The following is a 57,671-nucleotide window of genomic DNA, read 5'->3' as shown; positions in this document are numbered from 1 at the left end:
CAACTCCCGTTCGTGCGCCCTCGCCATCGGCGCCACCTCGTCGTGGATGGCCCAGCCAGCCTCGGACAGTTTCAACACCGAGCGGCGCTTGTCGCCGTCATGCGTGCCGCGGTCCACCCGGCCGGCCTCTACCAGCCGCGCCACCGCCCGGCTCACCGCCACCTTGTCCATCGCCGTGCGCTCGGCGACCTCGCGAGCCGACAGTTCCGCGAAGCGCCCCAGGACCGCCATCACGCGCCATTCCGTCATGCTGAGTTCGAATCGGTCCTGGTATTCCGCAGCGATCGACTGGCTCACCGTGTTCGAAAGGATCGAAAGCCGATAAGGCAGGAAATGCTCTAGCTCCAAAGGGGCATGTGCGGGGACGGTCTCGAATGTCATGCTGCGCTGGTCCTTGCAAATGGTTACAAGTGAAACTATAAAGTGCCGGTATACGGCCAAAGCCGTGCCCGTCGCAGGAGTATCGCCCAATGAGCGCCCAGCCCAACATCGGTATGGAAGTCACCACCTTCGAAAACCCGCAGGGTGTCGATGGCTTCGAGTTCGTGGAATTCGCAGCGCCGGATCCGGCGCTGCTGCATACGCTGTTTCCGAGGCTCGGCTTCACGCCGGTCGCCAAGCACAAGACGAAGAAGGTCACCCTCTACCGCCAGGGCGACTGCAACTTCCTCGTGAATGAGGAGCCGAATTCCTTCGCGGCGGAATTCGTCGCCAAGCACGGCCCGTCCGCGTGCGGTTTCGCCATTCGCTTCAACCGTCCGGCCACGGACGTCCAGGCCACGGCGCTGTCCAACGGTGCGAAGAAGATCGAGTCCAAGGTGGAAACGCTGGCTCTCCAGGTGCCGACGATCGAAGGTATCGGTGGCGCCGCGCTTTACCTCGTCGACACCTATGGCGCCAGGGGCGAGGTGTACGACGCCGAATTCGAGTGGCTGCCGGGTGTCGACCGGCGTCCGAAGGGTTTCGGTCTCACCTTCATCGATCACCTGACCCACAACCTCCATTTCGGCAACATGGAGAAGTGGTCGGAGTACTACGAGCGCCTGTTCAACTTCCGCGAGATCCGCTACTTCGACATCAAGGGTGCGAAGACGGGCTTGGTGTCGAAGGCGATGACCGCGCCGGATGGCCTCGTGCGCATTCCGCTCAACGAGTCGTCGGACGAGAAGTCGCAGATCAACGAGTACCTGCGCGAGTACAACGGCGAGGGCATCCAGCACATCGCGCTGTTCACAGATGACATCTACGAGTCGGTCGAGGCGATGCGTGCACAGGACGTGGCCTTCCTCGATACACCGGAGACGTACTACGAAGTGATCGACGTGCGAGTTCCGGATCACGGCGAAGACGTGGCTCGCCTGCAGAAGAACAAGCTGCTGATCGACGCCGACGACGAGACCAAGAAGAAGTTGCTGCTGCAGATCTTCACCCAGAACACCATCGGGCCGATCTTCTTCGAGATCATCCAGCGCAAGGGCAACGAAGGTTTCGGCAACGGCAACTTCAAGGCGTTGTTCGAATCGATCGAGCGCGACCAGATGCGTCGCGGCGTGCTCTGACACCGGGTCACCACCATGAGCCACACGGACGATACCCGCGGATACCAGACCGGCTTCGGTAACGAATTCGCTACCGAGGCCGTGGCCGGCGTGTTGCCCACGGGGCAGAACTCGCCGCAACGCGTGGCCATGGGGCTTTACGCCGAGCAGCTCTCGGGTAGCGCCTTCACCGCGCCCCGGCACCGTAACCGGCGCAGTTGGCTGTATCGCATTCGCCCGGCGGCACAGCATTCACCGTTCACGGAACGGCCGCATGCGACGTTCCACAACCGCTTCGACGAAGCACCGGCCACGCCGAACCAGCTGCGCTGGGACCCGTTGCCCATGCCGGACCAGCCCACCGATTTCCTCGATGGCCTGTTCACGATGGGCGGCAACGGTGGCGCGGCGGAACAGGCCGGTATCGGTATCCACCTCTATCGCGCCAACCGGTCGATGGAAGGACGCTACTTCTACGATGCGGACGGCGAGTTGCTGATCGTGCCGCAGCAGGGCAGGTTGCACATCCGCACGGAACTCGGCGTGCTCGAGGTGGAGCCGCTGGAGATCGCCGTCGTGCCGCGAGGCATCCGCTTTCTCGTCGAATTGCCCGATGGCGAGGCACGAGGTTATGTCGCGGAAAATTTCGGAGCGTCCTTGCACTTGCCGGACCTTGGCCCGATCGGCGCCAATGGCCTGGCGCATCCGCGCGATTTCCTCACGCCCGTGGCGGCTTACGAGGACGTCGATGGCGGCTTCGAACTCGTCGCCAAGTTTCAGGGCGGCTTGTGGGTGGCCTCCATCGGCCATTCGCCACTGGACGTGGTGGCGTGGCACGGCAACTACGCGCCGTACAAGTACGACCTGCGCCGTTTCAACACGATCGGCTCGATCGCGGTGGATCACCCCGATCCGTCGATCTTCACCGTGCTCACCTCGTCCAGCGACACGCCGGGCGTCGCGAACATGGATTTCGTGATCTTCCCACCGCGCTGGCTGGTGGCCGAACACACGTTCCGGCCGCCATACTTCCACCGTAACGTCGCCAGCGAATTCATGGGCCTGATCGACGGCGCCTACGATGCCAAGGCGGGCGGTTTCGTGCCGGGTGGCGCGAGCCTGCACAACTGCATGAGCGGACACGGCCCCGATGCGGCGAGCTTCGAGAAGGCTTCGGCCGCCGACACGTCCCGTCCGGATCATATCGTCGGCACCATGGCCTTCATGTTCGAGACACGCAAGGTCATCCGCCCCAGCCGGCAAGCCCTCGAATCGACGGCGCTGCAGGGCGACTACTACGAATGCTGGCGCGGATTGAAGAAGCACTTCGATCCATCGGCCACCTGATCTGTAAGGAAAAGCATGAAACTCGCTTCGCTGAAGGAGGGCGGCCGCGACGGGACGCTCGTCGTCGTCGACCGGACCCTCACCCGCGCCGTGAAGGCCACCGGCATCGCGCCGACGCTGCAAGCGGCGCTGGATGAGTGGCACGCGCTGGCGCCGCGCCTGAACACCCTTTCGGAAGCGCTGAACGCCGGCAAGGCGGACGGTGCGTTCGACCTGGACATGGCGAAACTCGCCGCGCCCCTTCCGCGCGCTTATGAGTTCGTCGATGGCAGTGCGTACCTGCCGCACGTGGAGCGCGTGCGCAAGGCGCGTGGGGCCGAGGTGCCGGCGTCGTTCTACACCGACCCGCTGATGTACCAGGCGACCAGCGCGGGCTTCCTCGGGCCACGCGATCCGGTGGCCGTATCCAGCGAAGAGTTCGGTATCGATCTCGAAGCCGAAGTGCTGGTGGTGACCGACGACGTGCCCATGGGTGTCACGCCGGCGCAAGCGGCGGAACACATCCAGCTCGTGGGCCTGGTCAACGATGTATCGCTGCGCGGGCTGATCCCGGCCGAACTGGCCAAGGGCTTCGGTTTCCTTCAGTCGAAACCGCGCTCGGCGTTGTCGCCGGTATTCGTGACGCCCGACGAACTGGGCGGAGCGTGGCGAGAGGAAAAACTGCACCTGCCGATGCGCACGTGGATCAACGGCAAGTGGTTCGGCGAAGCCGAATGCGGCGTGGACATGCAGTTCGATTTCGCGCAACTGGTGGCCCATGTGGCGAAGACCCGTCCGCTGACCGCCGGCACCCTGGTGGGCTCGGGCACCATCGCCAACCAGGACACATCGAAGGGCGCCTCGTGCCTCGCCGAGCAACGGACCGTGGAAACCCTGCGCGACGGCGAGGCGAGCACGCCATTCCTCTCGTTCGGCGACACGGTGCGAATCGATGTCACCGATGAGCACGGCGCGTCCATCTTCGGTTCCATCGAACAGGCGATCCTCAAGGCATAGGCGCCACCATCGCGTCGCGTATCGCCGCGACCTTCAGGAGCACGTCGGCCTCCAGCCGCGCATCCGGCGACACCCGTCTCTCGATCGTTCGATTCAGGTGGGCCAGTGGGGGCAATGAGGTGCCATGCATCACGTACTCGACGCGATTCCACAGGGCCGCTTCGTAGGGATGCCCGTCGGATAGCTCCAGTTCCGCGAGACGATGCATCGCATGCCGGCGTCCCTTGTTGGCTGCCGCGGTGAGCATGCGGCGTGCGCGGGAGACATCGCGCGGCAATACGTTTCCCTGGCGCGACCGTCCCTGATAGTAGAGCGTGCCCGCCAGTTCCTGGCTTGCCGCGTTCCCCGCGAGGGCCGAGCAGAGCAGGCGGTCCGCAAGGCGATGGCGGCGTTCGACGGTGATCGACGGGGTGAGCAGACCGTGGTCCACGATGTCCGCCGTCGACGGCTGGGTGGCGGTGCAATGCGCCGCGACGGCGGTTAGCGGAAGCCAGAGCAGGCAACCCGCCAGGATGACACCTTGGGACATCGATCATTCTCCGTGCAAAAAAAAGGAGGGCCCGCATCGCTGCGGGCCCCCCGTGGCCGTACTTATTCGATTGTCGTGACGCTTATTTCGCGGCCATCAACGCCCTGGCCATGTCGAGCATGCGGTTCGAGAAGCCCCACTCGTTGTCGTACCACGAGAGGACCTTGACCAGGGTGCCTTCCATGACGCGCGTCTGCGTCGAATCGTAGATCGACGAATGCGGGTTGTGGTTGAAGTCGATCGAGACCAGCGGCTGCGTGTTCACCGAAAGGATGCCCTTCAGCGAGCCATTGGCGGCTTCGTTGATGGCGGCATCGATCTCTTCCTTGGTCGTCGCGCGTGCGGCGGTGAAGGTGAGGTCGACCACCGACACGTTGATCGTCGGCACGCGCATGGCGAAGCCGTCGAGCTTGCCATTGAGTTCCGGCAGCACCAGGCCGACCGCGGCGGCGGCGCCGGTCTTGGTCGGAATCTGGCTGTGCGTGGCGCTACGGGCGCGGCGAAGATCCGAGTGGTAGACGTCGGTCAGGACCTGGTCGTTCGTGTAGGCATGGATGGTGGTCATCAGGCCGTGCACGATGCCGATCTTCTCGTGCAGGACCTTGGCCAGCGGGGCAAGGCAGTTGGTGGTGCACGAGGCGTTGGAGATGACCTGGTGCTGCGAGGTCAGCTTGTCGTGGTTCACGCCGAAGACGAAGGTGCCGTCCACGTCCTTGTCGCCCGGGGCGGAGATGATCACCTTCTTCGCGCCGCCGGCGATGTGCGCGCCGGCCTTGGCCTTGGAGGTGAAGAAGCCGGTGGATTCCATCACCACGTCGACCTCGTGCTCGCCCCAGGGCAGCTTCGACGGATCGCGCTCGGCGAACACCTTGATCCGGTCGCCGTTGACGATCAGGTCGCCGCCGTCGACCGACACCTCGCCCGGGAATCGGCCGTGGGCCGTGTCGTACTGGGTGAGGTGGGCATTGGTCTCGGCGTTGCCGAGGTCGTTGACCGCGACGATCTGGATGTCCTGGCCGTTCTTCTTCGCTTCGTAGAGCGAGCGCAGGATGTTGCGGCCGATGCGACCGTAACCGTTGATGGCGACCTTGATGGTCATGTGCAGCCTCCGGGATGGGATGTGCTAACGAAGTAGGGGCGGGTGGTGTAAACCTCCATGGTAACGGAAGGCCGCCGGGGCCTGCTTGCTGCATCGCCGCGATTTGTCATCCGGACCTCAGCCCGGCTGTGGCACACTTGCCCGTTCGCCCGCCCGGAAACGTTTACTGGTCCATGAAAGCCCTCTCTAAGCGCCGCACCATCGCCGCCCTGCTGGCTCTCGCCATTCCCGCCTTCGCCGCCACCGTGCAGGCCTGGGGCGACATCGGCCACCGGATCGTCGCCGAGCTGGCCTGGCGCCAGTTGGACCCCGCGGCCCGTGCCGAGGTGACCCGGCTGTTGAAGGCCGACGGTTCGGACTCCCTGCCGGATGTCGCCAGCTGGCCCGACCACCTGCGCGACATGCCCGGGAAGGAAGACCTCGGCAAGGCCACCGGACCCCTGCACTACGTGAATTTCCGCGACGGGAAGTGCCGTTACATGCCGCCGCGCGACTGCGCCGACGGCCGCTGCGTCGTCGGCGGGCTGGAGAAGTACGTGGCCATCCTCGGCGACCGGCACAAGTCCAACGTAGAACGTGCCGAGGCGCTGAAATTCGTGGTCCATTTCGTCGGCGACGTGCACCAGCCGCTGCACGCGGGCAACCGTAACGACAAGGGCGGCAACGAGTACCAGGTGCAGTTCGACGGCAAGGGCACGAACCTGCACCGCGTGTGGGACTCGCAGATGCTCTACACGCGTGACCTCAAGTGGCAGGCCTACGCCGACCGCCTGGCTGCCGAAGGCCCGGTGAAGCTGCCGCGCCCGATCGCGCCGTTCGACAACCCGTACGCGCAGTGGGCGGAGGAATCCTGCTCGATCGTCGCCACACCGGGGTTCTATCCCGACGGCCACCGCGTCGACGACGCCTACGTGGCGAAGAACCTGCCGATCGCCGAGACGCGCCTGCGCGAAGCGGCCCGGCGCCTCGCCGACCTGCTCAACAAGACGCTGGACTGATCCGCCCCGCATTCAAGACAAGGTAAGCCTCCATGACCGAAATCCAGGTACGCCGCACCAAGATCGTCGCCACCCTCGGCCCCGCCACCGATGCGCCGGGCATGCTCGAAAAAATCCTCGAGGAAGGCGTGGACATCGTCCGCCTGAATCTCTCGCACGGCCAGCCGGACGACCATCGCGCCCGCGCCGCCGCGGTACGCGCGGCAGCCGACAAGGTCGGCCGCGAAGTCGGTATCCTGGCCGACCTGCAAGGTCCGAAGATCCGCATCGAGAAGTTCGCGGGTGGCCCGGTCGACCTGATGACAGGTGACAGCTTCGTGCTCGACTGCCGTCCTGACGCGCCTCCCGGCAACCAGACCCGCGTCGGCGTGAGCTATTACGACCTGCCCAAGGACGTGGCGGCCGGCGACATCCTGCTGCTGGACGATGGCCTGGTCGCGCTCGCGGTCGTCGAGGTCGTGGGCAGCGAGATCCGCTGCCGTGTTGCGATCGGTGGCCGCCTGTCCGACCGCAAGGGCCTGAACCGCCAGGGCGGTGGCCTTTCGGTCGCGGCGCTGTCGGACAAGGATCGTAACGACATCAAGCTCGCCGCCGAGATGGGCGCCGACTTCCTCGCCGTGTCCTTCGTCCGTTCCGCCGCGGACCTGCACGAAGCGCGCCGTCTCCTGCGCGAGGCCGGCGGCGACGCGGCCATCGTCTCGAAGATCGAGCGCGCCGACGCCATCCCCGTGCTGGGCGAGATCATCGACGCCTCCGACGTCGTCATGGTCGCCCGCGGCGATCTCGGCGTGGAAATCGGCGATGCCGAGCTTCCGGGGCTTCAGAAAAAGATCATCCGCGAGTCCGTGCAGCGCAATCGCTCGGTCATCACCGCGACCCAGATGCTGCAGTCGATGGTCACCGCGCCGATCCCGACCCGCGCCGAGGTGCTCGACGTCGCGAACGCCGTGATCGACGGCACCGACGCCGTCATGCTTTCGCAGGAGACCGCGGCGGGCGCCCATCCGGACAAGGCCGTGGCCGCGATGCGCCGCATCTGCCTCGGTGCCGAGCGCCAGTTCGAGCCGCGCGATGACCTGCGCCCGGACACGCACTCGATCGACCGTTCCGACCAGGCCATCGCCCTCGCGGCGATGCTGCTGGCGGCCCAGGTCGGCGTCCGTGCGATCGTCGCGCTGACCGAGTCCGGGGCGACCGCGCAGTGGCTGTCGCGCTATCGCTTCGCCGTGCCCATCTACGCGATGTCGCCGTCCGACATGGCCCGCCGCCGCATGCTGGTGTTGCGCGACGTGCAGCCGGTGGACTTCGAGCAGAGCAACCTCGACCCCGCGCATACCGCCCGCGCCGCGCTCCAGCACTTGTTCGCACTGGGCAAGCTGACCAAGGGCGACCGCGTGATCCTTACCCATGGCGACCATATCGGCCGGGGCGGCGGTACCAACACGCTGAAGTTGCTGGTTGTCGGCGAAGACGGCATCGCGGATAGCCTGCGCGACTTGTAACGGGCTGCCTTCGGCGCCCATCGCGGACACGGTCCGCTCCCACTAAGTATCGGTTTCCCGGAGCCATTGGCGCTACCGAAGCCGGCTTGGTGGGAGCGGACCCTGTCCGCGATTCCCGATCGCGGCATCCTCTCACCGATGCAGCTTCGGGCGAGCACCCCATCGCCGCTGAAGCGGCTCCCACAAAGGGCCCCCCACAAAGGACTCCTTGAGACCCGGATGCCCTCGTGGAGCCGGCACGGGATGCCCACCGCACGATTTCACACGCACCGCATCCCCCGGCGGGAGTAAACTCGATGCCCTGGCAAATCCATGAGGGCGTCATGATCCGCATCAGCTTCCGCACCGGCGCCATTGCCGCCGTCCTCCTTCTCGCCGCAGGTACCGTCGCGGCGCAGACCGTACGCCGTGTCGCTCCCGAGCGCCTGACCGGCTATTGGTTCCTCACCAACAAGTCCATCAATGCCGACGTGCCCAACACGGGCAAGAACCTCAACCAGCCCGGTTGTGTCGCCGTCACCTACATGATCGGTTCGGATGGCAAGACGCGGAACGCCACCATCGCCAAGGTCGTTCCCGACGGCGATCTCGGCCAGGTGGGCGTGAGCATCGTCAACCAGCTGGTTTACGTGAAGGGTTCGCAGAACGGCACCGCCGAGCCCGTGCAGACCTACTACGTCGCCGGCTTCAACCTGCCGGACGATGCGGCCCGCAAGGCGGCCATCCTCAGCCAGTGCAAGCTGCCCGGCTACGACCAGACCAGTTGATCGCGCCGCACAACGGCGTCCACGGGGTATTCCCATATACTCCGCCGGTTTTTGCATCCGCCCCCCAGGCTTCGCGGGGCATACCACTACTTCCACGGAGTTGTCATGAGCATCGAAAACCTCGAACAGATCGCGCAGGCGATGGTTGCCACGGGCAAGGGCATCATCGCCGTCGACGAGTCGACAGGCACGATCAAGAAGCGCTTCGACGCCGCCGGTGTCGAGAACACCGAGGAAAACAGGCGCGCTTACCGCGAACTCCTGCTGACCACGCCGAAGCTCGGTGAGCACATCTCCGGGGCGATCCTGTTCGACGAGACGATCCGGCAGAAGACGAAGGACGGCGTGCCCCTGGTCGAGGCCATGAAGAAGGCCGGCATCATCCCCGGCATCAAGGTGGACAAGGGCCCGGTGCCGCTCGCTGGCTTTCCCGGCGACATGATCACCGAGGGTCTCGACGGCCTGCGTGACCGCTTGAAGGAATATGCCCAGCTCGGTGCCCAGTTCGCCAAGTGGCGCGCGGTGATCAACATCACCGAGGACAATCCCAGCTCCACCGCGATCGAAGCGAACATGCACGCGCTGGCCCGCTACGCGGCGCTGTGCCAGGAAGCCGGGCTGGTGCCGATGGTCGAGCCGGAAATCGTCATGGACGGCCCGGAGAGCACGCACGACCTCGACGTCAGCTACGAAGTGCACGAAGCCGTCCTGCGCAGCCTGTTCAACGCGCTGTACGAGCAGAACGTGATGCTCGAGGGCACCATTCTGAAGGTCAGCATGGTGATTCCGGGCAAGCACGCGCCCAAGGAAGCCCAGGCCACGCCGGAAGAAGTCGCCGACGCCACCATCCGCGTCCTGAAGACCACCGTGCCGGCGACCCTGCCGGGCATCGTGTTCCTCTCGGGCGGGCAGACCGACGCCCAGGCCACCGAGCACCTGAACCTCATCAACCAGATGGGCCCGCATCCGTGGCCGGTCAGCTTCTCCTACGGCCGCGCCCTCGTCGCCGAGGCGCTGAACGTCTGGTCGAAGGACCAGCAGAACAACGTGCAGAAGGCGCAGGACGTCGTCTACGCACGTGCCAAGGAAAACGGCGACGCGGCGCTCGGCCGCTGGAAGAAGGGCGGCTGATAGCTCGCCGACCCGCTGCGCAAAAGAAAACCCGGTGCCGCGAGGCACCGGGTTTTTCGTTTCGGCCGAGACCGAAGCGGACTTAGAAGCGGTATTCCGCCGAGACCGAGGTCATGTTGGTCGACAGGTCCAGGCCGTCCTTCTTCGCGTCGTAGTGGTCGTAGTTGATGCCCAGGCTCCAGTTCGGGGTGAAGTCGTAGCCCACGCCCACGCCGGCGTACCAGCTGGTCTTGTCGAGGTTGTGGCGGTCGACGTCGTCATTGCTCACGCCGTGGCCCTTCCAGCCATAAAGACCCGCGCGGCCGCTGATGTACCACTTCGGGTCGATGTTGAAGTGGCCGTTCACGCCGGCGGTCCAACCGTGCAGCTCCGACTTGCGGCGGTCGACGACGCGGTCGCCGTTGAAGAAGTTCTTCGCATTGATGTTGCCGAGGTCGTTGTAGCCCGCCTCGACACCCAGCGCGGCCCACGGGCTCACGGTCCAGCGGTAACCGCCGTTGAGCGCATAACCGGTGTCGTGGCCGTCGTAACGGTCCTTGTCGACCGACGTGCGACCGACGTTGCCATTGATGAACCAACCGCCGGCGCCATTGGCGTCCTGCGCGAAGGCGGGGGCCGCGGCCATGCCGGCGGCGACCAGGGCTAGGGCGATAAGGGTCTTCTTCATGGTGGATCTCTCCTGCTTTTTGTTCTTGTTCGCGGCGCGGCCATCGGGGGAATGCCGTCTGCGCTGCGACGCACGAGCGGGGGTGCCGTGCGTAGAACGTTAGATGTGGGGCCGTCCGATAGATTCAATACCGCTTAGTGCAGTATTAAGAAACGATTAAGCCGCGACGGGAGTGGCGTCGCGGCTCAGTCGTTGAAGGACAGTTTTTTCGTGAAGCTTAGAAGCGGTATTCGCCGGCGAGCGACACGATGCCGGTGGAGCGCTTCAGGCCGCGGGAGACTTCGCCCGTGGCGTTGTTGCGAACCTTGCCGGCATCGGCATGGAAGTAGTCATAGCTGACACCCACGCCGAAGTGCTCGTTGACGTCCCAGCCGGTGCCGAGGCCGGCGTACCAGCTGCCACGATCCGGGCGGCCGCCGCTGGAGAAGCCGAGGTCCTGACCCACGCTGTTGTTGTAGTTCTGGTTGTTGTCATTGGCGCGGAAGTAACCACCGTGCGCGCTGATGTACCACTGCGGCACCAGGTTGATCTTGCCGTTGACGCCGACCATCCAGCCACGCAGCGCGTTGCGCGTGCCCTTCTGGTCCACATCCTGGCCCGATTCGAAGACGTTCTTCACACGGTAGTTACCGAGGTCCGCATAGCCCGCCTCGACGCCGAGGCCGAGGTCCGGGCCGACCTTCCAGCGATAGCCACCGAGCAGGCCGTAGCCCGTGCGACGGTCTTTCTCGCCGTGAAGGAAGTTGAATCCGCCGGTGTCGCTGCCGAAGCCACCGGTGTCGCTACCGTTGGTACGGCCGACGTTGGCGCCGATGAACCAGTTGCCGCTACCCACGGCCTGGCTGGGCTGGTAATTGCCGGACACAGCAGGGTTGCTGTCCTGGGCGAAGGCCGGAATGGCCGCGAACGAGACGCAAGAAACCGCAAGGGCAAGAGCTGCCTTTTTCATGGAGATATTCCTCTTCTTTTCGGGGCGGCCACCGTCCGTTGGGGGATGGGGGAGGTCGATGGCCGTGAATGATTAGAACCCCCCGTACCTGAAGAGATTCAAAAATCGATGTTAAAAGATTAAGCCGAGGTTAACTTGTGCGTTGCGGCACGAACGTCCACGACAAGCAGGAACCAATGCGCGACAATCGTAGTTTTTCCGCCGCCTGCTAACTGGAGAACGCCGATGACGACACGCCGCGAACGCGCAAACGCGATCCGCGCCCTGGCCATGGATGGTGTCGAAGCCGCCAAGTCCGGTCACCCGGGCATGCCGATGGGCATGGCCGACATCGCTGAAGTGGTGTGGGGCGATTTCCTCCACCATAACCCGACCAATCCGCACTGGCCCAATCGCGATCGTTTCGTGTTGTCCAACGGCCACGGCTCGATGCTGCAATATGCGCTGCTCCACCTGACCGGATACGACCTTGGCATCGAGGATCTGAAGCATTTCCGCCAGCTGGGCTTCCGCACCGCCGGTCACCCCGAGTACCACCACACGCCGGGCATCGAGACCACCACCGGTCCGCTCGGCCAGGGTCTCGCCAATGCCGTCGGCTTCGCCATCGCCGAGGAAGTGCTCGCCGCGCGTTTCAACCGCCCGGGCCATGACATCGTCGACCACCACACCTTCGTGTTCGTCGGCGATGGTTGCCTCATGGAAGGCATCTCGCATGAAGTCTGCTCGCTCGCCGGTACGCTGAAGCTCGGCAAGCTCGTGGCGGTCTACGACGACAACGGCATCTCGATCGACGGCGAAGTCCACGACTGGTTCACCGACAACACCGCCGAGCGCTTCCGTGCCTACGGCTGGAACGTCGTCGTCGGGGACGATGACAAGCCGGTGGACGGCCACGACGCCGAGGCGATCAAGAAGGCCATCGCTGCCGCCACCTCGCAGAGCGAGAAGCCGTCGCTGGTGATCTGCAAGACGGTGATCGGCTTCGGCGCGCCGAACAAGGAAGGCAAGGAATCCTCGCACGGCGCCCCGCTCGGTCCGGACGAAGTGAAGGCCGCCCGTGAAAGGCTGGGCTGGAAGTACGGTCCTTTCGAGATCCCGGAAGAGATCTACGTCTCGTGGAATGCCAGGGACGCCGGTGCCAAGGCCGAGAAGGCCTGGAACGACAAGTTCGACGCGTACGCGAAGGAGTTCCCGGAACTCGCCGCCGAATTCAAGCGTCGTATTACCGGTGAACTGCCGTCCAACTGGAAGGAAAGTGCCGCCGCCTACATCAAGAAGCTGCAGGCGGAAGGCCCGGTGGTCGCTTCGCGCAAGGCGTCGCAGATGGCGCTCGACGCCTTTGGTCCGCTCCTGCCGGAACTGATCGGTGGTTCGGCCGACCTCGCTCCCTCGAACCTCACCATCTGGAAGGGTTCGAAGAACATCGCCACCGGTGGTGCCGAAGGCAACTACATCCACTATGGCGTTCGCGAGTTCGGCATGACGGCGATCTCAAACGGCATCGCCCTGCACGGCGGCTTCGTTCCCTACGATGCCACCTTCCTGGTGTTCTCCGACTACGCCCGCAACGGCGTGCGCATGTCGGCGCTGATCCCGGCGCATGCGATCCATGTCTACACCCATGACTCGATCGGCCTGGGCGAAGACGGCCCCACGCATCAGCCCGTGGAACACTTGGGTTCGCTCCGCCTCATCCCGAACAATCGGGTGTGGCGTCCTGCCGATGCCGTGGAGTCGGCGGTGTCGTGGAAGAAGGCCATCGAACGCGCAGGCAACCCGTCGTGCCTGATCTTTTCGCGCCAGAACCTCAAGCACAATCCGCGCACCGAGCAGCAGGTCGCGGACATCGAAAAGGGCGGCTACGTTCTTTGGGAGTCGCAGGAGAAGTTCAAGGCGATCATCATCGCCACCGGCTCGGAAGTCGGCATCGCCGTCGAAGCCGCGCAGGCGCTGGGTGACCAGGGCGTGCCGGTTCGTGTCGTCTCGATGCCTTGCACGGAAGAGTTCGACGCGCAGCCGGTCGAATATCGTGAAGGTGTCCTGCCGTCATGGTGCCGCGCTCGCGTGGCGGTGGAAGCGGCCAGCGTCGACTTCTGGTCGAAGTACATCGGCCTGGACGGCAAGGCGGTCGGCATGACGACCTTCGGCGCATCCGCCCCGATCGACAAGCTGTATGAACACTTCGGCATCACCACCACGGCGGTGGTGGATGCGGTGAAGAGTGTGATCAAGTAAGACGAGCGAGGCCCCCGAAAGGGGGGCCTCGTTTTTTTGCTGACATAGATATTCGCTAGATTCCAGTCAATTGGTCTCGTACCAGTCGCGCGGCGAACTCCAGACTTGCGTGGCGCGATAAGCCACGAGATTCCCATCAGGAAACACGGCGACCGACCCGAGTTTGGCGTAGAGAATGGTACCCGGCGCGGCCTCCTTATAACGTCCCTTCATCCGAAATCGCTCGCCACTCGCGTCGCCGATGATCAGTCCGGGTCCGACATAGGCGTATGTCGCGCCGTATGTGTGTGACGCCCAGATCGGAGTTCCGTGTCGCTTCAACACCATATTTCCATCGTGTTGCAAGCTAAAGCCGTACATGCCCTGTTCGTATTGCCGTCCCTTTTCAAAATGAAATCCAAAGGGAAAAATCAGTGCATTCTGTTGTTTGAAACGATGGTCCCCTGTCTTGCTTGTCCACCAGTCCGTCACCGTCAGAACCATGGCTTGGCCGTGCTCAGTGATTGCGAACTTTCGATAAGGACCCCTTGTGTTGGTCCGCCACACGGGAGCATTGCCTGCATTGAGTAGCGTGAAATCGCCATCGGCCTGGAGCATCGCGCGGACCGCTCCCTTTCCCACCGTGCGTGTAGACCAGACTGCGCGACGGGTTCCGTAGTTTTGATACACGACGAAATTTCCGTCTGACTGCAGCGTCCCGTAATAGCGGTTGTCCTCCGACAGGAGCGGTTCGTTGACGGTAATGCTCTGCCCTGGTTCCAGCACCCTCGACCATGCCGCGTTGGAGAAAAGTGCGCCGAGGGCAAACGCGGTCATTCCGGCTAATCGTATCGTAGTCATGTTTCCATCCTGGATGTTTTGCCTTTCGCCATCTGGTGATGGCGAGGTAAACGATAGGCGGTACCGGAATTGACGAGTATCGGCGAGATCCTTTTGTAGTGCCGTCCGTTGGCTCGTTGATGATGAGCCGATTGTCCTCTTCCTACGGATTTCGACGGAAAAAAACGCAGAATGTGGCCGCAATGTTGCGTGGGGACTAGTCGTATCCAGCAGAGATGGCGTCGCTTGTCACCCAGGAACGAGCACCCCGGCTACCGTCACGATCTCAGCTGGTTTTTCGATCACTTTCCACGCGCCCGCGACTTCCAGTTCCTCGCGGTCTCCGAAACCCCAGAGTACTCCGACACCTCGCACGCGATTGGCGACGGCGCCTTCGATATCGAAGCGACGGTCGCCGATCATGAGCGTGTCGTCGGCGGGGTGGTCGAAGTCGGCGAGCGCCGCGGCGATCATCTCCGCCTTCTCGCTGTGCGCCGTTTCCGGGCCGGGCGCGTAAAGGCGTTCGAAGAGATGGCCGAAGGGGAGGTGCGCCAAGATGGGTTCGGCGTGCGCGCGCACCTTGCTCGTCACCACCGCCAGGCGGTGTCCGGCACTGGCCAGGGAAGCGATCGCATCCGCGATGCCGTCGTACACCGTGTGTTCGGACCAGCCGATATCGCGGAAGCGCTGCGAATACGCGGCGACCGCCGCTTCCACGCGAACGCTGTCACCATCGAGGACTTCTCCGAAGCTCACCCGCAACGGCGGGCCGATCCAGGAACGCAGGGCGGTATCGTCGGGGGCCTCGGCGCCAACGCTCGCCAGCGAATGGCGAACGCCCGCGAAGATGCCGACCTCCGAGTCGATCAGGGTGCCGTCGAGGTCGAAGAGGATCAGCATTACTTGCTATCCGCACGTGCCTGGAGCGCGGCGACGGCCGGCAACTCCTTGCCTTCGAGGAATTCGAGGAACGCGCCGCCGCCCGTGGAGATATAGGAGACGCCGTCTTCGATACCGTACTTGTCGACCGCCGCGAGGGTGTCGCCACCGCCGGCGATCGAGAAGGCTTTCGACGTGGCGATGGCGCGCGCCAGTGTTTCGGTACCCTTGCCGAAGGCGTCGAATTCGAACACGCCGACCGGGCCGTTCCACACGACCGTGCCAGCCTTGGCGATCAGTTCGGCATAGCGCTTGGCGGTGTCGGGGCCGATGTCGAGGATCATCTCGTCGTCACCCACCTGATCGACGGCCTTCACCGTGGCCGTGGCGCTGGCGGAGAACTCCGTGGCGACGACGACGTCGGTCGGAACCGGTACCTCGGCGCCGCGCGACTTGGCATCGGCCATGATCTTCTTCGCGGTATCGAGCAGGTCGGCCTCCACCAGCGATTTGCCGACCTTGTGACCTGCGGCGAGGATGAAGGTATTCGCGATGCCGCCACCGACGATCAACTGATCGACGCGACCGACGAGGTTCTGCAGCAGTTCGAGCTTGGTCGATACCTTCGAGCCGGCGACGATCGCCAGCAGCGGGTGGTCGGGGTTCTCGAGCGCCTTGCCCAGTGCATCGAGCTCCTTCGCCAGCAGCGGACCGGCGGCGGCGACCGGCGCGAAGCGAATCACGCCGTGCGTGGAAGCCTGCGCGCGGTGCGCGGTGCCGAAGGCGTCCATGACGAAGATGTCGCAGAGGGCGGCATATTTCTTCGACAGGGTTTCGTCATCCTTACCCTCACCGACGTTCATGCGGCAGTTCTCGAGCACGACCACCTCGCCATCGGACACGTCGACGCCGTCGAGATAATCGCGGATCAGGCGCACGTCCTTGCCCAGTTTCTTGCCCAGCCAATCGGCGACCGGCTTCAACGACGAGGCCTCGTCGAATTCACCTTCCTTCGGGCGGCCGAGGTGGGAGATGACCATGACCTTCGCGCCGGCGTCGCGGGCGGCGACGATCGTGGGCAGCGCGGCGTCCAGACGCTGCGTGGAGGTGATCTTGCCGTTTTCCACGGGGACATTGAGGTCTTCGCGGATCAGCACGCGCTTGCCGCGCAGGTCGAGGTCTTGCATGCGGGTGACGGACACGGTGGACTCCAGCTCTGGGTCGAGGGGAAACGGATATTGTCCGCGCCCTTGGAGGGTGGGGCAAATCCGATCGCCGACAGGGTCGGCTCCCACCAGGCGTCCCGGCTCGGACAGGGTCGGCTCCCACCAGGCTTTCCGGCTCGTGGTGGGAGCCGACCCTGTCGGCGATCCGCGCGGCGGCGCGGCAAGGCTTCCCCGCCGCCACCCATTAGAATCCGCCACGCCATAGAAGGAAGCCGCATGTCCCTAGTCCTCTACACCTACTGGCGCTCCAGCGCCGTCTATCGCGTACGTATCGCCCTGAACCTCAAGGGCCTCGATTACGAGGCCCGCCCCATCCATCTGGTCAACGATGGCGGGGAGCACCTGAAACCTGCTTACCGCGAGGTGTCGCCGCAGGCGCAGCTACCCACGCTGCTCGATGGCGACCGCGTCATCCGCCAGTCGATGGCGATCATGGAGTACCTCGACGAGACACGGCCCACGCCGCCGCTGATGCCTGCCGATGCGCAGGGAAGGGCGCGTGTCCGCGAATTGATGCAGGCGGTCGCGGCGGATATCCACCCGCTGGGCAACTTGCGAGTACTCAAGGCGATCGAGTCGGAGTTCGGCGCCGATGCCGCGGCGAAAGAGGCGTGGTCGCGCCGCTGGATAGCGCATGGGTTCAACGGGCTCGAAGCCTTGTTGGCGCAGGGGCCGACCGGCCGCTACAGCCATGGCGATACGCCCACCCTGGCCGATGCCTGCCTCGTGCCGCAGTTCTACAACGCCGTACGTTGGGGGGTGGACCTGACGCCCTATCCGACGATCCGGCGGGTGGCGGAGGCTTGCCAGGCGTTGGAGGCGTTCCAGCGGGCCGCGCCTGAGGCGCAGCCGGATGCGCCTTAAGAGCATCGCCGACAGGGTCGGCTCCCACCAGAGCAGGGCGGAATCGCCGACAGGGTCGGCTCCCACCCAAGCCTCCCGCCAGGCCGCTATCGGGCGGCGCTAGACGCCGATACCGTATGGGTCGCTCGACGCGAACTCGTTACCCGACGCCCCTTCCGAAAGCCGGATCTTCAATGCCAGGCCATCGCGCGAGTCGGCCTTGTTGAGGCACTCGTCGAGGGTGATCTGGCCTTCCTTGTATAGCCGGTAGAGGGATTGGTCGAAGGTCTGCATGCCTTCCTGCAGGCTGCGATCCATGGCGTCCTTCACCTCGTGGATCTGGCCGCGGCGGATCATGTCGCGGATCAGCGGGGTGTTGAGCAGCACCTCGGTCGCCGGCATGCGACGGCCGTCCTTGCCGATCACCAGGCGCTGGCTGATCACCGCGCGCAGGTTGAGGGCCAGGTTCATCAGTACGTTCTTGTGCGCCGATTCCGGGAAGAAGTTGAGGATGCGCTCCAGTGTCTGGTCGGCGTTGTTGGAGTGCAGGGTGGCCAGGCACAGGTGACCGGTCTCGGAGAACGAGATGGCGGCTTCCATGGTGTCGGTGTCGCGAATCTCGCCGATCATGATCACGTCGGGCGCCTCGCGCATCGCGTTCTTCAGCGCCTCGTGATAGCTGTGGGTATCCAGTCCCACCTCGCGCTGGTTCACGATGGAACGCTTGTGCCGGTGCAGGTATTCGATCGGATCCTCGATGGTGAGGATGTGGCCCGAGCTGTTGCTGTTGCGGTGGTCGAGCATCGCGGCCAGCGTGGTCGACTTACCGGAGCCAGTGGCGCCCACGACCAGGATCAGGCCGCGCGGCTCCATGATGAGGTCGCGGAAGATCGTGGGCAGGCGCAACTCTTCCAGTGAGGGAATCTCGCTCTTGATCGCACGGATGACCATGCCGATCTCGCCGCGCTGCTTGAACACGTTGATGCGGAAACGCCCGGCTTCCTTCACGGCCAGGGCCATGTTGAGCTCGAGGTCGCGCTCGAACTGGGGCACCTGGCCCTCGTCCATGAGCGAATAGGCGATTTTCTTGACCATGCCGCTCGGCAGGCCGGTATTTCCGAGCGGGTAAAGCTTGCCTTCCACCTTGATGTTCACGGGGGCGCCGGTCGTCAGGAACATGTCCGACGCGCCCTTGTCCACCATTAGCTTCAGGAAATAACCGATATCCACCTAAACCCCCGGGCGTTCGCATTACAATCGAGACGACGGTCTCACTGACCTGTATATCGACAATATCTCGCAAATCTGTATGAGGAACGAGTGATGGTGCACAACTTGCCGTCGAAAGCCCTGTCCCAGGGCCGCCGGCTCCTTGCCGTGGCCGCCCTGGCCATGGCGATCGCCACCCTCGCTGGCTGTGCCAGCGTGCCCCCGCCCGATGGCGCCATGAACCAGGCCCTCGCCCAACTTCAAGCCGCGCGCGATGCGGGGGCGGCCGATTATGCGCCGGTCGACCTCGATTACGCGCAAAGCAAATTCCGCCAGGCCCAGGCGGCCATGGCCAGCCGCAAGTACGACGAGGCGGCCGCGCTGGCCGAGGAGTCCCGTGCGGACAGCGAACTGGCTCGCGCCAAGGCGCGCCTTGGCGCGGCTCGCGCGCAGAACACCGCCAAGAGCCAGGAAAACTCGCGGATGCGCGTGGAGATGATCGACAACCACGCCAACGACACGGTGCCCATTCCCAGCAACGTGCATGAATCGGAGACGGTCCTGCCGGAGCCGACCGACAACACCCCGCCGCCGCCCGGCGGCCAGACCCAGCCCCTGAACGACAACCAGGGAGGCCAGTGATGAAACGATCGACCCTCCTCCTATCCGCGCTCGTCCTTGCCGTTTCGGCGGGTAGCGCCATGGCCGCCACCGACGATCTCGACGTGCGCCGCCTGAATTCCAGCCTCGACCAGCTCTCGTCCGATCCCACCCTCGGCGGCTATGCTCAGGCGGAGCAGGCGCGTGCCCGCGAGGCGATCAACCAGATGGCGCAGTTCAAGCCCAAGGACAAGGAACACGCCCACTACCGGTACATCGCCGAGCGCCGCGTGGACATCGCCAAGGCCATGGCCCAGTACCAGGATGCCCAGAACAAGAGCGCCCAGCTGGACCGCGAGCACGACGCCATCCTGCTCGAGGCCAGCCGCCTCGACGCCGAGATGGCCCGTCGCCAGCTCGAACAGCAGCGCATGCAGAACCAGATGATCCAGGAAGAGGCCGCCCGCCTGCAGCAGCAGGGCGTGGAGTATTCCCAGGCGCTGGAGCAGGCCAAGGCGGAAGGCGAAAAGGCCCGCCAGGTTGCCGCCGCGCAGGCCAAGGTGGCCAATGCCGCCAAGAAGCAGGCCGCGCTCGCGGAAGCCGCCGCCCGAGCGATGCGCGACGTCAACTCGTCCGACGGCGGCGCCCCAGCCTCCTCGCCGGCCACGAGCACGCCGAAGAAGAGCAAGAAGGGCGGCGGTAACTAAGCCGTCCTCCCTGTAACTGGGTGGAATTTGGGTGGAAAGGGTGGGAAGGGTGGGAAGGGTGGGAAGCCGCTTAAGCGGCGATCCCGCGGCAGCGGGCCAGGGTGATGCAAGCACCCATCGCCGCTTAAGCGGCTTCCCACCCACCCCCTCCCCATCCCACGTACCGGCTCAGGCCGTACCTTTGTGTGGTCCACGGCATACCGCCAGCAACCATGCGGGCTGGCGGATGCCTGTCACGTAAACCGTTGCACCAGCAACCGAATTTCCTGCGGGAAATTCAGAAAAATCGCCCTTGCACCCCCCTGGCGAGCGGAGTAGCTTCGAACTCCCGTCACGGGAAAAACACGTGGCGGCCCTGCCGGAGCATGCGTACGTTCACCAGGCACATCGCATCGCGATCCTCCCTTCCGCCGATGCGCGGACAGTGCCTCGCATGTCTCCCCTCACGACCGGTCCGCGCCGCGGGCCGATCCCACCGCGAGGAGATTGCTATGTTCGAAAACCAGCAGCGCGACGACGTCGAGAAGTTCATCCACGCCGATGCCGAAACCCGTCGTCTCTTCTACCGCCACCAGGAACTCGATACCAAGCTGCACGATGCCAACATCGGCTGCCTGCCCATCGATGACAAGAGCCTGACCGGACTCAAGAAGGAAAAGCTGCAGGCCAAGGAGAAACTCCAGCGAATGTGGGAAAGCTGGCAAAAATCACGACACTGAACCGGCTGGCCGGTGCAGGACGGAAACGGGCACGGGAACGTGCCCGTTTTTTTATGGTCATCCCATACATCGTTTTGGATCGGCCGAGAAGCCGGGCATCGGTTCAGCGCGCCACCCTTTATCATGTGCGCCCAAAGGGCGAGGTCGAAGGGGCCGCGCCGGATCAACCCACGGAGTCCCAATGAGTGTTCATGACAGCGTCCTCGAACTGATCGGTCGCACCCCGATGGTGCGTGCCCAGCGCCTGGATACGGGCTGTTGCGAACTGTTCCTGAAGCTCGAGAGCGCCAATCCCGGCGGTTCGGTGAAAGACCGCATCGGCCGGTCCATGATCGAGGGCGCCGAGCGCGCCGGTAAGATCAAGCCGGGCGACACGCTGGTGGAAGGCACCGCCGGCAACACCGGCCTTGGCCTGGCGCTGGTCGCACAGCAGAAGGGCTACCGGCTGATCCTGGTCGTCCCCGACAAGATGAGCCGCGAGAAGATCTTCAACCTCAAGGCGATGGGCGCCGAGGTGGTGCTCACCCGCTCGGACGTGGCCAAGGGACATCCCGAGTACTACCAGGACATGGCCGCGCGCATCGCCCGCGAAACGCCGGGGGCCTACTTCATCAACCAGTTCGGTAACCCGGACAACCCGCTGGCGCACGTGCAGACCACCGGGCCGGAAATCCTCGAACAGCTCGATGGCAAGGTCGACGCGATCGTCGTCGGTTGCGGCTCGTCCGGCACGATGAGTGGCCTCACCGCCTATCTGCGCGAGCATTCGCCGAACACCGAGATCGTCCTGGCCGATCCGGTCGGCTCGATCCTGGCCCAGTACATCAACGAGGGTACGCTGTCGGAAAAGTCCGGCAGCTGGATGGTGGAAGGTATCGGTGAAGACTTCCTCCCGTCGATCAGCGATTTTTCGATGGTGAAGAAGGCGTATGCCATCAGCGACAAGGAAAGCTTCCTCGCCGCGCGCGAACTGCTGGCGAAAGAGGGCGTGCTGGGTGGCTCGTCCACGGGCACGCTGCTCGCCGCCGCGCTGAAGTGGTGCCGCGAACAGACCACGCCGAAGCGTGTGGTGACCCTGGTCTGCGACACCGGCAACAAGTACCTGTCGAAGATGTACAACGACTACTGGATGCTCGACAACGGCTTCCTCGAACGCGAGCGCTTCGGCGACCTGCGCGACCTCATCCTGCGTCCGTACGCCCAGCGCGACACGGTAGTGGTGAAGCCGGACGACATGCTGATCACCGCGTACAACCGCATGAAGCTGTACGACGTGTCGCAGTTGCCGGTGATGGAGGATGACCGCCTGGTCGGCATCCTGGACGAATCCGATGTGCTCCTGCACGTGCATGCGGACGAAACCCGGTTTCGTGACCCGGTGTCGACGGCGATGATCGCGTCGCCGGAAATGCTCCAGGTCACCTCGCCGATCGAGGCCCTGCTACCCGTGTTCGAGAAGGGCCATGTCGCGATCGTGATGGACGGCGAGCAGTTCCTCGGCCTCATCACCCGTATCGACCTGCTCAATTACCTGCGCCGCAAAGTCAATTAAGGAAAGGGGAAGCGTCATGTGTGGAATCGTCGCCGCAGTCGCGCAGCGTGATATCGCGCCCATTCTCATCGCCGGGCTGAAGGCCCTGGAATACCGTGGCTACGATTCCGCGGGCATGGCCATCGCCGATGGCGGCGAGATTCGCCGTGTCCGTGCGAAGGGCAAGGTCCGCGAAATGGAAGCGCTCTACGACGCCGATCCGGTGCCGGGTAGCACCGGTATCGCCCACACGCGCTGGGCGACGCATGGCGTGCCGAGCGAGAAGAACGCGCATCCGCATGTGCAGGGTCGCATCGCGATCGTGCACAACGGCATCATCGAGAACTACGCCTCGCTGCGCGAGTCGCTGAAATCCAAGGGCCGCACCTTCCACTCGGAAACCGACACCGAGGTGATGGGCGCGGTGATCGACGAGCACGTGCAGGCGGGCAAGGGGCTGCGTGAGGCGGTGACCGCCGCCGTGCGCGAACTGGAAGGCGCCTACGCCATCGCCGTCATGAGCCTGGACGAGCCGGAGCGTATCGTCGGCGCACGCCGTGGCTGTCCCTTGTTGGTCGGCATCGGCATCGGCGAGCATTTCCTGGGTTCCGACGCGCAGGCGTTGATCAAGGTCACCAACCGGATGATGTACCTCGAAGAGGACGACGTCGTCGAGATCACCCGTGACACCGTCGAGGTATTCAACCTCGATGGCCACCCGGTGGACCGCACCGCGCATGAAAGCGAGATCAGTGCCGACTCCGTCGAGCGTGGTGAATACCGCCACTACATGCAGAAGGAAATTTTCGAGCAGCCGCGCGCCGTCGCCGACACGCTGGAAGGACGCATCGGTCCGCATGGCGTGCTGCCGAACATCTTCGGCATCGACGCCGACCCCATCCTCGACAAGACCCGCGGCATCCACATCGTCGCCTGCGGCACCAGCTACCACGCTGGCATGGTCGCCAAATACTGGATCGAAGAACTGGCACGTATTCCGGTCGTGGTCGAAGTGGCCAGCGAATACCGCTACCGCGACGTGGTGGTGCCGGACAACACTTTGTTCGTGGCCGTGTCGCAGTCGGGCGAAACCGCCGACACCCTGGCTGCCATGCGTGAATCGCGCCGCCGTGGCTACCTCGCCACCTTCGCCATTTGCAATGTGCCGGAGTCCTCGGTAGTCCGCGAATCCGACCTGCGGCTGATGACGCGGGCGGGTCCGGAGATCGGTGTCGCTTCGACCAAGGCCTTCACGACCCAGCTGGCCGCCTTCGCGCTGCTGGCGCTGGATCTCGGCCGCCGCCGTGGCCTGGACGGCGCGCGCTATCTCGACCACTGCAAGGAGCTACAGTCGTTGCCGCGCTACATCGAGAACGCGCTGAAGACCGAGCCCGAGGTCCTGAAGATCGCCGACCACTTCATCAACAAGCAGCACGCGCTGTTTCTGGGGCGGGGCGCGCAGTATCCGGTGGCCCTGGAAGGCTCGCTGAAGCTCAAGGAGATCTCCTATATCCACGCTGAGGCCTACCCGGCGGGCGAGTTGAAGCATGGCCCGCTGGCGCTCGTGGACGAGAACATGCCGATCGTCGCCGTGGCGCCGAACGGTCCGCTGCTGGATAAGTTGAAGTCCAACCTGCAGGAAGTCCGGGCGCGTGGCGGCGAGCTGATCGTGTTCGCCGATGAACGTGCCGAGATGGACACGGACTCCGACCATATCGCCACCGTGCGTGTGGACGGCGGCGGCGACCTGATCGCCCCGGCGGTGTTTACCGTGCCGATGCAGCTGCTGGCGTACCACGTGGCGGTGCAGCGCGGGACCGATGTGGATCAACCGCGGAACCTGGCCAAGTCGGTGACGGTGGAATGAGCGACCAGCCGTACATCCATGCCCTGGCCGATGTGCAGTCGTTGCGCATCGGCGAGCGGACGCGAGTGTGGCAGTTCGTCGTGATCCTGCCGGGCGCGGCCATCGGTGACGACTGCAATATCTGCTCGCATTGTTTTATCGAGAATGACGTGGTCGTCGGCGATCGGGTGACGGTGAAGAGTGGGGTGCAGTTGTGGGATGGGTTGCGGCTTGAGGATGATGTTTTTGTCGGGCCGAATGTGACGTTTACGAATGACCGGTTTCCGCGGTCGCGGGAGTACAGCCAGCCGTTTCAGCAGACGGTGGTCCGGTCCGGTGCATCGATAGGCGGAGGCGCCACGATCCTGCCTGGTCTTGAGATTGGCCCCAGGGCGATGATCGGCGCTGGGGCGGTGGTTACGCACGACGTGCCTGAAAGGGCGATTGTGGTCGGAAATCCCGCGCGCGTGATCGGTTATGTGGACGACGCGCCGTCCCATGGCGGTGACGCCGTCTAGGGCCTGATGTCGTCAGGCTTCGTGGGGCCGGGGATGCCCAGGTAGAACAGGCGCTTCATTTCCCTTCGCCCGCGGGTGACGGCGTCCATGACCAGGCCACACACCAGCGCGATCGCCGCCACGAGCGCCAGGCCCGTGGACAGCAGCGCCGTGGGAAGCCGTGGCACTTCATGGGTGGCAAGGTACGTCGTGAGCAACGGTACGGCGATGGCGATGCCGACGGCAAGCGACAGCGCGCCGACGAGCCCGAAGAAATGAAGGGGGCGCTCCGCGACGAACAGGCGCAGGATCATCCGCAGGATGCGCAGACCGTCCTTGTAAGTCGAAAGCTTGCTCTCCGAGCCTTCTTGCCGGGTCGAGTAGGGCGTGTCCACTTCACTCCACGGCATGCGCAGTTCCAGCGCATGCACGGTCAGTTCCGTTTCCGTCTCGAAGCCGGCGGACAGGGCGGGGAAGGATTTCACGTAGCGGCGAGTGAATACCCGGTAGCCGGATAACATATCCGTGAATGTGCCGCCGAAGATCATGGCTACGCAGCCGGTAAGCAGCCGGTTGCCGAACCGGTGCCCGCTACGGTAAGCCCCCGCGAGGTTGTCGTCCTTACGAGCGCCGACCACCATGTCAGCCCCGTCGTGCAGCAGTCGTTCGATCATCGCTGGCGCACTGGAAGCGTCATAGGTCGCGTCCCCGTCGACCAGGACATAGAGGTCGGCATCCACGTCCGCGAACATGCGCCGCACCACGTTGCCCTTGCCGCGGAGGCCCACCGTGCGCACGATCGCCCCAGCCTCCCTGGCGACATCGACCGTGCGGTCCGTGGAGGCATTGTCGAACACGTGGATGCGGGCATGCGGTAGCGCGGTGCGGAAGTCCCGGATCACCCTGGCGATCGCCAATGCCTCGTTGAAGCAGGGGATCAGTACGGCGACTTCCTGGCCGTGGCCCGGAGTATCTGTCTGCATGTGACGTTCGTCCTTCGGAGGATCGGGGCGCTTCAATCCGGCGATTGTATAATCGCCGGCGCCGCCACCGGGGCGTGCCAAAGAGGGGATCGCCTTGGTTCACTGGAAGGAAGCATGGACGTCGCGCCTGGCTTGGCTGCTGCCCCTGGCGATGTTCCTGGGCCTCGTCCTTTTCCATGCGGACCTCCCCGGCATCTACATGGACGCGGCGAACCCCGACTTCCTCGCGGCGCAATGGCTGCATCGCGGGCATAACCCGGGGGCGGGCATACCGTCGAAGATTTTCCCCATCCTCGGCAGCTTCTACCACGGGTTGCAGAACGCCTACCTGGGTCTGCCCTTTTTCGCTGTAGCCGGCTTCAGCGTCACGTCCCTGCGCCTCGAACAGGCGGTGTTCGGCGTTATCCTGCTCCTCGCGCTGTACCACCTGACCCGCCGGCTCACGGGGTCGCGCGGGCTGGCCGTTGCCGTCTGCGTCGGTCTCGCGACGGAACTCGCGTTCACCGCGTCGTTCCGTACGCAGTTCTACATCGTGCTGGGTGGCGCGGCGTGGTTCATCCTGTCGATACTGCTTGCACTTCCCGCCGAGGCCGGATCCCGGATCGTGCGACGCAGGGTTTTCTGGTCCGGCGTGTGTTTCGGCCTCGCCAGTTATGGTTACTTCGTCCTGTCGTTCTTCGCACCCGCCATGGCCGTGCTGGTTGCATGCTGGGTTCCGCGCCGTGACTGGGGGCGCTGGGTAGCGGGTGCCGCCTTGGGCGTAAGCCCCTTCCTGCTCGGCTTCCTGTCGCTGCTGGCGAAGAAACACGGCCTGGAGCCGACGCTCGAGTTCGTGCGCGGGATGCTGGGTCAACTGAAACCCTTCGACGCCAGTGGGGCTTCGGGGGGCAACTTCGCTTACGCATGGAACATGGTCGGTTTGGCGACGAGCGATGCCGCCAACGAGGGCATGATCTTCGGCCAGGCGATATCCAATCCATGGGGTGCAAGCAAGATATGGTGGCTTGCTTGCAGTATCCTGGGCCTGATCGTACTCGGCATCTTTCATGTGGTCGGACGTCAGCCGCGCTTAGCAATCGCGATCTTGCCGACATTCATGCCGATCTCGTTTGTCGCGGTCGCTTCCCTGTTCGGTCATCGGCTCTGGGCCCACCACTTCAGCGTGCTGCTGCCGTTCGTCTACCTTTTGCCCGCGTTGCTGATGACCCAGATCCTTGCGATGGTTCGCCAACCGTTCCCCCGCGTGCGTACCGCCCTTCTCGTGGTGCTGGCGACCGTGGCAGTCGGCGGCAACTTGTTCCAGCAGGCTCGCTTTCACGAATGGCTGGTCAAGACGGGAGGCCGGGGGCACAGCAGCGACGCGTTGACGACGCTGGCCGTCGAGGCGCGCGGCGTACCGAAGAACGTCGCCTACCTGTTCCCTGATTGGGGATTCTTCACCTCGTTCGCTTTCCTCACGGGGAACCGGGTTACCTACCGCGTGGACGTCGAGCCTCGGACGATCGACCAGCTCAAGAACGACGGCATCACCGAATTTCGGCTCGTTTACTGGAACGCAGGCGATGAGGATCGCTATCGGCGGGTCTTGCAGGTCAGCGGCGTACCCTCCGCGGAACCTCGTACGTTCCTTTCCCGGGAGGGCGAGCCGGTATTCCATTGGCTGCTCGGTAGCCTTGGCGAGGGCCCTCGGCCTTGAGGGGCGGGGCCCGTACGGCGACAATAGAACGCTGACTTGCCGGAACCACGCTCATGAAGTGTTTCAAAGCCTACGACATCCGCGGCCGTGTACCCGATGAGCTGAACGAAGACATCGCATACCGACTCGGTCGTGCTTTCGCGCGTACGGTGGGCGAGGGTGCCGTCGTCGTTGGCTTCGACATCAGGCGTGACAGTCCCGGTCTCGCGGAGGCCATAGTCCGGGGGCTCACTGACGAAGGTCGCGACGTGGTCGACATCGGGCTGTGCGGCACGGAAGAGGTTTACTTCCAGACCTTCCATCGCGAGGTCGCCGGCGGGATCATGGTTACCGCGAGCCACAATCCCATCGACTATAACGGGATGAAACTGGTGCGCGAGGGCGCGCGGCCTATTAGTGGGGATACGGGGCTGCGTGATATCGAGCGCTTGGTGGAAGAAAACGCCTTTGGCGAACCGTCCGCCGTGCGCGGCGGCGTTGTCCATGATCACGACAAGAGTGCCTATATCCGGCACTTGTTGGGTTATATCGATCCTGCGACGTTCAAGCCCCTGAAGGTGGTGGTGAACGCTGGCAACGGTGGCGCAGGAAGGATCGTCGACCTGCTCGAGGCGCACCTTCCGCTGCGGTTCGTGCGCGTCAATCACGAGCCCGACGGCAGCTTTCCCAATGGTATTCCTAACCCACTGCTGCCAGAGAACCGTTCGGCCACGGCCGATGCCGTACGCGAACATGGAGCTGACTTCGGCATCGCCTGGGACGGCGATTTCGATCGCTGCTTCCTGTTCGATGCGCGCGGTGAGTTCATCGAGGGCTATTACATCGTCGGCTTGCTGGCGGCGCAGATCCTGGAGAAGCATCCGGGTGCGAAGATCATCCATGATCCTCGGCTGACGTGGAACACGATCGACATGGTGAAACGGGCAGGTGGCGTAGCCATCGAAAGCAAGACGGGCCACGCGTTCATCAAGGAGCGGATGCGCGCTGAGGACGCGATCTACGGTGGTGAGATGAGCGCGCACCACTACTTCCGCGAGTTCGCCTATTGCGATTCGGGGATGATTCCCTGGCTGCTCGTCGCAGAGCTATTGTCGCGGGTGGGTACGAGTCTTGCGGACATGCTGGCTGAACGCATGGCCGCCTATCCCTGCAGCGGCGAAATCAATTTCGTCGTGGACGATGCGAAGGCGGCAGTCGCGCGCGTCCTCGCGTATTACGAGAAAGATGCGCCTTCGCTGGAATACATTGACGGCACCAGCGCCGATTTTGGAGCGTGGCGCTTCAATCTACGCTCGTCGAACACGGAGTCGTTGCTGCGCCTCAATGTGGAATCGCGAGGCGATTCCACACTCATGGCGGTGCGGACGGCCGAGCTTTCCCGGCTGATCCAGGATTAGCCCGCCCTGCCGTACACGTCGTCGAAGCGAACGATGTCGTCTTCCCCGAGGTAGCTTCCCGACTGCACTTCGATCAGTTCGACCGGAAGCTTCCCCGGGTTGCGAAGGCGGTGCTTGCTGCCCAGTGGCAGGTAGGTGCTCTGGTTTTCCGAAAGCAGGAAGACGTTGTCATCGCACGTGACTTCGGCCACGCCTTTAACGACGATCCAGTGCTCCGCCCGGTGGTGGTGCATCTGCAGGCTGAGCGCGGCGCCTGGCTTGACGACGATGCGCTTTACCTGGAACCGATCGCCGGATTCCAGTGAGTCGTAGCTGCCCCAGGGCCTGTGGACGACGCGATGGAGGTCGTGTTCGGTGCGGCCTGCGGCCTTCAGTTGTTCGACGACCTTCTTGACGTCCTGCGACGCGTCGCGGCGGGCGACCAACGTGGCGTCGGGCGTCGTGACGACCACGACATCATCGAGCCCTATCGTGGCCACCAGATGACGGTCGTGGGACCTGACCAGGGAGCCGCGTGTGTCGAGGGCGATGACGTCACCTTCGAGATGATTGCCGTTGGCGTCTTTCTCTGCGGCAAGCCAGAGAGCGTCCCACGAACCGATGTCACTCCAGCCACAGGTGACGGGAACCACAGCAGCCCGCGTCGTCTTTTCCATGACTGCATAGTCTATGGAATCGCCAGGCGCGGCAGCGAATGCTTCGTGGTCAAGCCTGATGAAATCGAGATCCTTGTTCGCTTTGCCGAAAGCGGTTTCCACGGCCTGCCGCATGGCCGGCGCGAACTGGTTCAATTCTTCGAGGTAACGAGATGCGCGGAAAAGGAACATGCCGGAGTTCCAGTCGTATTCGCCGCTGGCGAGATACTGATCCGCGATCTCCTGTTTTGGCTTCTCAACGAACTGGCTGACCCGGAAGGTGTCGCCTTCAAGTGCCTCGCCGCGACGGATATACCCGAACCCCGTTTCGGCACGATCAGGACGAATGCCGAAAGTAACGAGCCAACCCTGTTCGGCCAGTGGACGGGCCCGGGCAACAGCGGCCGCGAAAGAGGCGCTGTCGCCTATCAGATGATCCGCGGGAAGTACGAGGATCAGGGCGTCCGGATCCTTCTGGATGGCCTGCATGGCGCCCACCGCTATCGCCGGCGCCGTGTTCCTGGCTGTCGGCTCGAGGAGGATGCTGGCTCCCTCCACGCCAAGTTCCTGCAACTGCTCCGCCGCAAGGAAGCGCTGATCGTCGCTTGCAACGACGATGGGTGCGGCGACGTCGGGAAGACCGCGAGCGCGCTGGATGGTCTGCTGAAACAGCGTTTCCTTCCCGGCAAGGGAGAGGAATTGTTTAGGCAGGTTGCGACGCGAAATCGGCCAGAGGCGCGTGCCACTACCGCCACTGAGGATGAGGGGGATCAGCATGGTTGCCTCACTGCGATGCGAGCGAGTGGACGATATCGTGCAGGCCGTCGTGCCAAACCGGTAGGGCATGACGGAAGGTCTCCGCAAAGCTTCGGTTGTCTAGCACCGAGTAGGCAGGACGGCGCGCAGGCGTGGGGAAGTCGCTCGAGCCAATGGGATGAACCACAGGCCGCCGCGCAAGGACTCCGGCAGTAACGGCTTCGTCGAATATCGCTTCGGCAAAGCCGTGCCACGTCGTCTCGCCGCTGGCGGTCAGATGGTAGGTGCCCGTGAGCGCAGAGCGGTTGGACTCCCCGACAAACCGATCGATGGCGACGATGCTCCCTTCGACGATAAGGGTGGTCGTTGTCGGTGTTCCGCGTTGGTCGGCAACCACTTTGAGTTCATCGCGGTCGTGGCCGAGACGCAACATGGTCTTCAGAAAGTTGTGCCCCACCGTCGAATACACCCATGCGGTGCGCAGGATCAGGTGGTCCGCGCCGCTCGCACGGAGCGCCAGTTCGCCGGCGAGCTTGCTTCGACCGTAGGCGCCTTGCGGGCCGGTGGCCGCATCGGGGACGTATGGCGTTCGAGCGTCCCCGGGGAAGACATAGTCCGTGGAGTAGTGGATCACTCCCGCACCCCTCGTCGCAGCCCAGTGACCCAGGATACCGGGGGCATGTCCGTTGACGGCCGTAGCAGTCGCTTCGTCCGTCTCCGCCTTGTCCACGGCCGTATACGCCGCCGCATTGACGATGAGATCCGGGTTTACATCGTCCAGGACGGCTCGCAATGCGCTCTCGTTGGCGATGTCGGCCCGCAAGCCCCTGGTACCTGCGGGAACGTTCCCATCGCGGGACGCGGCGATCAATTCACCGCGAGCGGCGAGACCGCCCTGGGCAATGAACGTCTGCCCAAGCTGGCCCTGGGCGCCCAGCAACAGGATTCTCACGCCAGGTACTCCGGGAGCCTGCCTGCGGGAACCTCGGCCAGAAGCGGGGCTTTCGCATCCTTGTCAGACAACAAGGGCGACGACACTGGCCAGTCGATACCAATGGCGGGGTCGTCCCAGCGCACGCCGCCGTCAGCCTTGGCGTCGTAGAGGTCGGTGCATTGATATGAGAACGTCGCGTGTTCGGACACGACGCAGAAGCCATGGGCGAAGCCCTCCGGTATCCAGAAGTGCCGATGGTTCTCCGCAGTCAACATCACGCCTGCCCACTGGCCAAACGTGGGAGAGCCACGCCGAATATCGACAGCGACGTCGTAGACCTCTCCCTCGAGTACGCTGACCAGCTTCCCCTGGGGATTGGGCCACTGGTAGTGCAGGCCCCGAAGCACGCCGCGCGCAGAGCGGGAGACATTGGACTGGACAAACTTGCGATCTATGCCCGCACCGCGGAATTTCGCCTCGTTGTAACTCTCGTAGAAAAAGCCCCGGGAATCACCGAAAACCTGCGGCTCGATCACTACGCATCCGGGCAAGTTGGTCTCGATGAACTTCATCCGACGTAGCCCTGGTTGATCAGGTTCTGGAGGTATTGGCCGTAACCGGTCTTGGCCAGCGGTTCGGCAAGGCGCAGGAGTTGCTCGGCATCGATCCATTTGTTGACGTAGGCGATTTCCTCAGGGCAGCAGACCTTCAGACCCTGGCGGTTTTCGATAGTCTGGATGTACTCGCCGGCTTCCATCAGCGATTCGTGCGTTCCGGTATCAAGCCACGCGTATCCACGACCCAGTTGCTCGAGATGTAGCGAATGGTCATTCAGATAACAGCGGTTGAGATCGGTGATCTCAAGCTCACCACGTGCAGACGGCTTCAGGTCGGCCGCGTAATCGACGACCCGGTTGTCATAGAAGTAAAGACCGGTAACGGCATAGTTCGACTTTGGGTTAGTCGGTTTTTCTTCAAGGCCGACGACTTTGCCACTGGCATCGAACTCCGCCACACCGTAGCGCTCCGGATCCTTTACAAAGTAGCCGAACACGGTGGCGCCGTTACTCCGGGTTGCAGCACGCTTCATGCGTTCGGTCAGGCCCACACCGTAGAAGATATTATCGCCCAGCACGAGACAGCTCGGGTCCTTGCCAATGAAATCCTTGCCGATGATGAAAGCCTGGGCGAGGCCATCGGGAGAGGGCTGCACGGCATAGGTGATGTTGATGCCCCACTGGCTGCCATCACCGAGCAGGCGCTGGAACAGGGCCTGCTCATGCGGGGTGTTGATGACCAAGACATCACGAATACCTGCCAGCATGAGGGTCGCCAGCGGGTAATAGATCATCGGCTTGTCATACACGGGCAAGAGCTGCTTGCTTACCGCGTGCGTGATGGGATAGAGCCGGGTGCCGGACCCGCCCGCGAGGATGATGCCCTTGGTCGTCATGCGCCGAGTCGCTCCAGTTTGTAGCTGCCGTCGAGGATGCCCTGTACCCAGGGTTTGTTTTCCAGATACCACTGGACCGTCTCGCGGATGCCCGTTTCAAAGGTATGCGCTGGGGTCCAGCCCAGCTCATTCTTGAGCTTGCTCGCGTCGATCGCATAACGACGATCATGGCCGGGGCGATCGCGAACGAAGGTGATCAGGCTTTCGTGCGGCTGGCCGCTCGCGAGCGGCGCAACGTCGTCAAGGATGGCGCAGATAGTCTTGACGACGACGACGTTCGCCCGTTCGGAATTACCGCCCACGTTGTAGGTTTCACCGACGCGGCCGGCCTCGAGCACCCGGTGAATGGCATTGCAGTGGTCTTCCACAAAGAGCCAGTCGCGGACGTTCATGCCGTCGCCGTAGATCGGGAGCGACTCTCCGGCTAGAGCCTTTTGAATGACCAGTGGGATGAGCTTTTCCGGAAATTGGTACGGACCATAGTTGTTCGAGCAGTTAGTGGTCAGTACGGGGAGCCCATAGGTATGGTGGAAGGCACGGACAAGGTGATCCGAGGCGGCCTTCGACGCGGAGTAGGGTGAATTCGGCGCGTAGGGCGTCGTCTCCGTGAAATACCCCTCGTCTCCGAGTGACCCGTAGACCTCGTCCGTGGAAACGTGCAGGAAGCGGAACGATTCCACCGCGTCGCCTTCCAGACCACGCCAGTAGTCGCGCGTGGCTTCGAGCAGGCCGAGGGTGCCGACGACATTGGTCTCGATAAACGCCGCTGGACCGTCGATCGAGCGGTCGACGTGGCTTTCAGCCGCAAAGTTCACCACGGCATCTGGTCGATGCTCGGAAAGCAGAGTCTTGATGAGCTCACGGTCGCCGATGTCACCCTTGACGAACGTGTGCAGGGGGGTATCTTCGAGCGCGGCGAGCGTCTGTAGGTTTCCCGCGTAGGTCAACTTGTCCAGGTTGACGACACGGTTACCGGCGGCCACGGCCTTCAGGACGAAGTTCGCGCCAATGAACCCAGCGCCGCCCGTAACTAGTAATGTTTTCATACTGTCCTCTTCCTATCGGACCGCCAGCGGTGGCCCGGTTCAGCGTAGCGCCCGTATTACTGCCGCCGTTTGACGTCGGCTGGCGGCGCCAGCGCCTATCTGGCGGGTCGCCAAGTGTAATATGTCCAGATGGTCCGGCTAGATTGAATGTAAATTCAAGCTGAATATCGGGCGCAATTCCCAGGAAAATCAATGACCTCCAAGACATCCGACGTCCGCGGATTGGGTACTCGTGCTATCCACGCGGGCCAATCTCCTGATCCGAGCACCGGCGCCATCATGACGCCGATCTATGCGACGTCCACTTACGTACAGTCAAGCCCGGGCAAACATCAGGGTTACGAGTATTCCCGTAGCCAGAATCCGACGCGGATGGCGTACGAGCGTTGCGTCGCCGATCTCGAGGGTGGCGTAGCGGGATTCGCATTCGCTTCAGGGCTGGCCGCAGCCGCCACTGTCCTCGACTTGCTCGACTCGGGCAGCCATGTCATCGCCATGGACGATCTGTACGGCGGTTCATACCGGTTGTTTGAGCGGGTGAGGAAGCGAAGCGCAGGGCTCGCGTTCGACTTTGTCGATCTCAATAACCCTGCGGCGCTCAAGGCCGCCTTGAAGCCGACGACCCGCATGATCTGGGTCGAAACACCGACGAATCCGATGCTGAAGCTCGTCGATCTACGCAAGGTCGCGGCGTTCGCCAAGAAGCATGGCCTCCTTCTGGTCGTCGACAATACGTTTTGCTCGCCCATGCTTCAGCGTCCCATTGAATGGGGCGCCGACATGGTGCTGCATTCGGCCACGAAATACCTGAATGGCCACTCGGACATGGTCGGTGGCATGGTGGTCGCGGCTCATGCCGAGGTCGCCGAGCAGATGGCATTCCTGCAAAACTCCGTGGGCGCGATTGCAGGTCCCTTCGATGCATTTCTCGCGATGCGTGGTGTGAAGACGCTGCATCTCCGCATGCGCCAGCATTGCCAGAGCGCCATGGATCTTGCCCACTGGCTTGAACGGCATTCGACGGTGAGCCGCGTCATTTACCCGGGCCTGAAGAGTCATCCGCAACATGCGTTGGCCCGTCGTCAAATGGATGGCTACGGTGGAATTATCTCAGTAGAGGTCAAGGGCGGCCTTTCACGAGCCAGGAAAATACTCGAACGTTGTGAGCTCTTCGCACTGGCGGAATCGCTTGGCGGTGTCGAGAGCTTGATCGAGCATCCCGCCATCATGACGCATGCGTCTGTTCCCGCCGCGAACCGAAAGCGTCTGGGCATTACGGACGGGCTGATCCGCTTATCTGTGGGCGTCGAAGACGTCGAAGACCTGCGCGCCGAACTCGCTTTGGCATTGCGCTAACACGGACGTCCCTTTTTTTCTCAGTACGGTTCACATGACTGGCTTATCAACATCTACATCGACGGGGAATCCTTCCTGGTTCAGGCGGCTGATAGGGCCGTTCTCGGCCCTTCTTTGGCATAGGAGCCTGGTCTGGGAGCTCAGCAAGCGCGACGTGCTGGGTCGGTATCGTGGTGCGAGTTTTGGGCTCCTGTGGGCGCTGATCAGCCCATTTCTGATCCTCGGTGTCTATACACTCGCCTTCGGCTTTGTCATGAAGAACAAGTGGCCGCAGGTCGAGGGTGGAGAGACTCACTTCTCCATTATTCTTTTCGTCGGACTGATCGTGCACGGCATATTGGCCGAGTGCCTGAGCCGAGCGCCCGGCCTCGTCGTGTCTCAGCCTAACTTCGTCAAAAAAGTCATCTTTCCCCTGGAAATACTTCCCTGGCCAATGCTCCTATCGGCCTTGTTTCATGCCTTCATGAACGCGCTGGTCTTCATGGTGCTGCGTGCGTTGCTGGAAGGGAGCGTTGCCTGGACGATGGTGCTGTTTCCGATCGTGATCCTTCCATTGGCCATGCTTTCGCTGGGCATTTCGTGGGGTCTCGCGGCACTGGGTGTCTATCTCCGTGATATCGGACAGATAACGGGTGTGCTGTCGACGGCTCTTCTGTTCATGTCGTCGGCAATGATTCCGCTCGCGTCGATACCTGAGCAGTATCGATTCTGGTTCAAGTTGAACCCCTTGACGTTCATCATTGATCAGGCACGCGAAGTGTGCCTATGGGGCCGCATGCCAGACTGGCAGGGTCTGGGGATCTACGGACTCGTCGCGCTCGTGGTGATGTATGTCGGATACGGTTGGTTTGTATCCACGCAGCGAGGCTTTGCCGATGTGCTCTGACAAGGCGATCTCGGTGGCTGGCGTTGCAAAGGCATTCCCGATCTACGAGAAGCCACATCACCGCCTCATGCAGATGCTCAGTCCGAAAGGCAGTAAGGGGCGATGGTTTAGAGAATTTCACGCATTGCGAGGAGTGAGTTTCGACGTGGGCCGAGGGGAAACGGTAGGCATCATCGGTCGGAACGGTTCCGGCAAGTCCACGCTGTTGCAGATCATCTGCGGAACCCTGTCCCCGTCATCCGGCATGGTCGAGGTGAATGGCCGGGTCGCCGCGCTCCTTGAGCTCGGAGCGGGCTTCAATCCCGAATTCACTGGCAGAGAAAACGTCTACCTCAATGGCAGCCTTCTGGGGCTCTCACGCGATGAAATCGATGCACGTTACGAGGATATCCTTGCGTTTGCAGGCATCGGAGACTTTATCGATCAGCCGGTAAAGACGTATTCGAGTGGCATGTACGTGCGTCTGGCCTTCGCAGTGGCGAGCAACGTCAAGCCGGATATCTTGATCGTCGATGAAGCACTGGCTGTTGGCGACGCCAAGTTCCAGGCGAAATGCTTTGCGCGCTTGAAGAATCTTCGTGATGCAGGCACGACGATCCTGTTCGTGTCGCATTCGACCGAGCAGATAGTCACGCACTGCGATCGCGCGGTGCTTCTGGATGGAGGCGTCGTTGTCGCTGACGGGGAGCCCAAAGTGGTGGTGAATCAGTATCTCGACCTGCTGTTCGGTGTCGATAATCCAGCGCTGGAAGGCGACGCCCTGTCGATGAACGATTCCGACGAGCACGTAGGCCAGGATCTCCTCGACGACAGCGATCCGAGCCATAGCGACCCGTTTTCCATGCGGCCTAATTACAACAGTCACGAATATCGCTGGGGTGATCGACGCGCGCTCCTCCGCGATTTTTCCCTGCAAGCAGGGGGGGTACAGAATCCTACGTCCGTTCCGACCGGCGAAACGATCAGGCTTGCGTTGGCCATTCAGTTTGTACGCACGGTTCATCGGCCCATACTCGGTATAGCCGTCAAGAACAAGGAAGGAGTGACCGTTTACGCCACGAATTCTGAGATGCTTGACGTGACGGAATTTCCCCAGCTTGGCGAAGCGGGTACTACGGCGCGTGTAGACCTCGACTTTAACTGCTCCATGGGAGCAGGCGATTACTTCATCTCGCTTGGCGTGGCCAGTCGGGACGGCTCCGAGGTGATTCCGCACGATCGTCGCTACGACGCCATCCATCTGCACGTGTTGGGATCGTCCTTTGTGGGCTTCAGTAACCTAGAGCTCCAGATGCGCATGCCCGCCAATTGAAGAATATGAATATGAAAGAACAGATCAGGACCTCCCTGGCGGCACAATACGACGTTCACGACAAGCTCTGGCTGCCGAAAGGACAGGCGCCAGAGTTCGGCTATTCGGATGGGGACGATACCGAGAATCGCATCTACTCGATCATCTCTCGCGCGGACGATGTGTCGCTTTTCTCGCCTGAGCTTAAGTCGGCCCAAACGGATTGGGCGGCTCGATATCATCTCAGCGCGACGCGAGCCAACCTTCTTCGCCCGATAAGCGACATTCTTTCGGGAAGCGTCCTGGAGATCGGTTCTGGCTGCGGAGCCATTTCGCGATTCCTTGGCGAGTTGGGCGGCGATGTTCTCGGTGTAGAGGGGAGCGCGCGCCGAGCGGCCATTGCCGCTTCACGTTGCCGCGATCTTCCGAATGTCAATGTCATTAACGAAGTCTTCGATGACTTTTCCGTTGATTCAAAATTCAACACGGTCACGCTCATCGGCGTGCTTGAGTACGCCTCGATTTATGGAAAGGCAGAAGATCCGGCCAGGGCGTGGCTGAAGAAGGCCTATGAGTGTCTGGAAGACGGCGGACATCTTGTGGTTGCCATCGAGAACCAGCTCGGGCTCAAATACCTGGCTGGAATGCCTGAGGATCATTTGGCGCAGGCGATGTTTGGCGTCAACGATTTGTACACCAAGGGCACAGCGACGACCTATGGGAGGGTGGAGCTGACGTCCATGCTGCGGGATGCCGGCTTCGAGTCTGTCGAAGTGGCCCTCCCATTCCCTGACTACAAGTTGCCTACGTCAGTACTTTTACCGAGAGCGTGTGACGGGAGCTACCCAGAATTTGACGCATCGGCATTTGCGCGACAAAGCGTCAAGGCCGATGCGCAGTTGATTCACGCCCCTCTCTTTTCCCTTGGTCAGGCATGGGGGGTGGTTGGTCGAAACGAACTTCTTCCGGATCTTGCAAACTCATTCCTCCTGGTTGCCCGGAAGGGGCGCGAGCCGGCCTCCTGGGCTACAAACGGTCCCATTGCGCATCACTTTGCAACCGAGCGACTGGCGGCGTACTGCAAGCAGATTTCGTTCGTTCCCGAAGTTGGCCGCATAACGGTGCGCAAGGCCTTGCTTGCCGGTGATTTCCATGCGTATGAATCGCGACCCATTTCGCTCGATCTGCGTGATGAAGACTACATCGTCGGCTCGAACCACGCCGATCACTTTGAACGTATCGTCGCAGCGCCCGGCTGGCAAATCGCCGACGTGGTTGCGTGGTTTAGAGAGTGGCAGGAAGCATTGCATTCGGCTCTTCGGGAGCAGGGCGAAGATGTGCCCAAAGACTTGTATTCGTCCCTCGCCGGTTGGACGATCGACGCTCTTCCTCGCAACCTCATGCGGATGCCTTCAGGTGAACTGAAGTTCATTGACCTTGAATGGCGTTGGCATGCGGGGGTTGAGTTTGGCTACCTGGCCTATCGCGCCATTACGGTAGCGATGGTATCGGTCAGCGCGGTCGGTCGCCCCGCGGACGAGCGACACGTGTTTATCCGTTATGTTTTGGAGGACGTCCTCCGTGCGTGTCAAATGAACCTTTCTACGGCCGATCTTGAGCGCTACGTGGAAATGGATGGTCTGCTTCGCAAGCTCGCCTATGGAACGAGCGACGACTTCAGTGTCGCCCAGTTCGCCACCTTCCAGGTTCCTATACTGCCCGACGTCACATCGCTGATCATGGGGGCGGCAGACCAGGATCGTGCCACTGCCGCTCGGCTACAGAGCATGACGGAGGAGCGTGCCGACTTCGAGATGAAGTACGCGGAACACTGTCGGGAGCAGGAGCGTGTGGGTGCCGAACTTGCATCCACCAAGGCTGTGCTTGCCGATAGGTTGGTAGAGTTGGAGAGACGGGGGCAGCGCGAAGCCCAGTTGGTGCAACGCGAAAGTGATCTTCTCAATCAGCTCGCGAGCTACGAGGAGCGTTTAGCGTCCCTGCAGCTTGCAAACGCTGAAGTCAATCAAAAGCTGTCGGCGGTCCTGTCGTCGAAGAGCTGGCGGCTTATGGCGCCACTCAGAGTTATTCGACGCACGGCGACTAACGGCTCTGCCCGATCGGTCGCAGGGCGCGGCGCGCGCTTTCTCTATCGGCGCCTTCCACTGAGCGTGGGCGTCAAGCGTCGAATCAAGGCGGCGGTCGAGGGTGTCCTTCGTCCGACGATGCGGGCTGGGTCCGCCGACGTTCCTCATGTCCAAACGGATGCGTGGGGTAATTCGCAAATCGCATCAACGGTCGTGCCTTTCAACGATTACGTTGATATCGCTACGACGCCTATGGTGAGCGATGAGATTGATGTCAGGCTGATAGCGTTTTATCTGCCTCAATTTCACCCCATTCCGGAAAACGACAGGTGGTGGGGGCGAGGTTTCACTGAGTGGACCAACGTCGCCAAGGCCAAACCGCAGTATCCGGGCCACCATCAACCCCAGCTTCCGGGCGAGCTAGGCTTTTATGACTTGCGCATCGTCGATGTCATGGCGCGCCAAGTCGAACTGGCGAAGTTGTATGGCATCGCCGGCTTCTGCTTTCATTACTACTGGTTTGGCGGCAAGCGCCTTTTGGAACGCCCGATTAATCAGTTTGTCCAGAGCGACATCCAGTTTCCGTTCTGTATCTGCTGGGCAAACGAGAATTGGACTCGGCGTTGGGACGGCCTGGATGGGGAAGTTCTCATCGGTCAAAGCCATTCCCCCGAAGATGATCTTGCGTTCATCGAAGCGCTCGCCCCCCTTGTGCGGGACCCTCGCTATATCCGGGTCAACGGAAAGCCACTCGTTATCGTCTATCGCCCATCCGTTTTGCCCGACGCCGCGGCAACTCTCGAAAGATGGCGGACGTATTGCCGTGATGCAGGCGTCGGCGAAATCTTCATGGCCATGGTCCAATTTGACGTGGACGATCCGCGAATCTATGGCTTTGACGCCGCCATAGAATTCCCGCCGCATAAGTTGGCGCGGAACCTTGAGGCCATCAATCACCTAGTCGAGGGATTGAATCCGGATTTTTCCGGGGCCGTCGTGGACTATCAGGCCATCGTTGATCGCGCGTCCCAGGTGAGGAACGAGGGATTCAACCTCATCAGGGGTGTCTTTCCGTCGTGGGATAATGAGGCGCGCAAGCCGGGGCGTGGATACATGTTTCACGGCGCCACCCCGGAGCGCTATCGCGGATGGCTTCGTCAGAGCCTGGAGTTCGCACGCAGCAACCCCATAGAGGGCGAGAGGATGGTGTTCGTCAACGCCTGGAACGAATGGGCTGAGGGCGCGCACCTTGAACCTGATGCTAGGTTCGGTTACTCGTTTCTGGCGGCGACGCGTGAGGCGCTCTTGGAGAGGAGCGGGACAGGCGATGCCGGGCACGGTTACTCGTTTCTGTCGACCACGCGTGGTGCGTGTTCGAAGCGAAGCGATGCTGAGCGAATCGTCATCGTCTCGCACGACGCTCACCCGCACGGTGCACAATATCTGTCCCTGCATATCGCGCGGGATCTCAGCGAGGTTTTCGGCCTCCAGGTCGATATCGTCGTTCTGGGCGATGGGCCGCTGCTTTCGAAGTTTCGCGAAGTCGCCGACGTGCATGTTCTCTCCGGCGTGTCGCAAAACGGCGCTGAGGCGCTTGAGTTGGCCGAACGTTTGGCGGCCACGTCGCGCCATGCCATCGTGAATTCCGCCGCGTCCGGGCTGTTCTCTGGAGTGCTCTCTGCAGCAGGGTTTGGGGTAGCCTCGCTCGTGCATGAGCTGCCGGGTGTCATCAGTGAATACGAATTGCAAGAGCACGCACGCACCATGGCAAAGTCGTCACGGCGTCTGCTGTTCCCCTCCACTATCGTTCGAGACGGCTTTGCTAACTTTGCGTCCTTGAGCGAGACGTCAGTCGAGATTCGGCCACAAGGTACCTTCACCCGAAATCGCTGGCGCGGCGTGTCGGACCGCAGCACGCCACGAAGCACGCTGCGAAATAAGCTGGGGCTCCCGACGGATGCTGAGGTTGTGCTTGCCGTCGGTTACGCCGACCTTCGGAAAGGCGTTGATCTTCTGGTTCGTGCTGGACTGGAGATTCTCGGACGTGGGCGGGACACACATTTCGTATGGGTGGGCCACGTCTGCGAGTCGATCGTCGCTGAGCTGAGCACTGAAATTAAGGATCGGGGGTTTGAAAAGAACTTCCATTTTGTCGGAATGGACTTCGAGACCGCGGATTACTATGCGGGGGCCGATGTCTACGCGCTCGCATCGCGCGAAGATCCGTTCCCGTCGGTTGTATTGGAGGCCCTTTCTGTCGGGCTTCCGGTCGTAGCGTTCTCAGGCGCAGGCGGTGCGAGCGACATATTGACACGCGGCTGCGGAGTGATGGTGAACGATGTAAGCCCGGGGGCGCTTGCGTCTGGCATCATCGAGCTTCTGGATGACCGCGACTTGCGCGCCGAGATGGGGCGGATTGGGCAGGATCTCGTTGAAAAGGAATTCTCGTTCCGTCATTACCTGTTCGCCTTGCTTGACGCAGTCGGCCTTCCGCAAGCCAAGGTGTCGGTAATCGTGCCGAACTACAATTACGCCCATCTTTTGGGCGACCGCTTGCGTTCTATCGATGCGCAGACCGTGCCCGTTTACGAATTGATCGTGCTCGACGATCATTCGACGGACGATAGCTTGGCGGTATTGACCGAGTTGCGTTCCATCCTGCGTACCGACTTCTCGTTGGTCGAGAACGCGGTCAATAGCGGGTCGGTTTTCAAGCAATGGGAAAAGGGCGTCGGGCTAGCTAGAGGTGATCTGATTTGGATTGCGGAGGCCGACGACTCCAGCGAGCCGTCATTCCTGGAGAAGGTTCTTTCGCCGCTCCAGAAGTACCCGGATGTTGTCTTCTCCTATGCACAATCCAAGCAAATCGGTGACAGTGGACAATTGCTCGCCGACAATTATCTTGCCTATACGGATGACGTAGATTCCGTGCTCTGGCGTGGCGATTACATTCGCGCGGGCGAGGACGAAATCCACAACGCGTTGGCCATAAAGAACACCATCCCAAATGTCAGTGCCGTTGTCTTTCGGGCTCCGCAGTTGCGCGATGTGCTTCGAGAGGCTGCGCCGGTGATTCAGTCCTTCCGTATTGCGGGCGACTGGGTCGCATACATATTGCTTGCTGCCAAAGGGCAGGTTGCCTATATCGCGGAGCCCCTGAACCAACACCGGCGCCACTCGTCCAGTGTCACCATCGGATCCAGGCACATGCCGCATCTGCTGGAAGTTCTTCGTGTCCAGCAACTGGCTAGGCAGGTATCCGTTGTTCCCGACGAGGTGGCGGTCCGGGCCTGGAGTTACTCTGAACGTTTGTTCGTGCAGCTTGGATTGGCTACTCCCGAGGTGCCTTCACTGGATCGGTTGAAAGAAGCGGCCGGTTATCGACCCTAAGCTCACAGAGCAATGGATCAAATAGAGGCGGGCCGGGGCCTTGAGCCGAAGGCACCCGCTTCTATACTCAGTGGAACATGTGATCGAGGGGAGAGCGTGAAGATATTGGTCATTGGAGGTAATGGTTTCATCGGTTCGCGCCTTGTTATGAAGTTGCGCGATACGGGCCATTCCGTACGTGTGGTCGACCATGGCGAGCCGCGGCATGACCTCAACTGGCGCAATGTAGACTACCTTCGCATATCGCTCTCAGACCGATTCGCGCTGACGTCGGTGTTCGAGGGTGTCGATGTCATATGTCACTGCGCGAGCAGTACGGTGCCCAGTACGTCCAATTTGGACCCTGTTCGTGACATCGAGCAGAACCTGATTGGCGCGATTAATGTTCTAGACGCGATGCGCGCTTCCAACGTCCGGCGCATCGTCTATCTTTCGTCAGGCGGTACGGTATACGGCAATCCAAAGGTCGTACCCATTCCAGAAGAGCATGAACTTAGGCCGATTTCATCCTATGGCGTGGTGAAGGTTGCCATAGAGAAATATCTTCTCATGTATCAGGCCCTCTACGATCTGGAGCCAGTTATCTTGCGACCGTCCAATCCCTATGGGCCTGGACAGGTGACGTCAGGGCTCCAGGGCTTGATCGGCTCTTTCCTCGGCAAGCTTGCGGAGGGGAGCGAGCTTCCGGTCTGGGGAGACGGTGAGGTCGTCAGGGACTATCTCTACATCGACGACCTGGTAGATCTCATCCGCTTGGCTATAGAGCAACCCAGAACCGGTATATTCAACGTGGGTAGCGGGACAGGTTGCACGGTCAATGAGATCATATCGGAGCTCCGACGCGTTACCGGCTTGGAGCCCACGATTCGTCGAATGGACGGGCGCAGCTTTGATGTGGGTCGGGTCGTTCTCGACATCACTCGTGCAAAGCACGCCTTTGGATGGACTCCAAGTGTCGGACTGGATGAGGGTCTGGACCGCGCTTGGCAATGGGTCAAGCAACATCATTCCTGAAACGATCGAGCAGCCCACCCTGTCGGGGCGCAGTGTACAAGGGGAAAATCAATGGAAGTCGTAACCGCAGCCGCGGATCCAACGTCGACTGAACGGATGGCAAAGCCGCGCGCCAGGCTTGAGTTTCTGGACGCATTACGCGGCTTGGCGGCTGTATACGTGATCCTGTATCACATGGTGCTGTTGCCGACACCTCATCTGGCGCTGCCACCGTGGTTCGCGGCACTTGCGGGAAATGGTGGCTCAGGCGTCACCCTGTTCTTCGTCGTCAGCACCTTTTCCCTTTTCTACACGATGCCGGCTCGCCTGAGGGAGCCGAGCCCGCGTTTCAGCTTTTATCTGCACCGCTTCTTTCGCATCGCGCCATTGTTCTACGTCGTCCTCTTGCTGACGCTATGGCGCGATCATGCTGTATTTGGAGTTGATCATTCGTTGTCGGAAACGGCAGGGATGATGACCTTCGTGTACAACCTTGTTCCAGGTAGACAGGAAAGCTTTGTCTGGGCCGGTTGGACCATTGGTGTAGAGATGCTGTTCTATGCCATCTTCCCGCTGGTCTACAAGCGCGTCAATTCGGTGTACGGTGCCGTCGCCTTCTTTGTGATCGCGCTTTTGGTCTGGCACGTGTTCAACTACGTCCTCGACTACCTGCCCGTCGAAAACGCGATGCGCGAGTCTGTCCGGCAGTGGTTCGTGTTGCGCCACCTACCCATCTTTGCATTTGGTGGCATCTGTTATTTTCTACTGAAGGACAGAATCCTCGACGGTCGGCGCGGTGCGCACGGGGCTTCGGTAGGGCTCATGCTAGTCCTGGCGGCCATCTACCTTTACATGGCGCTACTTAGTGGCTGGTTGCCCAATGTATTCGGCGCGCAGTATTACTGGCAGGGCGTTGTTTACTCGCTGGCGATGTGCGGGCTGTGCTTCTGGCCGTGGGCTCTTCTAGTCAACCGCCTGACGGTTTTCCTTGGGAAGGTCAGCTATTCGCTCTATCTGCTGCACCCGACCGTCGTCTACTTCATGGCGCCGTACTACGCAAAGATTTATGCAGGGGTTCCTACCGCGACGGCTGCGCTTCTTGTCTGCTTCGCGGTGACCCTGCTTATCGTTTCTGGTTTATCGTTCGTGACCTACAAATTGGTCGAAGAGCCGTTCGTTAAGGCGGGAAGACGAATCTATACGTACGCCAGCAGGCGAGGCGTGTCTTCTGGAGCCGGCGCTGGGCTGACACATCGATCATGATCCGACTTCGCGATGCAACGCGCGCGTTCCCGCAGTCCACTACGGAGGATTTATGTGGTTCAAGAGCAGGAAGTGGTTTGACAGCGTAATGGCGAGCTTGGTGGAGACTAATCGGATCTCTCCACTTGGAGATCCGCTTCCAGGATTCCCTGACGAGGTCACGCAGCGGAACACGACGGGCATCGCCGGTCGAGATACTGTAGAACAAGCCTTTTCGTTCTACGACGACATCATTGCGGGGATGAAGAAGGGCCGCGTTCGTACCCTGGATGCCAATTCGCGCGTTCTCGACTTCGGCGTGGGTTGGGGAAGGGTGGCCCGTTTGTTCCTTGAGCGCGTGCGCGCGGCGAATATTTATGGAATAGACGTTGATCCGGAATTTGTCAGACTTACTCAAGCACTGTTCCCAGGCGGAAACTTCAAAGTATGCGAGCCGTTTCCGCCCAGTTCGTTTGAAGGCGGTACGTTCGATCTCATAAGTGCCTACTCTGTGTTTTCTCACCTATCGGAGAGCTCAACTAAGGCATGGTTCGCAGAATTCAGCCGAATTCTGAAGCCAGGGGGCTGCGTAGCTTTCACGACGCGTGACGCTACGTTCTTCAATTATCTGAGCTGGGCGCAAGAGCAAGGTGATGCCGTCTCGGGTTATACCGCCGCCTTAGGTAGTCTGTTTCCTGACCTTGCAGATGCACGGCGTCGCTATGAGGGCGGGGAATTCGTGCACGCGACATCGCAAGGGGTCAGCGGGGGCGGCGTCCGTAATGAGACATTTTATGGCGAAACGTTTATTCCATCTGCCTACATTCGAAAGACATTCAGCGACACCTTTGATGTCGTAGCAGAGTCCTTCGATGGCGCGCGTTACGACCAGCGATTCTTTTTGCTCCGCAAGCGACATCAATGAAAATCGTTGCAATTCATATTGGTCCAGGGTTGCCTGATACATGATCGTTAGAAAAAGTACTCTACGTGAAACCTTCCACTCCGAGGGCTTGCCGCCCAGCAATGCAGAGGTTGTGTGATGAGTGCTTCACACATGGCGGATGAGCATCGTCGCAGTTACGTCATCCGTGGCGTGCTGCTTCTTGTGCTGCTGTGGCTTGGCGTGTCGGCCTACGGCATCTGGCGATACGCTAGCCAGGAAACGGAGCCGCCGGTTTTCGACGCGCTCTCTTATGTGCAGAAAGCGCAGGCGTTCTGGTCGGCGGTGAAAGAGCACGGGATATTTTTCAACCCGCTGAATCTCATTCCCCAGATCCGACCGTTTGGCACGGTATTTTTTACTCACCCTTATGGGTTCACGGAAGACTTCAGGCCGTTCTACTTCTTTTCGTCATTCTTTCCCGCGTTAATCCTTGCGTTCGCCATCCTTGTCGCGGCCGGCCGGACCGCGTGGCGGGACTCGCGAAGCGTTTGGGTGCTTTGCGTACTGTTGGTCGTGTCCGCTAGTTTGCCTTCGTATTACCAGTTCGCGTCGGCGGAAGGCGTCCCGGTCATGGGAAGCTGGGGATTCGTGGATACCTTGTTTGGTGCGATTGGAGCGGTGGGTATAGCGTTGGCAACGCGGTCCGTCCCCGAGCGCTGGATGCGAGATACCCTGTTGTCGGCTGCAATCGCGGTGCTCACCATCTTCATCAAGCCGGCCGGCCTCACGCTCATGATGCTCATCGCCGGCGCGTGGGGTCTCATGGCGCTTGGTTTGCTCTATCGCCGGAAGATCTCGCCGCGCACTTTCTGGAAAGGAGTGGCGATTTACGCGGGCTCCTACGCATTTGTAGCCGCGATTCTTTACCGTTCCGCCTACTTTTCAAAGGAAAACTATCTGTACGGGCTTAGCAGCATGAAGTTGCTGCACGCCGCTCAGGTTCACACCCCGACGCTCGCCCAGGTGGCCGAGAAGCTGAATCTGGCTTTCGGGATATCGTGTCTGGTGCTCTTGCTTGTTGGTCTTCTCTGCACGACATTCCAGCGCCATTGGGATCGCTTGGGTGTCGCAATCGTCTGCCTCGCCGGAGGTACATGGTTATGGCTCGGGCAGACCAATATCGAACACGTCCGATATTTCTTCCCTTTCCCGGTGATGGCGCTGGCATGCGTGGTTCCGAGCCTGATCTGGCTTTCCACCAGGGTGCGCGGTGCTGTCGTTGCGTGTTCGGCACTATTTCTCATTCCAACCGGTATCATTGGTCTGCTACTTCTTGAGTCGCACCCGTCGCTAGGAATGCAAAGGGTGATGGGGCTGAACCTGACGACGAATCTCCATTCGGAAGAGGTCAGGCAGGGTAGAGAGATTTCTGAACTTATCAGTCGTGAGCCAGGACGGACTAGCATCGTCTACTATTGCGGCGTCGCACCCAAGGTCAAAGCCTTCGAAGCAGTGATGGATTGGAATCGCGTACTCGGGCTTAAGGGCGGAAATTCGAACCCAGCCTTGCCGATCGATTGGGTTCGCGAACATGCGTACCGTCTGGATGAAATGCTGGCGGCCCGATTTGTGGTGTTCGAACCGTACGAGCACGCAGGTGCGGTCGCAGCCACTATTCGCGTGGCTGACGATTTCGACAAGGAGCAGGCACTCGTGCGTGCTTGGCTATCGACTCTCGGGGAAGCAGACGGCGTTCGAGTTGTGTCTGATGGTGGCGTGCGGGTGCTGGAAATTCTGGACCCTTCGGCTGTGGCCAAGGCCGCGAGGCAACGGCTTTTACCGGGGCACACATTCCGTCAAGTCTTCCACGACGGATTCAGCAACCCAGACACCGTATCGGAAGAAGGTATCAAGGGGCTTGATGGCAATCTCGTCCGTGAGCCCATATCCCTCTATTTCGGGGAAACTCTGGTCGCAACGATACGCGGCGTGACCGTCACATCCCGAGATGACGGCACATCCAAGGTCGACGTGTATGTGTCTCAGGAATCGCCGATGCCGAATTCCAGTTCGCAGTGGCTTTTGTTTGTTCATTCGATAGACCGACAGGGCGAGCTTACCCAGGCCTACGCTCCAATCCACGAGACCGCGATCCAGCAGGACTCCTTGGTCCATTACGTCCTGTCGCTTCCTGCCGGACCGAGAAAGCCCAGTTGGTACGCCGTAGGCGTCTTCAATCATGCTCCGGGTCGCGATGACCTGTTCCTTACGAGCAAGGACGGCGAGTGGGAAGGGCGACGCCATGTTCTCTAGCTTATCCGCGAGCAGGCATGCTCCTGGCGAGTCGAGGAGCTGGCGTGACGGCACATCATAAAGTCACCTCGCGCTTACCACAGTTCGTGCAGCCCTTCGCAAGGCGCCTGCCAATATGGTGCATTGAGGTGTTTCTGTTCGTGGCCGTAGGCGGGGCGCAATTGGTCGTCGACGCGGCGACCTTCATTGGGTTGTCACACTGGGGCCTGTCTGTGCCCATTGCCAATGTGGTCGCTAGGATGGCCGGAGCGTTGTTGGGCTTCTGGCTCAACGGCAAGATCACCTTCTTGAAGGAGGATGAGCGCCTGCATCGCGTGCATCTCGGCCGGTTTGCGATGTTCTGGCTTGCCGCCACTGCTGTGAGTACAGGTGCGCTAGCCCTTGCTACGCATACCTTGGGGCTCGTCACCGCGTGGATTATAAAACCCGTTATTGAAATTCTACTCGCGATAGTCAGTTTTCTTGTGTCCCGGCATTGGATCTACAGATGAATACCCAACGTACCGAGGTTCCTGTTCAGGCGCGGGTTGCCGCCGTGGTGCCGGCTTACAAGGTGTCGCGCCATATCGTGGACGTCGTCCTTTCGCTCCTGGGCTATTGCGACCATATATTTGTCGTGGACGACTGCTGTCCCGAAGGCTCCGGAAAGCTGGTACAGGATAATGTGTCGGACCCGCGCGTGACCGTGCTCTTCAACGCAGAGAACACAGGTGTGGGAGGTGCAGTCATGGAGGGGTATCGTGCGGCCGTCGCGGCTGACATGGATGTCATCGTCAAGGTCGACGGTGGACGGCCAAATGGATGCTTCATTGATACCCGAGTTCGTCTTTCCCATAGCGACGGGCCAAGCTGACTATACGAAGGGCAATCGGTTTTTTGATTTGCGTAACATTGGCAGCATGCCTGGGATTCGCATTTTCGGAAATGCCATGCTGTCTTTCATGGCGAAGCTGTCGACCGGGTATTGGGATCTCTTCGATCCTACGAATGGCTACACGGCCATCCACGCCGATGTGGCTCGCAGGCTTCCGTTCGATAGGATAAGTCAGCGCTATTTCTTCGAGACGGATCTTCTATTTCGGTTGAATACGCTGCGTGCCGCCGTGGTCGACATCCCAATGGACGCAAAGTACGGAGACGAAGTAAGTAATCTGCACATTCGACAGATACTCGGGGAATTTGTCTTCAAGCACGCGAGAAACTTCTTCAAGCGAATCTTCTACAATTACTTCTTGCGCGACGTGTCGCTTGCTTCTGCCGAACTCGTCGTTTCGGTCGTTCTGTTGCTCTTTGCGATCCTCTTTGGAGGAACGCACTGGATTTCGTCGGCAGCGGATGGTCGTTCGACACCTGTCGGAACGATCATGATTACTGCAGTCAGTCTTATTTGGGGGCTGCAACTGCTCTTGGCATTCATCGGTTACGACATCGCTTCCGTTCCGAGGAGAGCAATTCATCGGCGAGGCATGAAGGGCTCGCGCTCGAACGCTCTGTCTGACGCCCATATCGTCTCGTAAGCGGATTCCGCGACGGGGGTGAAGCCCGCTTCACGAAGTGCCGTTGCGGCAGTGTCTTTCTGCCGTACCACAACCCTGACATCCAAGGCGCCAAGGTCGTTCGCTAATTGCGCGCTGTCGATGTCCGCGCTCCCGTTGACCCACATGGCCAAGCGCATTCGTTTTTCATAGTCGTCGCGGGGTATGAGATCGCGCAGCATGTAGATATACATGCTGCGGGCAACGACCAAGGGTGGATGATTCTCCGTCATCGCCATGATGCTTGACACATTGTCAGGCGCGAGAATTCGTCCGGTAGGTTGGGCATGATGGAGAGCAATCTTTGCCGTGTCTGCGTCTGCAGGTATCAGCTTTGGTTGAGCAAAGGCCCAGGACGTTCCGTTGGCCTTGCTCCACGTACTGAACTGGGTCAACCAAAGCAGCATGGCACTGATGCCCAGAAGGGCACAGGGATAGATGGCATTGCGGGGAAGTTGTTTATTCCTGATGGCGACCTTGCCTATCAACATAGCGACCGCAGTTGCTGAAACGATCAAGACCGGCATCTGCCAGGTCATCCGCCAGTAAACAGGCGGTGTCGTGAGAAAGCGGGCGATGTAAGCCGACAAAAGGGGATTAAGTCCCACTCCCAAGAAGATCAGCGTTGGAATGGACAACAGCCTACGTGTTACCCGATCGCGTGTGAGGGCTGGCGCTATGAGCAGAGTAAATGCGATGAGAAATTGACCGTATCGACCAAATGTCGAGGTCCAGATTTGCCCCGCACTCTCGAGGGGGACGTTGGCCAAAGCTGAGCCTGCGTGCGAGGCCGCAGCCACCCAGACCAGATACGGCAACGGGATGAGGGCGAGCGCGCCTGCTTCCAAGCTTCGCCGACGGAATGAACGATCAGCGCCGTATGTCGCCGCGGCAGCAGTCAAGCCTGCGATGGGTGCGATCAACATGCCGAAGTTTGATGTGCCGATGGCGGCCAGGTACGCGCAGCCCAGAACATACAGGTCCTTTCGGCCTTGCCGATGCCTCGCGCACCTGAACGTAAACGTATATATCGATGGAATGATGACCGAGAGTAGTACCGCCTTCCCTTGAAAGATGCGATCGAAACCAAAGTTTGCGGGCGAGCGGGCCGTTTCGCCGAGCACGACTGTCAGCAACATGAAGACGAATGTCGTAACGAGAGCGGCGCCTATCCGAAGTTCGCGAGCCAGAGAATACGTCGCCAGGATCGCGGCGGCGGCGGCCAATGGAGGCAGCGCGACATGCGTGATGGTGATCGCAGACATACCACTGACATGCGCGATCGCGGCCACCAATAACTCGTAACTGGCGAATCGGTAACTTGGGAAAATTAAGGGCCACGACCTTTCCACCAACATGGGATCGAAGGCGAGAAGAGCCTCGCCTGGGTGTCCGGCGGCAAACGCTGATACCCCCACGTAGAACGCGTCGTCCTGGTCTGGCCGTACAACCCAAAGCGCGAGTAGCGCATTCGCGATGCACATGAGCGCCAATGGCCAAGGCCATTGGCGCTCATGCGACCCAGTCGTAGCGTCAGGAAGTGATCGAGCGCTTCTTGCCGTGTAAACGAAATATGAGACTGCGGCAGCCCAGAACGCCACCCATGAAAAGCCTAGGAGGGCCGTGATCGCCGCAGCCATGCAAACGAGAGCCGCAGACCTCCGTTCGGGAGGCCCAGGCGCAACAGCGAGCGGCGGACTCACTGTTGCGGGAGCCTCGGAGGTATGCCGCCATAGTCGCGGGGCAACTAATGCGAGGATGCTCGCGACGGGTCCGACCATGACCAATAGACGAAGCGAGCCACCAACCAGGACCACTCCGTTGGCGGCGAGTGTCCATCCCGCAAGTGCAACGATGCAATACGCCAGAAGGTTCAACGCACACTCATGGTCAGCATAAGCATCATGCCGAGCGTCATTGCTTAGCCAATGGCCGCTTCAAGTTCAGGGAGTACCTTGAATAGATCGCCCACGAGGCCGATGTCGGCAATCTCAAAGATCGGCGCTTCGGCGTCCTTGTTGATCGCGACGATCGTGCCTGCATCTTTGATGCCGGTCAGGTGCTGGATCGCGCCCGAAATGCCGATGGCGATGTAAAGCTCCGGCGCAATGATCTTGCCGGTCTGGCCAACCTGCATTTCGTTTGGGACGTATCCCGCATCTACCGCAGCGCGCGACGCCCCGACGGCGGCGCCGATCTTGTCGGCGAACCTGTAGATGATTTCGAAGTTCTCCTTCGAGCCCACGCCGCGGCCACCGGAGACAACCTTGGGCGCGCCCTGAAGGTCCGGGCGATCGCTCTTGCCCTGCTGCAAGTCGACGAAGCGGGTGTGCGAGGGCAGGACGGCGTCGACGCTCATGGCTTCGATCGGCGCCGAGCCGCTGGACGCGGCGGCCGGCCAGGAGGCGGTGCGGATCGTCGCGACCACGATGGAGGACGCATCGACTTCCACTGTCACGATGGCGTTGCCGGCATAGATCGGGCGCTTGAAAGTGTGTGAGCCTTCCACGCTCATGACGTCGCTGACCTGGGACACGCCCAGCAGCGCGGCCACGCGGGGGGCCAGGTCCTTGCCGAAGGTCGTCGACGGCGCGAAGACGTGGGTATAACCAGCCGCCACCTTGACGATCTGCGGCGCGTAGACGGCTGCGAGACAGCGCGCATTTTCAGCGCGCGCCACGGTCAGCACCTTGCTGACACCGTCGATCTTGGCGGCCTCGGCGGCTACCGCCTCCGGGGCGTCTGATAGCACGACGATATCGATGGCGTCCGGCTTCACGGCGGCGGCTGCGCTGACGGCGCGGGCGGTGGAGCCATTGAGCTTGCCGTCGAGGTGTTCGGCGATAACGAGGATCTTGGTCATGTCGATTCTCCGGTCGGCTGCCTTACAGCAGGCCCTTCTGCTTGAGGGCCGCGACGAGCTCGGCGGCGTCCTTCACCATCACGCCCTTGCTGCGCTTGGGCGGAGCGGCGTAATGGATGGTCTTGATATGGTCGGCGGTCTCGACGCCCAGCGAGCCCAGTTCGATCACGTCGATCGGCTTGGACTTTGCCTTCATGATGTCCGGCAGCTTGATGAAGCGCGGCTCGTTGAGGCGGAGATCGGTCGTGATGACGGCGGGCAGATCGGCCTCGATGACCTCGAGGCCCGCGTCGACTTCGCGGGTAACCCTGGCCTTGCCATCGGCAATCTCGACCTTGCCGGCAAACGTGGCCTGGGGGCGATCCCATAGGGCCGCCAGCATCTGGCCGGTCTGGTTGGCGTCGTCATCGATGGCCTGCTTGCCCAGGATCACCAAGCCAGGCTGCTCTTTTTCGACCAGCTTCAGGAAGGTGCGGGCGGCCGTCAGCGGCGAGACGGCGTCCGCCGTCTGCACGTGGATGGCGCGGTTGGCGCCCATGGCAAGGCCGTTGCGGAGGTGCGCGGTCAGGTCCGCCGGCCCTATCCCCACGACGACCACTTCCTCGACCACGCCCTTCTCGCGTAGGCGCAGGGCCTCCTCGAGGGCAATGTCGTCGAACGGGTTGGCGGAGAGCTTCACGCCGTCCGTGATCACGCCGGTGCCGTCGGGCTTGACCTGAATGCGGACGTTATAGTCAACGACGCGCTTGTAGCCGACCAGAATCTTCATTCGCGGTTCCTGTTCATTGGAATGCCCACGGCGACACCGGGGGCTTTGAATTGACGGCGTATTCTAGCGAATCTTCAAACTGGCGTTTGACGCAGTGCGAAAGGCCCGCATCGATCTTTCCGGATCAATGCCGTTGGGCATAGGCGTACGGCCCTCCTGGTTCCTCGATGCCCACCAGTGACCCGGCCGAAACGGTTCGGAAACCGCCGTCCCTGGCGGTCAATGAAATCACTCGCTCCACCGCATGTGCCATGGTTCCGTCGACCTGTCCAGCTTCCGGAGCGAACTCCAACTCGGAAAGGGGGGCGTCTATCAGTGGCGCCAGTGCCGATAAGCGGCACCAGAACATGCTGCCTGCGATAAATGTGTCCGAGTCGGTCTTCGGCGCATCAATGCCAATGAAAGAGCACAGGTACTCCACGTTGGCGGCATTGTCGCCCCAGTAGAAGTTCAGCGGTTGGACGTGTCCCTCCGGTGCGACCAGACCCAGCCGTCGATCACCCTCGAACTCACGGACAATGGCGGCAGTACGGTCCGGCGCAACCAGCCGCTCCAGCAGTTCCGCACGCCACGCAGCGCCATCTTGCCGATGTGTCGATCGTTTGGTGTGCAACTTCAGAACCACATCTTCGCCCTCATCCAGAAGCCTTCCGGCGAGGCGCAGGAACGGAAGGATGTCGCGCCCCCTGTTGGGTGCGACGACGAGTTCCGCGTCGAGATTGAGTCTCGCCGTTTCGCGCCGAACAGCCTCCTCCCGCTCCGTGGGGACGGTGAGAATCCAGCGCAACGTCAATCCCGTAGCTCGCAACGCAGTGACAATTTCCTCCAACAGTTCGGGGTACCAAACGTGGATCACGACACATGGCCGCGTCCGCACCGGCACCTCAGGGCCCAGCGCCGTCCGCACCGCTTCAAGCCACGCGTAGCCATGGCGCACATCAGGTTCGAGTACGGCGCCTTCCGCCCATTCGTTCCATGCATTCACAAAAACCAGCGGTGCGCTAGGGCTGCGCTTTCCTGCAGTGGTTATGGCGTGGCGTACCCATGCGCTGAAGGCCCTGGGAGTGGCGCGAACAAAGCTCCTGCCGCGAGTGCTACGTCTCGGCTCATTGTCCCACCCGGGATTCACACCGGGGTAAAGCCGGTAGGCCGGCTCCTTCGCGGCCATCGCCTGCGCAGCCAGATCTCGCCAATCATAGAGGTGCCCCGCGAAATCAGTATTGATGAGCCGATACTCGGGATTGATAGGTTCCAGGCTCATGTTGTTCGGCGGAAAAGCTACGGCGGCATCGAATCCGATGGTCGACGGATCGACGTTGTCGAAACTCTGTACATAGGCGAGATGGATGTCACCGAGACCGTTCTCCCGACACCACGCGCGCCAGCGATCGGCTGTTGCGCGTGGGTCGGGTAACAGACCCGGCCGATAGACGAGCAACATCGGCTTGCCTTCTACCCTCAGATAGCGAGGGTCGCGCAGATAGACCGACACGTACTCGATGAACGCCAAGTCGTCCTGGGGGCTATGCGCTTGGCCGATCAGGACCTCGCCCGCGCGACCGTCCCAGCGACGCGACCAGTTCTCGTTCGCCCAGCAAAGACAGACTGGTAGATCCATCGACGGGTCGGCCAGCCATTGCTTCATCGGCCTCTCAAGCAGTGTCTTGCCGGCGAACCAGTAGAAATAGCTGCAAAACGCGCCAACGCCGTACTCGCGAGCGAGTGTCATCTGCTCGCGCATGACCTCTGGAAGGCGTAAATCGTAGTAACCGATGTCGCCGGGTAACCTCGGCTGTAGATGCCCTTCGAACTGCGGTAATGCCCTGGTGACATTGTGCCACTCAGTAAAACCAGTGCCCCACCATGCATCGTTTTCCGGGATCGGGTGGAACTGTGGGAGATAGAACGCCACAACGGTCGCTGGCAACGGCACGGGAAGCGCTTCATTGCGACGGGGAACGAATCCCAGTGCGCGGTGCGCCGAGTGGTCGTACGGACGCCATGCGTGCGGTGGTGCCGGTCGTCCTTCAGGGGCGGTGGGTACCAATGAACCATGACGATCGAGGAAACGTTGTCGTATCCGATCGCGGGTAGCCGCGGGCATCGGTGTCAGCCTGAAGCCAAGCCTGAGACTGCGAAACAGCAGGGAGCGTAGAATGGTATTGAGACGCATCGTCAGTCGATCGCTTTGCGTAAGGTCGCCATGGCGGCATCGGCGGAAAAGTGGGTGCGCACGTTTTGCAGCGCATGATCGGAAAGGCGGTTCCAGAGTGCTTCGTCCGCCGCGAGGCGTGCGTAAGCCGTGGCGAACGATTTCGCATCATTTGCGACGAGGACTTCCTGCCCGTCCGCGAGCCGCATGCCCTCGACGGCAACGGTGCTGCCAATCACAGGCAATCCATGGCTCATGGCCATATTGACCTTACCCTTGACCCCGGCGCCGAAGCGCAGCGGTGCTATTGACGCGAGGACCGAGTTCATCAGCGGCGCCAGATCTGGGACGCGACCGAGCATGTCCAGCCCGGCGTCGGAGAAGGCGCGACGCTCGGCGTCGGGCACGTCTCCGGCAACCCATATCCGCGCGTCCGGCACCACTTGCCTGAGCGCTGGCAGGATGTCATCCGCCATCCAGTGCATCGCATCGGCGTTCGGCGGGTGACCATAACCACCGATGAAAAGAAGGTCGCGCCGTCCTTCGAAGCCCGCCTCGCGTCCGTAAATGTCGTGGATATTGGAGAGGAGCGCCACCCTCGCGCCCGGCATCAACCGGCAGAGCATGTCGCGTTCGTACTCGCTGACGACGAAGGTGGTGTCGGCTTTCTCAATCAGTCTCAGCTCTTGGCGCCTGCTGGCCCTGGCTTGTCTGGCGAGGGCCCTGTTGCCGCTGCGTTCGGCGGCGCGCCCTTCCCGCAGGAAATGCAGGTCCACCGTATCGAAGATCAGCTTGGCGCTTGGCGCGTGTCGACGCACCAGGCTTTCGTACTGCGCCGCCACGGTGTGGCGACAAAGAATGGCTGCGTGCAGATCACGATGATTCGCTGCGAGCCAAGACGGCACGCCGCTCACCCATGGCTTGACGAGCACCTCGACGCCGAGTGCGCCAAGCTCTCGAATGGCAGTGTCCTCGGCGTGCCCGTCGTCGGGCGCGAAGACAACGTGCCAGCCATCCGCTAGCAGCAGCTTCAATATTCCAGCGAGGCGCAACGAGCCCGAGTCGCGTGACACGTCAGGCATGACGGTGTCCACCACTAGCACTGTACCGCGATGGCGTGCGCGATCCACGACGGCCAGCGGTGTGCCAGGCGCCGGCTGCTTCCGCAGGGCCTCGCGCCATTTCTCCGCAAACTTGGTCTGGTTGACGGCTTGGTAGCGCTTCATCCCTGTGTCTCCGAGGCCAACGGAACTGATGCCTTCCGAGTGCACTACCATGCTGTCTGGCACGTACCAGACCGATCGCCCAGCAGCGCGAGCGGCGAAGGCGAGGTCAGTGTCTTCGTAATAGCCTGGCGCGAAACGTGCGTCGAAACCGCCCAGTGAGTCGAACAAGTCACGAGAGATGGCCAGCGATGCGCCGGAGACGTAATCGACAGTGCGGGCGTACCGAAGCGCGGGATTCTTCCGCGAGGTGAAGCGTCCGATGTTCCATGCCGACGCATCGGCGAACACCCAGGCGCCCGCTTCCTGGAGGCGTCCATCAGGGTAGACGAGTTGGCTGCCTGCAATTCCTGCGCGGGGATGGCGTTCGAAACACCGCAGCAGCGCGTCGCTCCAGCCGGGCGTCACCTGCGTGTCGTTGTTGAGGAAGATGAGATATTCGCCAAGAGCCGCCGCAGCGCCCGCGTTACAACTGCCCACGAAACCGAGATTCCTTTCGTTGTTGATGACGCGCATTCCGGAAATCCCTGCCAGGATCGTTGCGGTATTGTCCGGCGACGCGTCGTCCACGACGATCACCTCGAACGGATCCGTCGGGGGGGCGTTCGCGATGGAGCGCAGGCAGGCCAAGGTGTATTCGATTTTCCCGTGCACCGGAATCACGACACTGACGCGAGGCGTCGCTGACGTGGGCACGGACAGGGACGTGAAAGCCGCCTCCAATGGCAACAAACTCAGCGAATCATCCACATCCGGACGCCGCGCCAGATCCTGCGAAATCCGCCCAATCGTCCCCTTCCACCCGCGCAGCGCGATGCTGGCGCGCACGCGTCGCGTCATGCTCAGGAAGCGCTTATAACGCCAAGAAAAGGGAGTCGACACTGGCGCTTACCTCCGGGTCCGGCCGCTCATGTTACCGGGCTGATCGTCCCTTTGGGCCAGATCCAATAGCCGAAGATCGGCCTTGTCGCCAATCACGTTCAGTTTGTGCGCCTCGCCGCAGAGCTCCATGGCCTCTAGCGCCTAGCGTACGCGGGCGTCGACAGCCGCCACGGGGTTGTGGGACAGGGCCACCAACTGGATGTCGTGATCCCGGACGGTACCGTCGAACAGCGCATGCCACGTCAACCAGATGCATGCCGCGACAAGGC

The 57,671-nt window shown here is 61.7% G+C and carries 48 protein-coding genes and 1 pseudogene (2 of these 49 cut by a window edge); 28 read left to right on the top strand and 21 right to left on the bottom strand.

Annotation, left to right across the window (positions count from 1 at the left end; all coding sequences use genetic code 11):
* Window positions 1-381, bottom strand: the 5' portion of a protein-coding gene (locus tag QFZ41_RS06150) for a MarR family winged helix-turn-helix transcriptional regulator (RefSeq protein WP_429197938.1). It extends 69 nt beyond the left edge of the window; the window shows 381 of its 450 coding nt (coding positions 1-381); the start codon lies at window positions 379-381; its stop codon lies beyond the left edge, outside the window.
* An 89-nt stretch (window positions 382-470) separates the two neighbouring features.
* On the opposite strand from QFZ41_RS06150, the gene hppD reads away from it, so the two are divergent.
* The 3 genes from hppD to QFZ41_RS06135 are packed head-to-tail and all read left to right on the top strand — an operon-like array spanning window position 471 to window position 3,881.
* The gene (gene hppD, locus QFZ41_RS06145; protein WP_429197937.1) at window positions 471-1,559 is read left to right on the top strand and encodes a 4-hydroxyphenylpyruvate dioxygenase; all 1,089 of its coding nucleotides are present in this window, start codon (window positions 471-473) and stop codon (window positions 1,557-1,559) included.
* Between the two features lie 15 nt (window positions 1,560-1,574).
* Window positions 1,575-2,885: a homogentisate 1,2-dioxygenase gene (gene hmgA, locus QFZ41_RS06140; RefSeq protein ID WP_429197936.1), complete on the top strand. Its 1,311-nt coding sequence runs from the start codon at window positions 1,575-1,577 to the stop codon at window positions 2,883-2,885.
* A 15-nt stretch (window positions 2,886-2,900) separates the two neighbouring features.
* Window positions 2,901-3,881 carry a fumarylacetoacetate hydrolase family protein gene (locus QFZ41_RS06135; RefSeq protein WP_429197935.1) on the top strand — a complete coding sequence of 327 codons (981 nt, stop codon included), beginning with the start codon at window positions 2,901-2,903 and terminating at the stop codon, window positions 3,879-3,881.
* Here the strand turns inward: QFZ41_RS06135 and QFZ41_RS06130 are convergent.
* Both QFZ41_RS06130 and gap read right to left on the bottom strand, forming a co-directional pair.
* Window positions 3,871-4,410 carry a hypothetical protein gene (locus QFZ41_RS06130; RefSeq protein ID WP_429197934.1) on the bottom strand — a complete coding sequence of 180 codons (540 nt, stop codon included), beginning with the start codon at window positions 4,408-4,410 and terminating at the stop codon, window positions 3,871-3,873. The two genes, QFZ41_RS06135 and QFZ41_RS06130, sit on opposite strands and share 11 nt — an antisense overlap.
* An 82-nt stretch (window positions 4,411-4,492) precedes the next feature.
* On the bottom strand, window positions 4,493-5,509 hold the full coding sequence (gene gap / locus QFZ41_RS06125; protein WP_426286832.1) for a type I glyceraldehyde-3-phosphate dehydrogenase: 1,017 nt from the start codon (window positions 5,507-5,509) through the stop codon (window positions 4,493-4,495).
* Window positions 5,510-5,682: 173 nt separating this feature from the next.
* Between gap and QFZ41_RS06120 the strand changes: the two genes are divergently transcribed.
* The 4 genes from QFZ41_RS06120 (at window position 5,683) to QFZ41_RS06105 (ending at window position 9,907) form a co-directional block, all read left to right on the top strand.
* Window positions 5,683-6,507, top strand: a complete 825-nt coding sequence (locus tag QFZ41_RS06120) for a S1/P1 nuclease (RefSeq protein WP_429197933.1) — start codon at window positions 5,683-5,685, stop codon at window positions 6,505-6,507.
* Between the two features lie 32 nt (window positions 6,508-6,539).
* Window positions 6,540-8,009 carry a pyruvate kinase gene (gene pyk / locus QFZ41_RS06115; RefSeq protein ID WP_429197932.1) on the top strand — a complete coding sequence of 490 codons (1,470 nt, stop codon included), beginning with the start codon at window positions 6,540-6,542 and terminating at the stop codon, window positions 8,007-8,009.
* Window positions 8,010-8,305: 296 nt separating this feature from the next.
* Complete coding sequence (locus QFZ41_RS06110; RefSeq protein ID WP_429197931.1) at window positions 8,306-8,776, top strand: energy transducer TonB; 471 nt, start codon at window positions 8,306-8,308, stop codon at window positions 8,774-8,776.
* A gap of 105 nt (window positions 8,777-8,881) precedes the next feature.
* Complete coding sequence (locus QFZ41_RS06105) at window positions 8,882-9,907, top strand: class I fructose-bisphosphate aldolase (RefSeq protein ID WP_429197930.1); 1,026 nt, start codon at window positions 8,882-8,884, stop codon at window positions 9,905-9,907.
* 82 nt (window positions 9,908-9,989) lie between these two features.
* On the opposite strand, the gene QFZ41_RS06100 is transcribed toward QFZ41_RS06105, so the two are convergent.
* Window positions 9,990-10,574, bottom strand: coding sequence for a porin family protein (locus tag QFZ41_RS06100; RefSeq protein ID WP_429197929.1), 585 nt, complete (start codon window positions 10,572-10,574; stop codon window positions 9,990-9,992).
* A 217-nt stretch (window positions 10,575-10,791) separates the two neighbouring features.
* Window positions 10,792-11,523: a porin family protein gene (locus tag QFZ41_RS06095; protein ID WP_426286837.1), complete on the bottom strand. Its 732-nt coding sequence runs from the start codon at window positions 11,521-11,523 to the stop codon at window positions 10,792-10,794.
* Window positions 11,524-11,748: 225 nt separating this feature from the next.
* Here QFZ41_RS06095 and tkt point away from each other — a divergent pair, with 225 nt between their 5' ends.
* Complete coding sequence (gene tkt, locus QFZ41_RS06090; RefSeq protein ID WP_429197928.1) at window positions 11,749-13,761, top strand: transketolase; 2,013 nt, start codon at window positions 11,749-11,751, stop codon at window positions 13,759-13,761.
* Window positions 13,762-13,827: 66 nt separating this feature from the next.
* Here tkt and QFZ41_RS06085 read toward each other — a convergent pair whose 3' ends face one another.
* The 3 genes from QFZ41_RS06085 to QFZ41_RS06075 form a co-directional block, all read right to left on the bottom strand.
* Window positions 13,828-14,601, bottom strand: coding sequence for a hypothetical protein (locus tag QFZ41_RS06085; RefSeq protein WP_429197927.1), 774 nt, complete (start codon window positions 14,599-14,601; stop codon window positions 13,828-13,830).
* Window positions 14,602-14,829: 228 nt separating this feature from the next.
* Window positions 14,830-15,480 (bottom strand): HAD hydrolase-like protein, encoded by a 651-nt coding sequence (locus QFZ41_RS06080; RefSeq protein WP_429197926.1) that lies wholly within the window; start codon window positions 15,478-15,480, stop codon window positions 14,830-14,832.
* Window positions 15,480-16,646: a phosphoglycerate kinase gene (locus QFZ41_RS06075; protein ID WP_429200194.1), complete on the bottom strand. Its 1,167-nt coding sequence runs from the start codon at window positions 16,644-16,646 to the stop codon at window positions 15,480-15,482. Before QFZ41_RS06075 ends, QFZ41_RS06080 begins: the two co-directional genes overlap by 1 nt.
* Before the next feature lie 255 nt (window positions 16,647-16,901).
* On the opposite strand from QFZ41_RS06075, the gene maiA reads away from it, so the two are divergent.
* Complete coding sequence (gene maiA, locus QFZ41_RS06070; RefSeq protein ID WP_429197925.1) at window positions 16,902-17,549, top strand: maleylacetoacetate isomerase; 648 nt, start codon at window positions 16,902-16,904, stop codon at window positions 17,547-17,549.
* A gap of 99 nt (window positions 17,550-17,648) precedes the next feature.
* Here maiA and QFZ41_RS06065 read toward each other — a convergent pair whose 3' ends face one another.
* Entirely contained in the window at window positions 17,649-18,731 is a 1,083-nt protein-coding gene (locus QFZ41_RS06065) for a PilT/PilU family type 4a pilus ATPase (RefSeq protein WP_426287855.1), read from the bottom strand.
* A gap of 120 nt (window positions 18,732-18,851) precedes the next feature.
* Between QFZ41_RS06065 and QFZ41_RS06060 the strand changes: the two genes are divergently transcribed.
* From QFZ41_RS06060 to QFZ41_RS06035, 6 genes and pseudogenes are all read left to right on the top strand, one after another.
* Window positions 18,852-19,379, top strand: a complete 528-nt coding sequence (locus QFZ41_RS06060) for a DUF4398 domain-containing protein (protein ID WP_429197924.1) — start codon at window positions 18,852-18,854, stop codon at window positions 19,377-19,379.
* A complete protein-coding gene (locus QFZ41_RS06055) occupies window positions 19,379-20,044 on the top strand; it encodes a DUF4398 domain-containing protein (protein WP_429197923.1) in 666 nt (221 codons plus the stop codon). The genes QFZ41_RS06060 and QFZ41_RS06055 overlap by 1 nt, the downstream gene beginning before the upstream one ends.
* 491 nt (window positions 20,045-20,535) lie before the next feature.
* Complete coding sequence (locus tag QFZ41_RS06050; protein ID WP_429197922.1) at window positions 20,536-20,763, top strand: YdcH family protein; 228 nt, start codon at window positions 20,536-20,538, stop codon at window positions 20,761-20,763.
* A 181-nt stretch (window positions 20,764-20,944) separates the two neighbouring features.
* A complete protein-coding gene (locus tag QFZ41_RS06045) occupies window positions 20,945-22,315 on the top strand; it encodes a pyridoxal-phosphate dependent enzyme (RefSeq protein WP_306850733.1) in 1,371 nt (456 codons plus the stop codon).
* A gap of 16 nt (window positions 22,316-22,331) precedes the next feature.
* Window positions 22,332-24,161: a glutamine--fructose-6-phosphate transaminase (isomerizing) gene (gene glmS / locus QFZ41_RS06040; RefSeq protein WP_429197921.1), complete on the top strand. Its 1,830-nt coding sequence runs from the start codon at window positions 22,332-22,334 to the stop codon at window positions 24,159-24,161.
* A pseudogene (locus tag QFZ41_RS06035) lies at window positions 24,158-24,628 on the top strand (acyltransferase); the annotation flags it as partial. The gene glmS and the pseudogene QFZ41_RS06035, both read left to right, overlap by 4 nt.
* A 26-nt stretch (window positions 24,629-24,654) precedes the next feature.
* Here QFZ41_RS06035 and QFZ41_RS06030 read toward each other — a convergent pair.
* Window positions 24,655-25,620 carry a glycosyltransferase family 2 protein gene (locus QFZ41_RS06030; protein WP_429197920.1) on the bottom strand — a complete coding sequence of 322 codons (966 nt, stop codon included), beginning with the start codon at window positions 25,618-25,620 and terminating at the stop codon, window positions 24,655-24,657.
* 94 nt (window positions 25,621-25,714) lie between these two features.
* Here QFZ41_RS06030 and QFZ41_RS06025 point away from each other — a divergent pair, with 94 nt between their 5' ends.
* Window positions 25,715-27,316, top strand: coding sequence for a hypothetical protein (locus tag QFZ41_RS06025; protein ID WP_429197919.1), 1,602 nt, complete (start codon window positions 25,715-25,717; stop codon window positions 27,314-27,316).
* A gap of 53 nt (window positions 27,317-27,369) precedes the next feature.
* Window positions 27,370-28,713, top strand: coding sequence for a phosphomannomutase (locus QFZ41_RS06020; protein WP_429197918.1), 1,344 nt, complete (start codon window positions 27,370-27,372; stop codon window positions 28,711-28,713).
* On the opposite strand, the gene QFZ41_RS06015 is transcribed toward QFZ41_RS06020, so the two are convergent.
* The 5 genes from QFZ41_RS06015 to rfbB are packed head-to-tail and all read right to left on the bottom strand — an operon-like array spanning window position 28,710 to window position 33,537.
* Window positions 28,710-30,125: a mannose-1-phosphate guanylyltransferase/mannose-6-phosphate isomerase gene (locus tag QFZ41_RS06015; RefSeq protein ID WP_429197917.1), complete on the bottom strand. Its 1,416-nt coding sequence runs from the start codon at window positions 30,123-30,125 to the stop codon at window positions 28,710-28,712. The two genes, QFZ41_RS06020 and QFZ41_RS06015, sit on opposite strands and share 4 nt — an antisense overlap.
* A gap of 7 nt (window positions 30,126-30,132) precedes the next feature.
* Entirely contained in the window at window positions 30,133-31,056 is a 924-nt protein-coding gene (gene rfbD / locus QFZ41_RS06010; RefSeq protein WP_429197916.1) for a dTDP-4-dehydrorhamnose reductase, read from the bottom strand.
* Window positions 31,053-31,610: a dTDP-4-dehydrorhamnose 3,5-epimerase gene (gene rfbC, locus QFZ41_RS06005; RefSeq protein WP_429197915.1), complete on the bottom strand. Its 558-nt coding sequence runs from the start codon at window positions 31,608-31,610 to the stop codon at window positions 31,053-31,055. Before rfbC ends, rfbD begins: the two co-directional genes overlap by 4 nt.
* A complete protein-coding gene (gene rfbA, locus QFZ41_RS06000) occupies window positions 31,607-32,491 on the bottom strand; it encodes a glucose-1-phosphate thymidylyltransferase RfbA (protein ID WP_429197914.1) in 885 nt (294 codons plus the stop codon). Before rfbA ends, rfbC begins: the two co-directional genes overlap by 4 nt.
* Window positions 32,488-33,537: a dTDP-glucose 4,6-dehydratase gene (rfbB, locus tag QFZ41_RS05995; protein WP_429197913.1), complete on the bottom strand. Its 1,050-nt coding sequence runs from the start codon at window positions 33,535-33,537 to the stop codon at window positions 32,488-32,490. The genes rfbA and rfbB overlap by 4 nt, the downstream gene beginning before the upstream one ends.
* Before the next feature lie 192 nt (window positions 33,538-33,729).
* Here rfbB and QFZ41_RS05990 point away from each other — a divergent pair, with 192 nt between their 5' ends.
* The 11 genes from QFZ41_RS05990 (at window position 33,730) to QFZ41_RS05940 (ending at window position 49,495) form a co-directional block, all read left to right on the top strand.
* A complete protein-coding gene (locus QFZ41_RS05990) occupies window positions 33,730-34,893 on the top strand; it encodes a trans-sulfuration enzyme family protein (protein WP_429197912.1) in 1,164 nt (387 codons plus the stop codon).
* Between the two features lie 34 nt (window positions 34,894-34,927).
* The gene (locus tag QFZ41_RS05985; protein ID WP_429197911.1) at window positions 34,928-35,779 is read left to right on the top strand and encodes an ABC transporter permease; all 852 of its coding nucleotides are present in this window, start codon (window positions 34,928-34,930) and stop codon (window positions 35,777-35,779) included.
* Window positions 35,769-37,091, top strand: a complete 1,323-nt coding sequence (locus tag QFZ41_RS05980) for an ABC transporter ATP-binding protein (RefSeq protein ID WP_429200193.1) — start codon at window positions 35,769-35,771, stop codon at window positions 37,089-37,091. Before QFZ41_RS05985 ends, QFZ41_RS05980 begins: the two co-directional genes overlap by 11 nt.
* A gap of 11 nt (window positions 37,092-37,102) precedes the next feature.
* Entirely contained in the window at window positions 37,103-42,544 is a 5,442-nt protein-coding gene (locus QFZ41_RS05975) for a glycoside hydrolase family 99-like domain-containing protein (protein ID WP_429197910.1), read from the top strand.
* Between the two features lie 96 nt (window positions 42,545-42,640).
* Window positions 42,641-43,558, top strand: a complete 918-nt coding sequence (locus QFZ41_RS05970; RefSeq protein ID WP_429197909.1) for an NAD-dependent epimerase/dehydratase family protein — start codon at window positions 42,641-42,643, stop codon at window positions 43,556-43,558.
* Between the two features lie 51 nt (window positions 43,559-43,609).
* Complete coding sequence (locus QFZ41_RS05965; protein WP_429197908.1) at window positions 43,610-44,800, top strand: acyltransferase family protein; 1,191 nt, start codon at window positions 43,610-43,612, stop codon at window positions 44,798-44,800.
* A 52-nt stretch (window positions 44,801-44,852) separates the two neighbouring features.
* Window positions 44,853-45,704 carry a class I SAM-dependent methyltransferase gene (locus QFZ41_RS05960; RefSeq protein WP_429197907.1) on the top strand — a complete coding sequence of 284 codons (852 nt, stop codon included), beginning with the start codon at window positions 44,853-44,855 and terminating at the stop codon, window positions 45,702-45,704.
* A gap of 117 nt (window positions 45,705-45,821) precedes the next feature.
* Window positions 45,822-47,978, top strand: coding sequence for a hypothetical protein (locus tag QFZ41_RS05955; RefSeq protein WP_429197906.1), 2,157 nt, complete (start codon window positions 45,822-45,824; stop codon window positions 47,976-47,978).
* 44 nt (window positions 47,979-48,022) lie between these two features.
* The gene (locus tag QFZ41_RS05950) at window positions 48,023-48,469 is read left to right on the top strand and encodes a GtrA family protein (protein WP_429197905.1); all 447 of its coding nucleotides are present in this window, start codon (window positions 48,023-48,025) and stop codon (window positions 48,467-48,469) included.
* Entirely contained in the window at window positions 48,466-48,831 is a 366-nt protein-coding gene (locus QFZ41_RS05945; protein ID WP_429197904.1) for a glycosyltransferase, read from the top strand. Before QFZ41_RS05950 ends, QFZ41_RS05945 begins: the two co-directional genes overlap by 4 nt.
* Window positions 48,776-49,495, top strand: a complete 720-nt coding sequence (locus QFZ41_RS05940) for a hypothetical protein (RefSeq protein WP_429197903.1) — start codon at window positions 48,776-48,778, stop codon at window positions 49,493-49,495. Before QFZ41_RS05945 ends, QFZ41_RS05940 begins: the two co-directional genes overlap by 56 nt.
* On the opposite strand, the gene QFZ41_RS05935 is transcribed toward QFZ41_RS05940, so the two are convergent.
* The 6 genes from QFZ41_RS05935 to QFZ41_RS05910 all read right to left on the bottom strand — a co-directional run.
* Complete coding sequence (locus QFZ41_RS05935; RefSeq protein ID WP_429197902.1) at window positions 49,432-51,153, bottom strand: DUF6077 domain-containing protein; 1,722 nt, start codon at window positions 51,151-51,153, stop codon at window positions 49,432-49,434. The two genes, QFZ41_RS05940 and QFZ41_RS05935, sit on opposite strands and share 64 nt — an antisense overlap.
* A 281-nt stretch (window positions 51,154-51,434) precedes the next feature.
* Entirely contained in the window at window positions 51,435-52,376 is a 942-nt protein-coding gene (locus QFZ41_RS05930; protein ID WP_426286873.1) for an electron transfer flavoprotein subunit alpha/FixB family protein, read from the bottom strand.
* Window positions 52,377-52,398: 22 nt separating this feature from the next.
* The gene (locus QFZ41_RS05925; protein ID WP_426286874.1) at window positions 52,399-53,145 is read right to left on the bottom strand and encodes an electron transfer flavoprotein subunit beta/FixA family protein; all 747 of its coding nucleotides are present in this window, start codon (window positions 53,143-53,145) and stop codon (window positions 52,399-52,401) included.
* Between the two features lie 124 nt (window positions 53,146-53,269).
* Window positions 53,270-55,318, bottom strand: a complete 2,049-nt coding sequence (locus QFZ41_RS05920) for a glycoside hydrolase family 99-like domain-containing protein (RefSeq protein ID WP_429197901.1) — start codon at window positions 55,316-55,318, stop codon at window positions 53,270-53,272.
* A 2-nt stretch (window positions 55,319-55,320) separates the two neighbouring features.
* Window positions 55,321-57,348, bottom strand: a complete 2,028-nt coding sequence (locus QFZ41_RS05915; protein ID WP_429197900.1) for a glycosyltransferase — start codon at window positions 57,346-57,348, stop codon at window positions 55,321-55,323.
* Between the two features lie 195 nt (window positions 57,349-57,543).
* A protein-coding gene (locus tag QFZ41_RS05910; RefSeq protein ID WP_429197899.1) for a hypothetical protein crosses the window boundary here: on the bottom strand, window positions 57,544-57,671 show its 3' portion. Its footprint extends 34 nt past the window's final position; the window shows 128 of its 162 coding nt (coding positions 35-162); its start codon lies off the right edge, out of view — the gene reads right to left on this strand; its stop codon occupies window positions 57,544-57,546.

Origin of the sequence: Luteibacter sp. W1I16, assembly GCF_050434905.1 — a bacterium.
Lineage (GTDB): Bacteria > Pseudomonadota > Gammaproteobacteria > Xanthomonadales > Rhodanobacteraceae > Luteibacter.
Note: the sequence above shows the minus strand (reverse complement) of the source record. Positions and strands in the feature narration are given on the sequence as shown.

Bases quoted from the DNA above. Each gene is read 5' to 3' on its own strand.
- hppD (WP_429197937.1), top strand. From the start codon at position 471: ATGAGCGCCCAGCCCAACATCGGTATGGAAGTCACCACCTTCGAAAAC.
- hmgA (WP_429197936.1), top strand. From the start codon at position 1,575: ATGAGCCACACGGACGATACCCGCGGATACCAGACCGGCTTCGGTAAC.
- QFZ41_RS06135 (WP_429197935.1), top strand. From the start codon at position 2,901: ATGAAACTCGCTTCGCTGAAGGAGGGCGGCCGCGACGGGACGCTCGTC.
- QFZ41_RS06130 (WP_429197934.1), bottom strand. From the start codon at position 4,410: ATGTCCCAAGGTGTCATCCTGGCGGGTTGCCTGCTCTGGCTTCCGCTA.
- gap (WP_426286832.1), bottom strand. From the start codon at position 5,509: ATGACCATCAAGGTCGCCATCAACGGTTACGGTCGCATCGGCCGCAAC.
- QFZ41_RS06120 (WP_429197933.1), top strand. From the start codon at position 5,683: ATGAAAGCCCTCTCTAAGCGCCGCACCATCGCCGCCCTGCTGGCTCTC.
- pyk (WP_429197932.1), top strand. From the start codon at position 6,540: ATGACCGAAATCCAGGTACGCCGCACCAAGATCGTCGCCACCCTCGGC.
- QFZ41_RS06110 (WP_429197931.1), top strand. From the start codon at position 8,306: ATGCCCTGGCAAATCCATGAGGGCGTCATGATCCGCATCAGCTTCCGC.
- QFZ41_RS06105 (WP_429197930.1), top strand. From the start codon at position 8,882: ATGAGCATCGAAAACCTCGAACAGATCGCGCAGGCGATGGTTGCCACG.
- QFZ41_RS06100 (WP_429197929.1), bottom strand. From the start codon at position 10,574: ATGAAGAAGACCCTTATCGCCCTAGCCCTGGTCGCCGCCGGCATGGCC.
- QFZ41_RS06095 (WP_426286837.1), bottom strand. From the start codon at position 11,523: ATGAAAAAGGCAGCTCTTGCCCTTGCGGTTTCTTGCGTCTCGTTCGCG.
- tkt (WP_429197928.1), top strand. From the start codon at position 11,749: ATGACGACACGCCGCGAACGCGCAAACGCGATCCGCGCCCTGGCCATG.
- QFZ41_RS06085 (WP_429197927.1), bottom strand. From the start codon at position 14,601: ATGACTACGATACGATTAGCCGGAATGACCGCGTTTGCCCTCGGCGCA.
- QFZ41_RS06080 (WP_429197926.1), bottom strand. From the start codon at position 15,480: ATGCTGATCCTCTTCGACCTCGACGGCACCCTGATCGACTCGGAGGTC.
- QFZ41_RS06075 (WP_429200194.1), bottom strand. From the start codon at position 16,646: ATGCAAGACCTCGACCTGCGCGGCAAGCGCGTGCTGATCCGCGAAGAC.
- maiA (WP_429197925.1), top strand. From the start codon at position 16,902: ATGTCCCTAGTCCTCTACACCTACTGGCGCTCCAGCGCCGTCTATCGC.
- QFZ41_RS06065 (WP_426287855.1), bottom strand. From the start codon at position 18,731: ATGGTGGACAAGGGCGCGTCGGACATGTTCCTGACGACCGGCGCCCCC.
- QFZ41_RS06060 (WP_429197924.1), top strand. From the start codon at position 18,852: ATGGTGCACAACTTGCCGTCGAAAGCCCTGTCCCAGGGCCGCCGGCTC.
- QFZ41_RS06055 (WP_429197923.1), top strand. From the start codon at position 19,379: ATGAAACGATCGACCCTCCTCCTATCCGCGCTCGTCCTTGCCGTTTCG.
- QFZ41_RS06050 (WP_429197922.1), top strand. From the start codon at position 20,536: ATGTTCGAAAACCAGCAGCGCGACGACGTCGAGAAGTTCATCCACGCC.
- QFZ41_RS06045 (WP_306850733.1), top strand. From the start codon at position 20,945: ATGAGTGTTCATGACAGCGTCCTCGAACTGATCGGTCGCACCCCGATG.
- glmS (WP_429197921.1), top strand. From the start codon at position 22,332: ATGTGTGGAATCGTCGCCGCAGTCGCGCAGCGTGATATCGCGCCCATT.
- QFZ41_RS06030 (WP_429197920.1), bottom strand. From the start codon at position 25,620: ATGCAGACAGATACTCCGGGCCACGGCCAGGAAGTCGCCGTACTGATC.
- QFZ41_RS06020 (WP_429197918.1), top strand. From the start codon at position 27,370: ATGAAGTGTTTCAAAGCCTACGACATCCGCGGCCGTGTACCCGATGAG.
- QFZ41_RS06015 (WP_429197917.1), bottom strand. From the start codon at position 30,125: ATGCTGATCCCCCTCATCCTCAGTGGCGGTAGTGGCACGCGCCTCTGG.
- rfbC (WP_429197915.1), bottom strand. From the start codon at position 31,610: ATGAAGTTCATCGAGACCAACTTGCCCGGATGCGTAGTGATCGAGCCG.
- rfbA (WP_429197914.1), bottom strand. From the start codon at position 32,491: ATGACGACCAAGGGCATCATCCTCGCGGGCGGGTCCGGCACCCGGCTC.
- rfbB (WP_429197913.1), bottom strand. From the start codon at position 33,537: ATGAAAACATTACTAGTTACGGGCGGCGCTGGGTTCATTGGCGCGAAC.
- QFZ41_RS05990 (WP_429197912.1), top strand. From the start codon at position 33,730: ATGACCTCCAAGACATCCGACGTCCGCGGATTGGGTACTCGTGCTATC.
- QFZ41_RS05985 (WP_429197911.1), top strand. From the start codon at position 34,928: ATGACTGGCTTATCAACATCTACATCGACGGGGAATCCTTCCTGGTTC.
- QFZ41_RS05980 (WP_429200193.1), top strand. From the start codon at position 35,769: ATGTGCTCTGACAAGGCGATCTCGGTGGCTGGCGTTGCAAAGGCATTC.
- QFZ41_RS05975 (WP_429197910.1), top strand. From the start codon at position 37,103: ATGAAAGAACAGATCAGGACCTCCCTGGCGGCACAATACGACGTTCAC.
- QFZ41_RS05965 (WP_429197908.1), top strand. From the start codon at position 43,610: ATGGAAGTCGTAACCGCAGCCGCGGATCCAACGTCGACTGAACGGATG.
- QFZ41_RS05960 (WP_429197907.1), top strand. From the start codon at position 44,853: ATGTGGTTCAAGAGCAGGAAGTGGTTTGACAGCGTAATGGCGAGCTTG.
- QFZ41_RS05955 (WP_429197906.1), top strand. From the start codon at position 45,822: ATGAGTGCTTCACACATGGCGGATGAGCATCGTCGCAGTTACGTCATC.
- QFZ41_RS05945 (WP_429197904.1), top strand. From the start codon at position 48,466: ATGAATACCCAACGTACCGAGGTTCCTGTTCAGGCGCGGGTTGCCGCC.
- QFZ41_RS05940 (WP_429197903.1), top strand. From the start codon at position 48,776: ATGGATGCTTCATTGATACCCGAGTTCGTCTTTCCCATAGCGACGGGC.
- QFZ41_RS05935 (WP_429197902.1), bottom strand. From the start codon at position 51,153: ATGGCTGCGGCGATCACGGCCCTCCTAGGCTTTTCATGGGTGGCGTTC.
- QFZ41_RS05930 (WP_426286873.1), bottom strand. From the start codon at position 52,376: ATGACCAAGATCCTCGTTATCGCCGAACACCTCGACGGCAAGCTCAAT.
- QFZ41_RS05925 (WP_426286874.1), bottom strand. From the start codon at position 53,145: ATGAAGATTCTGGTCGGCTACAAGCGCGTCGTTGACTATAACGTCCGC.
- QFZ41_RS05920 (WP_429197901.1), bottom strand. From the start codon at position 55,318: ATGCGTCTCAATACCATTCTACGCTCCCTGCTGTTTCGCAGTCTCAGG.